Origin of the sequence: Kitasatospora sp. NPDC089797 (genome assembly GCF_040684795.1) — a bacterium.
GTDB lineage: Bacteria > Actinomycetota > Actinomycetes > Streptomycetales > Streptomycetaceae > Kitasatospora.
The window spans coordinates 54,586-110,352 of the sequence record NZ_JBFBGS010000031.1; the positions used below are offsets into that span (position 1 = coordinate 54,586).

Here is a 55,767-nt window from a genome sequence, read left to right on the forward strand (position 1 = left end):
GTCCTCGGCGGTGACTCCGCTGAGCCGCACCTTGGTCTCGGGACGGGCCGCCGCGGCCGCGACGGACGCGGGGACGACGGCGGTGGTCGGTGCGGGCGCGGCGACCGCCGGGCGGTCGAGCGTGGTCATCGGGTCGTCCCTTCCACGGAATGGGTCATGTCGGTGCGCCGCCTCAGTCCGCGGTGGAGGCCCCGGAGCGGGACCGGTTGATCACGAAGCCCGCCGCCACGTTGACCAGCAGGGTCAGCGCGAACAGCACCAGGCCGGCCGCCATCAGGGCGGAGAGCGAGAGCGCGTCCGACTCGCCGAAGCGCAACGCGATGAGCGCCGAGATCGAGTTGGCGCCGTTCTCCAGGATGTGGGTGATCGTCTTGAAGCTCGGCGAGATGATCAGCGCGACCGCGATGGTCTCGCCCATCGCCCGGCCGAAGCCCAGCATCACCGCACCGATCACGCCGCCCTTGCCGAACGGCAGCACCACCGTGCGGACCATCCCCCAGCGGGTCGAACCCAGCGCGTACGCGCCCTCCCGCTCGCCCTGCGGGGCCTGGGAGAAGACCTCCCGGCTGAGCGAGGTGACGATCGGGATGATCATCAGTGACACCACCACGCCCGCGATGAAGGTGGAGGAGGTGTACGAGGTGCCGATGTCGCCGGTGCGCACCTTCAGGAAGGGGACCGCGTCGCCGAGGTGGTTGGTCAGCCAGCGGACGAACCCGATGATGCGCGGCTGGAGGAAGAACAGGCCCCACAGGCCGTAGACGATGCTGGGGATCGCCGCCATCAGGTCGACCAGGGAGATCAGCGCCGAGCGCAGCCGGACCGGCGCGAACTCGGAGATGAAGATCGCGGTGAACAGCGCCACCGGAACGGCGATCACCAGCGCGATCACGGCGATCAGCAGGCCGTCCGGCAGGACCGCGCCGATGCCGAACCTGTGCGCGGCGGTCTGCCACTTCTGCTCGGTCAGGAACGACCAGCCGACCTCGCGGAGCGCGTCGGTGCCCCGCAGGACCAGGAAGAAGGCGATCAGCCCCATGATCGCGAAGACCGAGAGCCCCGCGACCCGCAGCACCCCTCGGAACACCCGGTCGCCGGGGGTCGCGGGGGCGGTGATGGTGCGCGGGACGTCCCGGTCGGGCCCGTGGTCGGGTCGGCCTGGCGCCCCGGCGTACGGTGCCGCGGGCTCGGCGGCGGATGTCATGGGTCTGCTCTCCGTACTCGACGGCGGGGGACGGATCCGGTACGTATCCATTCGGCCAGTCGGAGGTGGCCGGATCAGGTCGTCCGTGTGTACGAGGGCCCAACGCGACAACTCCGTAGCGGAGTTGGGAACTCCGGAAGGCGCACCCGGCCGGGCGAATGACATGTTCGCGCGCCTTCTGTGGCCAACTCGCCCTGAAACAAAGGACTTTGGTGGCCATCAGGCGCGTCCGGAACACTGGCCGATTTCGATCCGGAGATCAACGCGCGTCAACTCCCGGCCAGTCGGCGGGAACGCAAAAGGACTCGGCGGGGCCGGAACGGCGGCCCCGCCGAGTCGTCATGCGGTGGATCGGTCGGTGGATCGGTGTCCTGTCAGTCCGTCACGGACGGCGGCGGATCCGCGACCAGCCCCGCTTCGCCTCCGCCATCATCCGCGCCCCCGCCGGCGTACCGCCGAGGACCAGCGCCGCCGGGCCGCCGACCAGCAGCACCAGCCCGCCGATCAACGCGATGGGCAGCAGCAGCCGGGCCGCACCGGAGCGGTCGGCCGACGGAGTCCCGGCGGCGACCGGCGCGGCGGCCAACGACTTGCCGGGCGCGCTCGGCGAGGCACCGGGCTTGGCACCCCCGGCCGCCGCACCACCCGCCGCGGCGGCGGCGCCACCCGCGGTGGCCTCGGCGCCACCGGCACCGGAGCCGCCGGTCGAGGAGCCGCCGGTACCGCCGGCCGCCCCGCCCTCACCGACCTGGGTCACCGAGGCGGGCGCCTGGCCGCCGCCCTCCGTACCGGAGGTCGGGGTCGAGCCGTCGCCACCGGACGCGGGCGGGTTCGGCGGCGCGGCCTGGTTGCCGGGCAGCTTGGCGTCCTGCGCCTCCAGGTGGCCGATGGCGTCGGCCGCCTGGGTCCGCTGGGCGGCGGTCAGCGCGAGGAAGCCCGGCGCGAGGTGACCGGGCTCGTGGCCGTACACCTGGCCGGTGGTGGTCACCGCGCGCATGAACTTGCTCATCGCCGCCACCTTGTCGGACGCGACGTCCTTGGTCGGGAGCATCGCGTAGTCGACGGTGGTCAGCGGATAGGCCTTCTTGTCGTGCGAGAAGGCCGAGTCGGACACCCCGTAGGGCAGCGACTGGATCCCGGTGGACGCGTCCACGGTCATGTCGGCGACGGCCGCCTGGAGGCCCGGACCGTCCGGCCCGACGGCTCCGCCCGCCGGGTTCACCAGCTGGGCCTCGGGCAGCGAATAGGCCTTCGCCTGGCCGGAGTCCATGACGGCGAACAGCGTCCGCTGACCCATGGTCATGGAAGAACAGAGGTCATGGCTGCCGTCCGTGTGCTTGTCCGTGTTGACGCAGTTCGGCTTGTTCCAGAGGACCTTGCGGACCACGTCGCCCAGCCCGGTCGCGACGGGGTTCCACTCGTAGGACTTCCACCGGTCCCGCGGGTCGTCCTTCCCGTCGGCGAATCCGGTGGCGTCCTGCCGGACGAAGGAGTCGACCGGGTAGCCGGAGTACGTCGGGCGCAGGTAGAAGCTGTCCACGTGCATGCCCCACGGATCGGGCTCACCGTCGAGGAAGCGCACCGCGTCCGGGTCGGAGGCTATCCACGAGGTCAGCTGGTAGGTCATGTCCGCCGCACCGCCGAACACCGTCGGGCTGAAGTTGCTGTAGGCGCACCCCGTCGGCCAGGACATCCCGCTTCCGGCCGGCACCGGGTTGAGCGCCGTGAACTCCGGGTCGTCGAAGATGCAGTACGGATTGCCCTTCACCGACGGGATGTCACCCGGCGAGTTGTACGACTGGGTGAGCAGCTTGGCCATCAGCCGCGCGTTGAGCTTCATGCTCTTGATCTGCAGGTGGGTGGTGGGATCGTCCACGACGAAGACCACGGAGATCCCGGTGGTCGCCACCGGCGCGTACACGTAGGGGCGCGGTGGCGGCGACTGGGTGTCCGGCCGGGCCGCCAGCGCCATGTCCTTGCCGCCGGCCAGGAAGTCGGTGCGCGACGGGCCGTCACCGTTGGCGAAGCCGTACGACAACGACATCGGGCTGTCGCCCTGGCAGAGGCCGGTCTGCCACTGGTCCATCGCCCGCTTCAGCGGTTCGAGACCGGCCACCGCGAAGGAGGCGCGCTGCACCGGGCAGGCCCCCGCCGTCGGTGCGAACGACAGGGGGATGACGGCGCGACGGTCCCAGGAGCACTGCTCACCGGTCTTGAACTTCGACCACTTGTTGAGGTTGCCCTCGAGGATCTGGTTGGACGCCAGATTCAACGCCTGGTCGAGGGAGTGGTCAGCGCAGTTGGTCAGGCCCTTCCTCGTGGTGTCCGTGAACCCGAGGGAGTCACCACCGTAGTTGGGCTCGACCACCAGCGAACACGGGTGCTTGTCGTCGCACCCCAGCGTGGGGCTCTGGTCCGCCGTGAAGAGCTCGATGTCCGCGAAGCCGGAGCCGTCCGCCCCGGTGACGGCCATGACCATGTTGGAGGGGAAGTCAGGGGCCGTCGAGTACCCGACCGGCAGCTTCTGCTGGAAGCCCGCGGTCGCGTCCGCGTTGTACAGGGTGCTGTCGTAGCAGTCCGTGACCTTCGGGTCCGTACCCCGGCACTCGTACACCCGGACCTGGTAGTACGGCTGGGTGCCCTTCCGGACCGGGCCGTTCGTCCACGGGTTGCCGATGCCGTCGGTCGTCGGGGTGAACCCCTTCCAACTGACGTGCACCACCTGGTTGCCCAGGTTCTTGGTCTGCGCGACGGTGACGCTGCCGTTGGGACCGGACGTCTGGTTCGTCGGGTCCCAGACCGGCGGCCCCTGCTTGGTGACGGAGGAGTCCTCGGCGACGGCCTCCGGCACGGCGCCCAGGCCGATCGGTACCACGCCGACGGCCACCACCACCCCCCACACCAACGCGATCGCCGGCATCCGGCGACGCCACCACCCCGGATCCCTCCGGTCGGGCAGGCGGACTCTCATGGCGGGCACCTCCGTGCGATTGCGCGCCGCCGAGAAGCGCGGCGCAGGGGATCAGACTGCGAGCGGCCGGCGATTCCGGTACACGTCCATTCGGCCAGCCGCAGGTGGCCGGATCCGGTCGACCGTGTGTACGGGACCACAACGCGGCACCTCCGTAGCGGAGTTGGCGCTTCCACGTGCGCAGGCCCGCGCCTCCCGGCACGGGCCTGCGGTTCAACCGGCTTGGAAGGATCAGCCGTTGAAGGTGAGAGCGAAGGAGCCGACCGCCTGGCCGGCGGTGAAGAAGGTGGTGTTCAGCTGGGTGTCCAGGAACTTCGCCCCGGCGGCGTCCAGCGCGAGGCCGGTGGAGGTGAGGGTCTGGGTGGTGCCCGTCCGCGAGTTCCGCACGGTGCCGGCCGGCTTCAGCAGCGAGACCGGCGTGGTGCTGCCGTTCGGCACACCGGTGAAGCGCCAGCTGTCGGCACTGAAGGCGAGTTGCTTGAACAGCACGCTCTTGCCGGTCTGGACGTCGACGAAGAGCAGGCTGCCGTCGAGCGCCGCGTTGCCGTAGAAGCTGCTCAGGTTGATGCTGCCGCCGGTCACCGGGAGGGTCGTCGAGAGACCGACCGAGCTGTCGTAGGCCACGCTGGCGTTCGGCAGCGGCACGATGAACACACCGCTGTTGGCCGCACTGGCCAGGAAGGCGTTGTTCTCGGTCACCACGGCGCTGCCGGTCGGAGCGGCGGGAGCGGTGTCGGCCGCGGCCACACCGCTGAAGCCGGTCACGGCGAGAACGACCGCGGCGCCGCCGGCGAGGAACCGGGCGGTGGTACGGGACATGCGAGTCTCCTTGGGAGAGGAAGGTTCCGCTTCGAAGGTGGAACACCGGTCCGGTGGACCGGTCGACGGGTGCGGCCGGGGCCGCGCCCGCGGCTCGGGGAGGGCGTGGGACGCCTCAGCTGAGGGTGGCGCTGCCGCACGCCACGGCCGGGGCGGCCAGGAAGCCGTAGCTCGCCAGGTCGGCGGCGGCGGTCGGGTCGTTGCAGATCCAGCCGGACGGGCCGAAGACGTTCTGGATCGCGGTGCCGTGGGCGTCCGTCGCGGTCCACTCGGCGTCCCGGAAGACGTTGTAGAGCATGCGGCCGAACAGCGTGTTGGCGAAGTTCGGGTCAATCTGGTTGTTGGTCACCGGGGTCAGCGTGCTGCTGCCGATCACCACGTTGCGCAGGGTCAGGTTTCCGGGCGCGTCGGTGGCCGTGCCGTGGTTGCCCACGGTCTGGCCCAGGTAGTGCCCGACCGAGTAGGGGAAGACCACGTTCGGGTCGCCGAGGCTCGGGTCGGTGCCCTCGTTCTCCTCCGGACCGGTGGTGACGCAGCCGCCCAGGGTCGGGTTGCCGATCGCGGACAGGAAGAAGGAGCGCGTGCCGGAGTCGGCCTGCGGCAGGACCGGCTTGATGGCGGTGGCAGGCAGGCTCGAGCTGATCTGGTTCCAGGTGACGGTGGTGCAGCTGTAGATCGCGTTCAGCTGCGCCGGGGTGAGCTGCGCCGGGGCGTTCCCGGTCCGCGTGGCCGACCAGGTCACCGCGTCCTTCGCGAACACCACGAAGTCCAGGCCGTATGGATCCTTGGCCTTCGGCCCACGATCGGACCGCGCGAAGTCCACGGTCTCACCAGTGGTGGCGGCGAGCGCCTTGATGCCCGCAACGGCGCCGTCCGGCCGGACGATGGGCGTCGCACCGCCCTTGGTGATGATCGGGGACGTTCCGGTCGCGTCCCAGCTGTACAGGCGCGGCGACGTGGTGTCCGAACCCAGCGAGGCGTTGTAGTCGGCGGCGAACCGGTTCAGCAGCGCCTGCGTCGTCTGCGCCCCCACTCCTACCAGGTCCCTCGCCTGCGGAACCGCCGGGTCGGCCGAGGCGCGCCCCACCGACAGCGGAACCATGAGCGCGGCCATTGCGGCGACCACCGCCACCCGCGTGCCGTACCCGTGCATGATCTGATCCCCTCGACTTCGGACGGCGCGGGACGCTTCAGGTGAGGATGGCGACGCCACAGGTCGCCAGGGCCCGGAAGCCGTAACTCACCAACTCAGCGGCTGCGCCCGGGTCGTTGCAGATCCAGCCACCGGTGCCGAACACGTTCTGGATCGCGGTACCGTGGGCGTCCGTCGCGGTCCAGTCGGCGTCCCGGACGACGTTGTAGACCAAGCGGGCGAACTGCGAGTTGGCGAACCTGGCATCGATCTGGTTCCCGGTCACCGGGACCAGGGTGGTGCCGCCGACCCGAAGGTTGCGCAGAGTCAGGTTGCCGGGCGCGTCGGTGGCGGTGCCGTGGTTGCCCACGGTCTGGCCCAGGTAGTGGGCCACGGAGTACGGGAAGACCACGTTCGGGTCGTTCAGCCTCGGGTCGGTGCCCTCGTTCTCCTCCGGGCCGGTGGTGACGCAGCTGCCCGCGGCCGGAGCACCAATCGCGGACAGGAAGAAGAGGCGCGAGCCGGAGCCGGCCTCCGGCAGGACCGGCCTGATGGTGGCGGCCGGCAGGCTCGGGTCGATCTCGTTCCAGCTGGTGATGGCACAGCGGTAGATCGCGTTCAGCTGGTCCGGGCTGAGCTGCGCCGGGGCGTTCCCGTTCCGCGCGCCCGACCAGGTCACCGCGTCCTCTCCGAGCACGACGAAGTCCAGGCCATGCGGGTCGGTTACCCTCGGCCCGCGGTCGGACCGGGCGAAGTCCACGGTCGCATTGGTGTTGGCGATGAGCGCCGTTATCCCGGCGTCGGCTCCGTGCGGCCGGACGATGGGCGTCGCGCCGCTCTTGGTGAGGATCGGGGATGTTCCGGTCGCGTCCCAGCTGTACAGGCGGGGCGACGTGGTGTCCGAACCCAGCGAGGCGTTGTAGTCGGCCGAGAACTGGTTCAGCAGCGCCTGCGTCGTCTGCGTCCCCACCCCCACCAGATCCCTCGCCTGCGGACCCGCCGGGTCAGCCGTGGCACTTCCCGACGACGGTGACGCCACCAGCACGGCCGTCGCGCACACCGCGAGCAACCTGGATGCGATCCGCATGCCCGATCCCTTCGACGTACCCGATTGGTGGGCCGGCGGCCACGGGCAGGACGCCCGCGGCCGCCGGATGGTGCGGGGTGGATCAGGTGAGGGTCGCGGTGCCACAGGCCGGGGAGGCCAGGAAGCCGTAGCTCGCCAGGTCGGCGGCGGCGGTCGGGTCGGTGCAGATCCAGCCACCGGTGCCGAAGACGTTCTGGATCGCGGTGCCGTGGGCGTCGGTCGCGGTCCACTCGGCGTCCCGGAAGACGTTGTAGACCACGCGGCCGAACTGCGAGTTGGCGAAGGTGCCGTCGATCTGGTTGTTGGTGATCGGGCTCAGGGTCTTGGTGCCGATCACCACGTTGCGCAGGGTCAGGTTGCCCGGCGCGTCGGTGGCGGTGCCGTGGTTGCCCACGGTCTGGCCCAGGTAGTGGGCCACGGAGTACGGGAAGACCACGTTCGGGTCGTTGAGGCTCGGGTCGGTGCCCTCGTTCTCCTCGGGACCGGTGGTGACGCAGCCGCCCAGGGTCGGGTTGCCGATCGCGGACAGGAAGAAGGAGCGCGTGCCGGAGTCGGCCTGCGGCAGGACCGGCTTGATGGTGGTGGCAGGCAGGCTCGAGCTGATCTGGTTCCAGGTGACGGTGGTGCAGCTGTAGATCGCGTTCAGCTGCGCCGGGGTGAGCTGCGCCGGGGCGTTGCCGCCGGACAGGGCGGACCAGGTCACCGCGTCCTTGGCGAGCGCGACGAAGTCCAGGCCGTGGGCGTCGGTCGCCGCCGGGCCGCGGGAGGAACGGGCGAAGTCCACGGTCGCGCTGGTGTTGGCGACCAGGGCCTTGATGCCGGCGCCGGAGCCGTTCGGGCGCGGGATCGAGGTGGCGCCGGTCTTGGTGGTGATCGGCGAGGTGCCGGTCGCGTCCCAGCTGTACAGGCGCGGCGAGGTGGTGTCGCCCTTCGCGGCCAGCGAGGCGTTGTAGTCGGTCGAGAACTGGTTCAGCACCGACTGGATGGTGTCGGAGCCGACACCCACCAGGTCCTGGGCGGCCGGGGTGACGCCGGCGGCCGGGTCGGCAACGGCGGTGCCGGAGGCGACGGTGGCGAGGGAGGTCGCCAGCGCGGCGGCGACGAGCAGCTTGGCAGCGGTCTTACGCATGTTCCTCTTCCTCCGAAGGAGAGACGTACATCGCGTGAACCCGTGCTCCGGGGGGAGCTCGGGGCCGGTGGGCCGCGTCCGCTGCGGCCGCTCCGGCAGTGCTGATCCTGTCCGGCCGGGAGGTTCCGCCGGAAGGGTGGTCGGGTCCGGCTGGAGAATGTCGACTCGTCGGTTCGACGAGGTTTAGGCACTGGTCAACGCGGACGGGAGCGGGGCGGAGCGGGCGGTCCGAACCCGGTCGACGTTCTTCTCCAGGAGGCTGCTCGGGGTGTTGCCGGAAACCTGCGCTTCACCGGGACAGCACGAACGGGGGCGGCTACAGCGGCCAGCGGTTGTCCCGGCCGCTCCTGCGCAACTCCTGCCCCACCCATTGCAGTCCGGACAGGAATCCCTCGACGCCCGACTGGCACTGGTCGCGGCGCAGGTATCCGCGCGCGCTGCGCGCGACGGGGACGGTGGAGGCCGCCCCCGGGCGGGTGCTGCGCACCGGGAGGTAGGCGGACCAGACCCACTGGCGCCCCTCGGCCTGCACCGTGGAGCACCGCAGGGCGGCCCGTTCGATGATCAGTTCGCGGACGGCGTCGGCGAGTTCCTCCTCGCTCCGGTACGTCCGTACGCCGACGCCCAGCGGCCGGCCGTTGGCGGCGCGCAGCGTCCAGCCGACGCAGCGGTCGGCCGCGGGCACGATCAGCAGTCGCGGCCCGCGCCGCTCAGCGGCCATTGCGGCGTCTCAAGGAGACGGCTCTCCCCGGGAGTTCACGCGGTGACGGGTCGCGTGGCGGCACGTCCCGCCCGGCCGGCTCCCGCCCCGGCGGAGTGTCCCGCCCCGGCGACGCATCCCGCCCCGGGGGCACGTCGCGCGGCGCCTGCTTGGCTAGCAGCACGACGAAGCGCCGGAACGCGTTCTGGCACGTCGCGTACCGCTCGTACGCGCGGCTGGACCGCACTTCGGGCAGGTTGCGCGACCCGGGGATGACCCAGATCCATCCGATCCCGTCGCGGACATGGGTGATCCGCGCGGTCAGGTCGGCCGCACCGACGCGCAGACCGTCGAAGCCCCGCTCGGCCTCGCCGGGCGTCTCGAACAGCGCGGGGGTGATCGCCACCACCCGGCCGTTGGGAGCCTTCAGCTGCCAGCGGTAGCGCCCGTCCGGTGCGCGCTCGGTCCGGAACCCCCCTCGACTTGCCCCTGCTGCGGTGTTACCGCGGCCGGCAGCGTCCACTGCCCCCTCCGTCCAGTGCTGCAGAACAGCGCCGTCCCCTCCCAGACGGGAGCCAAGCTATGTGTGCACACGGAACCGACGAAAGCCCAGAACGTTCACAACTTTCGCCGTTGGTCGGGAAGTTCTCCCTCGTTCAGCTTTCACCTATCGGTGTCAGGACTCTGATACCCCGGCTCCGCCCGCCCGGGAGCCACCGCCGGGGCCTACAGCCGCGACCTTCAGCCGGGCGCTACGGCCGGGTGCTACAGCCGGGCCGTCCAGCGGACCATGGTGCCCTTCCGGTACGGCCCCCGCTCGTGCCAGGCGGCGCCGCCGAGCGCCTCTGCCCGCCGGGTGAGGTTGAGCAGTCCGCTGCGTCGGCCGCCCTGCGGGATGCCGACGCCGTCGTCGGTGACGGTGAGCAGGACGCCGGGCCGGCCACCGCGGTCCAGGGACTCCGGGTCCCCTCCGACCGGCCGGCCGTCGTCGCCGAGGTGGACGGTGGCGTCGATCTCCACGCCGACCCGGGAGGCCCGGGCGTGCCGGGCCGTGTTGGAGAGCATCTCCCGTAGCGCTGCCAGGAGTTGACGTCCGGTGTTCTCGCCGACCAGGCTCTCCACCGGACCGACGAAGCTGACCGAGGGCTTGAAGCCGAGCGCGGCGGCGGCCTGGCTGGCCTCGCGCAGGACGCGGGTGCGCAGGGTGTCCGGGGCGTCGCCGTGGTTGTCGTGCTGGAGGGCGTAGATGGTGGTGCGGACCTCCTGGATGGTGGCGTCCAGTTCGTCCACCGCGTTGCCGATGCCGACCTTCACCTCGGGGACGACGGCGCGGCGGGCCGCGCTCTCCAGCATCATCCCGGTGGCGAACAGCCGTTGGATCACCAGGTCATGGAGGTCGCGGGCGATCCGGTCGCGGTCCTGGAAGACCGCCAGCCGCTGCTGGTCGCGCTGGCCCTCGGCGAGCCGCAGGGCCAGCGCGGCCTGGGAGGCGAAGGTCTCGGCGAGTTGCTTCTCGGAGTCGGTGAACGGCAGCGCACCGCGCGAGCGCCAGACGCAGAGCCCGCCGAGCACCCGGCCGGCGGCGACCATCGGCACGGCCATGGACGGGCCGAAACTGCGGGCGAGCCGCATCACCACGGTGGGGTCGCCGGACATGTCGTCCAGGTACACGCTGTCCCCCTCCAGCAGTTGGGCGGCGAAGCTCTCCTTGGGCAGCAGTTCGCCGCGGACGAACTCGGCGGCCTCGCCGGAGGCGTGGGCGACCCGCATCTGGCAGTCCCCCTCCCCCACCGTGCCGGTGGGCAGCAGGATCATCCCGAGCGCCGCGCCCGCCAGCTCCCGGACCTGCTCGGCGGCGACGGTCAGCGCCCCCTCGGCCTGCTCGGTGGAGAGCAGGGCGGTGGTGACGGCGGCGGCGCCGGCGATCCAGCGCTCCCGGCGGCGGCCCTCCTCGTACAGCCTGGAGTTCTCGATGGCGACCCCGGCCGCCGCGGCGAGCGCGTGCACCACCTGTTCGTCCTCGGGGGTGAAGGCGCCGCCGCCCTTCTTCTCGGTGAGGTAGAGGTTGCCGAAGACCTCCTCCCGGACCCGGATCGGCACGCCGAGGAAGGTCTTCATGCACGGGTGGTGCGGCGGGAAGCCGGTGGAGCGCGGGTCGGCCCGGAGGTCGGCCAGCCGCAGCGGTTCGGGGCGGTCGATGAGCGCGCCGAGGATGCCGCGGCCGGCCGGGAGTTCGCCGATCTCGGCGGCGTTGGCGTCGTCGATGCCGACGTGGATGAAGTCGGCCAGGCCCTGCCCACCGGGGGCGATCACGCCGAGGGCCGCGTACCGGGCGTCGACGAGTTCGGCGGCGCCGGTGGCGATCCGGTGCAGGGTGGCGTGCAGGTCGAGCCCGGCCCCGATGGAGACCACCGCCTCCAGCAGGCGCTGCATCCGGTCGGTGACCGCGGCGGCGGACTGCAGGCGTTCCGCGACCTCGGTCACCAGGGTGTCCAGCCCGAGCGAGGCGATCTCGGGCACCCGATGGGGTGTCGGCTCGGGGACGGCCTCGGGGAGGTCTGGCGTGGGGTCCATGGAGAAAGCCTACGTTTGTACGGTTTTCAGCCGCCGGAACGGCGCCGCCGCACGGGCGTCGCGGTTCCGCGAGCCGTCCTCGACCACCACCGTCGCGGCACCACCACCATCGCGGCACCACCACCGGCGCGGCACGACCGTCGCGGCACCACCACCGGCGCGCCGCCACCGCCGTCACCGCACCGCCGGCTCCAGCAGCCCGTCCGTCTCCCGCTCCCGCCGCCACATCGCGTGCAGCCGCCCGTCCGGGTCGGCGAGCAGCTCGGACCAGCGGCCGCGCTCGGCGACCCGGCCGGCCTCCAGCACCAGCACCTCGTCCACCGTGTCGTCGTCCAGCCCGGCCAGCCGGTGGGTGATCAGCACGGTGCTGCGGCCCGCGGTGGCGGCCAGCAGGTCGGCGGTGAGCGCGTCGGCGGTGGGCAGGTCGAGGTGTTCGGCGGGCTCGTCCAGGACCAGCACCGGGAAGTCGGCGAGCAGCGCGCGGGCCAGCGCGAGGCGCTGGCGCTGGCCGCCGGAGAGCCGGGCGCCGTGCTCGCCGACCATGGTGTCCAGGCCCTCGGGCAGGGTGTCCGTCCAGTCCAGCAGCCGGGCGGCGGCCAGCGCGGCACGCAGTTCGGCCTCGTCGGCGCCGGGCCGGGCGAGCCGCAGGTTCTCCCGCAGCGAGCTGTCGAAGACGTGGGCGTCCTGGGCGCAGAGGCCGATCACCCGGCGGACGGACTCGCCGGTGAGCGCCCGGCTGTCCACAGCCTGTGGACGACCGGCGGCGAGGGTGACGGACCCGGCGCCCGGCTCCAGGAAGCGCAGCAGCGCCTGGGCGAGGGTGCTCTTGCCGGAGCCGGAGGGGCCGACCACGGCGATCCGGCGGCCCGGGGCGAGGTCGAGGTCGACCCCGGTGAGCGCGTCCACGGCCTGCCCCGGGTGCCGTACGGTCAGCCCGCGCACCGCGACCGGCAGCGGCTGCTCGGGCAGCCCGACCGGCGCGGCGGGCTCCTCCACGGGCGCGGGGGCGGTCAGCACCTCGTCCAGCCGGGCCCGGGCGGCGCGGCTGCGCTGGCGGGCCTGGACGGCGAGCGGTAGGCCGGTGACGGCCTCGAAGGCGGCCAGCGGGGTGAGCACGACGACGGCCAGGCAGACCGGCGCGAGCGCGCCGCCGTGCACCCCCTGGACGCCGACGGCGGCCGCGCCGACCACGGTCAGCCCGGTGAGCAGCGCGACAAGCCCGGTGCCGAGCGCGGTGGTGGCGGCGGAGCGGGCGGCGAGCCCGGTCAGCGCGGCGTCGGCGCGCCGGACGGCGGCCAGCCGGCCGGGCAGCGCACCGGCCACGGTGAGCTCGGCGGTGCCGGTGAAGGCGTCCACCACGGTGGTGGCCAGCCGCCCGCGCGCGGGGGCCTGGCGCCGTTCCGCGCCGGCCGACCAGCGGGCGGCGAGGGCGGGCACCAGCACTCCGGCGAGCAGCAGTCCGAGGCCGAGCACCAACCCGGCCGCGGGCAGGAAGGCGGCCATGGCGACGGTCGAGGCGAGCGCGACCACCGCCGCGACGGCGGCGGGCAGCCGCCAGCGCAGGTAGTGGTCCTGGACCGCGTCCACGTCGGCGACCAGCCGGGAGAGCAGGTCGCCGCGCCGGAAGGCGGGCAGTCCGGCCGGGGCGAGCGCGGTCAGCCGCCGGTACACGGCGGCCCGCAGGGTGCCGAGGGTGCGCAGCACCGCGTCGTGGGAGACCAGCCGTTCGGCGTAGCGGAACACGCTGCGGCCGATGCCGAAGGCCCGGACGGCGGTGACGGCCATCATCAGGTAGAGCACCGGGGGCATCTGGGAGGCCCGGGAGATGAGGTAGCCGGAGGTGGCCATCAGGGCGACGGCGCTGCCGAGGGCGAGCGCGCCGAGCAGGACGGACAGCGCCAGCCGGGGGGCGGCCGGCTCGGCCCCGGGCTCCTCGGGCTCCCCGGCCTCGGGGGTCGGCCGCCCGCTGTGGACGAGCGGGCCGGCCGCCCCCGGTCCACCGGCGGCGGCAGCAGCCGCGCCGGACTCGTCGGCCGTGTCGGCCCCGGTCCCGGCCCCGGCCAGCCGCACCCGCTGCTCCGCGACCGCGAGCAGCGCCGGCCGGTGGGCGACCACCAGTACGGTGCGCGCCGGGTCCTCGGCGAGGGTCCGGACGGCGGCCACCACGGCCGCCTCGGAGGCGCCGTCCAGGTGGGCGGTGGGCTCGTCCAGCAGCACCAGCGGCCGGTCGTCGGCGAGCAGCACCCGGGCGAGCGCGAGCCGCTGGCGCTGGCCGGCGGAGAGCCCGGCGCCGTCCTCGCCGAGCGGGGCGTCCAGGTCGGTGACGAAGTCGAGCGCGTGGGCGGAGCGCAGGGCCGCCCACAGCTGTTCCGTCGAGGCCTCCGGGCGGTAGAGCCGCAGGTTGTCGGCGACCGTCCCGGCGAACAGGTGCGGGTGCTGGGGCACCCAGGCGATCTGCCGGCGCCAGCTCGCGGGCTCCAGGTCGGCGAGGTCGTGGTCGCGTCCGTCGGCGGCGGTGATCCGGACGCTGCCGGCCTCGGGGGTGGTGAGGCCGAGCAGGACGGCGAGCAGGGTGGACTTGCCGGCCCCGCTCGGGCCGGTGAGGGCGGTGCTGGAGCCGGGGCGCAGGGTCAGCGCGGCGCCGTCCAGGGCGGGCCGGGCGCGCCCGGGGTGCCGGACGGTCAGCGCCTCGGCGGTGATCACGGCCCCGGCGAGCGCGGGCGCCGGCACGGTGCCGGTGGCGGGCAGCGGGGTCTCCAGCACCTGGAAGATCTCGTCGGCGGCGGTGAGGCCCTCGACGCTGGAGTGGTAGAGCGCGCCGACCTGGCGGATCGGGAAGTACACCTCGGGGGCGAGGACCAGGATCAGCAGCCCGGTCTCCAGGTCGAGGCTGCCGTCCACCAGCCGGAAGCCGACGGTGACCGCGACCAGCGCGACGGAGAGGGTGGAGAGCAGTTCCAGCGCGAAGGAGGAGATGAAGGCGATCCGCAGGGTGCGCAGGGTGGCCCGGCGGTAGTCGGCGGTGATCCGGGCGATGGTGGCGGCCTGGGTGCGGGCCCGGTTGAACACCTTGAGGGTGGGCAGGCCGGCGACCACGTCGAGGAAGTGGTGGGAGAGCCGGGCCAGGGTGTTCCACTGCCGGTCCATCCGGGACTGGGTGGCCATCCCGATCAGCACCATGAACAGCGGGATCAGCGGCAGCGTCCCGGCGATGATCGCGGCCGAGGTGAAGTCGGCGCCGACGATCCGCAGCAGCACGATCACCGGGACGACGACGGCGAGCGCGAGCTGCGGCAGGTAGCGGGCGAAGTAGTCGTCGAGGGCGTCGATGCCGCGGGTGGCGAGGGTGGTGAGTTCGCCGGTGCGCCGGCCCGCCAGGTAGGACGGGCCGAGCGCGGTGGCGTGGTCGAGCAGCCGGCCCCGCAGGGTGGACTTCACCCGGGCGACGGACCGGTGCGCGGTGAGTTCGGTGAGCCAGCCGACCAGCCCGCGGCCGACCGCGGTCAGGGCGAGCAGCACCAGCGGGGTGGTCAGTTCGCCGAGGCCGGCCCCGCGTTGGAAGGCGCGGACCACGATCTCGGCGATCAGGCTCGCCTGGGCGACCACCAGGGCCGCGCCCGCCCCGCCGAGGAGCACGGATCCGGCGAGGAAGGCACGGGTGGTGCGGGCGTACCCGAGGAGTCGGGGGTCGACCGGCTTCACGGCGTCAGGCCCGGTCGGACGGGTCGGAAGGAGCGGCCGGATCGGACGGAGCAACCGGGGCGACCGGCCCGTGGGCGGGGCCGGGGATGTGCTGCACCCCGATCCGCTTGCGGAACACCCAGTACGTCCAGCCCTGGTAGAGCAGCACCAGCGGGGTGAACACGGCGGCCACGATGGTCATCAGCTTGAGCGTGTACGGCGAGGAGGCCGCGTTGGTGACGGTCAGGCTCCAGTCCGGGTTGAGCGTGGACGGCATCACGTTCGGGAAGAGCGCCAGGAAGAGCATCGCGACCGCGGCCACGATGGTCGCCCCGGAGAGCACGAACGCCCATCCCTCGCGGCCGGCCCGGTTGGCCGCCAGGGCCCCGAGCAGGGCCAGCACGGCGATCACCGCGGCGACCAGGCTGCGGCCGTTGCCGCTGTCGACCTGGGTCCAGGTCAGGAAGGCCAGGGCGAGCGCGGCGGTGGCCAGGCCGGCTAGCAGGGCGGCCCGGCGGGCCCGTTCGCGGATCTCGCCGACGGTCTTGAGCGCCGCGAACACCGCGCCGTGGAAGGTGAACAGGGCGAGCGTCACCAGTCCGCCGAGCAGCGCGTACGGGTTGAGCAGGTCGGCGAGGCCGCCGACGTAGTTCTTCTGCGCGTCGATGTCCACGCCGCGGACGATGTTGGCGAACGCCACGCCCCACAGGAAGGCCGGGAGGAGGGAGGTCCAGAAGATGGCCTCCTCCCAGTTGCGCTGCCAGCGGGCGCCGTCGCGCTTGGCCCGGTACTCGAAGGCCACGCCGCGGACGATCAGGCAGACCAGGATGACCAGCAGCGGGACGTAGAAGCCGCTGAACAGGGTGGCGTACCAGTCCGGGAAGGCGGCGAAGGTGGCGCCGCCGGCGGTGAGCAGCCAGACCTCGTTGCCGTCCCAGACCGGGCCGATGGTGTTGATCAGCACCCGGCGTTCGGCGGTGTTCCGGGCGAGCGGCTTGGTGAGGATGCCGATCCCGAAGTCGAAGCCCTCCAGGAAGAAGTAGCCGATCCACAGGACCGCGATCAGCACGAACCAGACGTCGTGGAGTTGCATGTCAGATCCCCAGTTCCACTGTGGTGCGCGTCAGTACGCGAAGGCGAGCGGCTTGTCGGCGTCCTCGTCCGCGGACGGGCCGCGCAGCGACGGGTCCTTGGCCGGGGGCTGCTCGGTCACCACCGGGCCCGCCTTGGCGTACTTGACCAGCAGCCGGACCTCGACCACGGCGAGGATCGCGTACAGCGTGGTGAAGGTGGCCAGGGCGCCGATCTGGGTGCCGATGCCGACGTTCGGGGAGACGGCGCTGGCGGTGGTCATCAGGCCGAAGACGGCCCAGGGTTGACGGCCCATCTCGGTGAAGATCCAGCCGAAGCTGTTGGCGATCAGCGGGAAGCCCATGGTGAGGATGCCGATCCGCCAGCTCCACTTGGTGAGCAGCGGCCCCATCTCCCGCTTCGGGGTGAGCATCAGCCGGGGCACCTCGGTCTCGCCGGTGCGGAAGTCCGGGTGCAGCAGGAACTTCCGGCGGGTGGTCCAGAGGCCGATCAGGGCGGCGACGAAGGAGGTCATCCCGAAGCCGATCATGAAACGGAAGCCCCAGTAGGTCACGAAGACGCTCGGGATGTAGTCCTTGGGGTCGCCGCCGTGGGCGGCGGCCTCGGCGGCCGCGGTGTCGTTGATGCCGGGGACCGAGGAGCTGAAGTCGCTGTGGGCGAGGAAGGAGAGTATCCCGGGGATCTCCAGCTCGACCGAGTTGTGGCCCTTGCTGACGTCGCCGACCGCGAAGATCGAGAACGGCGCGGGTGACTGGGTGTCCCAGAGCGCCTCGGCGGCGGCCATCTTCATCGGCTGCTGCTCGAACATCACCTTGCCGAGGGTGTCGCCGCTGAGCGCGGTGCCGGCGCCGAAGACCACGGCGAGCACCAGGCCGAGCCGCAGCGAGGTGCGCATCACGGCGGTCTTCTTGGGGTCGGCGGCCTCGGGCTTGCGCTTGGCCTTCCAGAGGTGGAAGGAGGCGATGCCGACCATGAAGGCGGCGCCGGTGAGGAAGGCGGCGGTCAGGGTGTGGAAGACGACGGTGAGGGTGGTGTTCTGGAACAGCACCTTGGTGATGTCGGTGAGCTGCGCCTTGCCGGTGGCCGGGTCGATCGCGTAGCCGACCGGGTGCTGCATCCAGGAGTTGGCGGCCAGGATGAAGTAGGCGGAGAGCACGGTGCCCAGCGAGACCATCCACATGCAGGCGCAGTGGATCTTCTTCGGCAGCTTGTCCCAGCCGAAGATCCACAGGCCGATGAAGGTGGACTCGAAGAAGAAGGCGATCAGCGCCTCCATCGCGAGCGGGGCGCCGAAGACGTCACCGACGAACCTGGAGTAGTCGGACCAGTTCATGCCGAACTGGAACTCCTGCACGATCCCGGTGACGACACCCATCGCGATGTTGATGAGGAAGAGCTTTCCCCAGAACTTGGTCGCGTGGAAGTACTTCTCCTTGTTCGTACGCACCCAGGCGGTCTCCAGCCCGGCCACGATCGCGGCCAGGCTGATGGTGAGCGGTACGAAGAGGAAGTGGTAGACGGTGGTGACTCCGAATTGCCATCGCGCGATGGTCTCGTGAGCGATTGCCAGTTCCACGTCGCCCTCTCTCCAACCGGCCCTTCCTCAGGGCGTTTCCGGACAAACTTCATCTATAGCCGTAGACCGCTGCACACCCGTGCAAGCTTGTCCGCTTGTGAACGTGAACACGTTCACAAGCACAGTATCCACCATCCTTACGGGGGAACCGCAGGTGGGGTGGGGTTGACGCGGCGTGGCGGGGCGTGACGGTGCGCACAGTCTGCGGGCCCGGGGGCGCACGACAAAGATCCCGGCCGGGTGGGAGTGGCCGGGATCTTGGCCGAAGCGGCGCTTGACAGCCGCCGCGGCCGGTTGACGACCGGCCGCGGGGCCGGGTGCCACGGGCCTGCTACGGGCGGGTCCTACGGGCGGGTGCTGCGGGCCTGCGCTACGGGCGGGTGCTACGGCCCGGCGCTACGGCCTGCCGAGCAGCTGGGCGCCCGAGGTGGAGTCGGTCCGGGCGGTGAAGAAGCCGGTGAACCCGCCGACGAACTCCGCCAGCGTAATCCGGCCGTCCCCGTCCACGTCCAACTGGCGGAACCCGTGCGACAGTTCGGCCGGGTGAACCCGCGGGCCGCCGAACACCGCGCGGTACTCGTCGAACTCCAGGAAGCCGCTGCCGTCGGTGTCCGCCGCGGTGAACACCGCTCGCAGCGCGGGCAGCAGGCCCTGCTCCAGGTACGCCTCGTCCCGGTCGCAGCCCGCCAGGGTCGCCACCGTGAACTCCTCCCGGCTGACCCGGCCGTCCCCATCGGCGTCCATCGCCGTGCGCAGCTGCTCCCACCAGCCGTCGAAGGCCGCGTACACCCGGGCCTCGGCGGCCTCGTCCAGCTCCAGCTGCCAGCAGACGTTGTGCGCCATCGCCCGCAGGTCGTGCACGGTGATGACGCCGTCCCCGGTCTGGTCGAGCACCTCGCGGAAGAACCGGTCCACCCGGCTGCCCCGCGCGTCCCGGCGCTGCGGCCGCGGCCGCGAGGGCCGGCTCCGCCCCCGGTCCGGACCCTGGTCCGGGTCCCGCGGGGAGCGGTAGCGCATCCGCTCCGGCAGCAGGCCGATGACGGCCCCGGCACCGCGGTGCAGCACCACGGACAGCAGCGCGCCCCGCGCCGTCCCGGCCAGTCCCAGCCGCTCCCGCACCGCCGGCGGCAGGTCCGCCACCGTCAGCTCCCGGATCATCCGGGCGACCAGCACCCGGACCACCCGCCAGCCGGCGTCCCCGAGGAACCACAGCCGGCGCGGGCGCGGCGCCTCGCGCAGGATGTCGTCCAGCAGGTAGCGCGCCGCGTCGTTGAACTCCAGCTTCTCCCGGGTGTAGCGGGCGAAGTACCCGGGCAGGTCCGCCGCGGTCCCCGGCAGCTCCTCCTCCGGCAGCCCGAAGGGCGCGATCGCCTCGCGGAACTCCCGGTAGGCCGCCTCCAGTTGACCCCGGTCGTACGGATCGCCGGACAGCCGCCGCATCGCGACCACGCACTCGAACAGGGTCAGCAGCACCCACACCCTGGTCGCCGCGTCCCGCGCGTCGTACGGCTTCCCGTCCGGCATCGTGCCGTGGATCCGCTTGTGGGCGCGCTCCAGCCGCGCCACCTCCCGGCGCAGCGCCTCCGCGTCCTGGTAGAACAGCCGGCGCCCGCTCTCCAGGGTGTGCTCGATCCGCCGCCACGGATGGGCCCGGTAGGTCGAGTGCTCCTGCATCCCGGCCCCGACCACGGGATCGGCCGCCTGGAGAATCAGCAACCGCCAGGCGACCAGGGCGATCCGCCAGTCCGAGAGGTCCCGCTGGAACGAGACGGTGCGGTCAGTCACGCGGCTCTCCGGTGATGTCGGGGCCGATCACGAAGCCCTTGGCCGGGCCCTCGGGGATCACGGCCTCCTTGCCGTACGGGATCCGGGTCGACGAGGCGTAGGCACGGCGCTCCCGGTCCGGGCCGGTGAGGACGGTGACGGCGCCGCCGTCGTCGAAGTCGTCGATGATCACATGGACCGGGATGCCGGCGGCGGCATAGGCACGGAGCTTGACGACATGGTCCCGCTTGCGGGCCTCGGAGCCGGCCGAGACGGTCTCGACGACCATCGGGACCCCCGAGGCCAGCACCCCCATGCCTTCGGGGTGCTCGATCTCCTCGACGTCGTCCGGCGCGACGAAGACGTCCGGGATGAACACCTTGAGACCGGCGATCACGTTGCCGTCCTGGGCCGGGCCGTAGCCGGTACCGCTCAGATGGGCGCCGAGCGCCCGGCCCAGCCGCCGATCGACACTGAAGTGGCGTACCCCGCCGGTGGGTGACAACGTGATCGTCCCTTCGATGATCTCCGCACGGAAGCCCTCGGGCACATCCATGGACTTCCAAGCCCGCCACAGTTGCTGGTCCAGGTTCACGACGGTCTCCTCGACGACAAGCACGCTCACGGGACACCCCTTTCCCGTCCAGTGTGGTCAGCCCGTGCGAGCGCGCACAAGCAACGGCTGCACGGTCGCACACGACCGGGGGGCCGACCGGGTGAACGGGGGCGGGTTCACCCGATCGGGGCGTTTGGGCTGCCCGGTCCGCCCTCTCCGCCCTCCCTGCCCGGTCGCCGGGCGGATCGACGGGTCGCCCACGGCTCAGGAGAGCCGGTCGCCGCCGGTGGGCAGTTCGATCCGGAAGGTGGCACCGGCGCCCGGTGCGGTGTTCAGGCTGAGGGTGCCGCCGTGGGCGCGGGTGAGGGCGGTCGCGATGGCGAGGCCGAGGCCGCCGCCACCGCCGTTGTCGCGGCTGCGGGAGGCGTCGACCCGGTAGAAGCGGTCGAAGACCCGCTGGGCCTGCTCCTCGGTGAGGCCCGGCCCGGTGTCGGAGACCTCCAGCAGGCAGACCCCGGCGGCCCCGGCGCCGACCCCGATCCGCACCGGGGTGCCGGGCGGGGTGTGCTTGACGGCGTTGCCGACCAGGTTGGTGACCACCTGCCGCAGCCGGGCCTCGTCGCCGAGGACGGGCGCCGCGCCGGGCGCGCCGATGCCGGCCGGGCCGGTGAGGGCGACCGGGCGGCTCGGATCGAGCGCGGTGAGGTCGTGCAGGGCGTCGGCGGCGAGGGTGCGCAGGTCCATCGGTCCGAGGTCGAGCGGGCGTTCCTCGTCGAGCCGGGCGAGCACCAGCAGGTCCTCGACCAGGGCGCCCATCCGGACCGCCTCGCTCTCGATCCGGGCCATGGTCCGGGTGACGTCCGACTCGGTGGGCAGCGCGCCCATCCGGTACAGCTCGGCGAAGCCGCGGATGCCGGCCAGCGGGGTGCGCAGTTCGTGCGAGGCGTCGGCGACGAAGCTCCGCATCCGGGCCTCGGACTCGGCACGGGCGGCGAAGGCCGCCTCGATCTGGGTGAGCATCCCGTTGAGCGCGATGGACAGCCGGCCGACCTCGGTGCCCGGGGAGAGTTCCGGCATCCGGTGCGACAGCTCGCCGGCGGCGATCCGGGCGGCCCCGGCCTCGATCCGCCGCAGCGGCCGCAGCCCGGCCCGGACGGCGAAGAAGCCGAGCGCCGCGATCAGCACCAGCACGCCCCCGCCGATCGCCAGGAAGGAGTTGCTCAGCCGGCGCGTGGTGGCATCGATGTCCTCGCGGGAGACGGCGACCATGACGTAGGTCGAGGTGGTGGCGGGCGCGGAGTACGCGTTGACCCCGGGGGTGGGCGTGCGGGGGGCCTGGAGCGGCAGCACCAGCACCCGCCAGCTGTGGTGGCCGCGCTGGTCGGGCAGGTCGAACGGGGTGTCGGGGGCGGTCTGGGTCGGGTCCAGCCCGGCGAGTTGGGGCGCCGGGTCGCTGTCCGAGACGGGCTGGCGCAGGGACCCCTGGACCTTGCCGTCCGAGGAGAGCCACTGCACCAGGTACTGGCTGGGCAGGCTGATCCGGCGCCCGGCGAGGACCGGCTTGCCGCCGCCCGGCCCGCTCAGCTGGGTCGGCGCCTTGCGCGACAACGGCTGCCCGTAGCGCTGGAGTTGCTCGTCCAGCTGGTCCACCAGCTGGGTCCGGACGGCGCCCAGCACGAAGGTGTCGCTGACCACGAGACCGGTGGTCACCAGCGCGAGCGCGAGGACCAACAGCCGCGCGCGCAGCGACAGTCGGGCGGTGAAGCGGGTGAACACGAGCGGGACCGGTCAGCCCTGCGGGGGGCGGCGCAGCGCGTAGCCGATGCCGCGCACGGTGTGGATCAGCTTGGGGCCGTGCGCCGGGCCGGAGTCGAGCTTGCGGCGCAGGTAGGAGATGTAGGACTCGACGATGGAGAGGTCGCCGCCGAAGTCGTAGGCCCAGACGTGGTCGAGTATCTGAGCCTTGGACACCACCCGGCCGACGTTCGCCAGCAGGTAGTGCAGCAGCTTGAACTCGGTCGGGGAGAGCGCGACCGGGATGCCGGCCCTCGTCACCTCGTGGGCGACCGGGTCGAGGGTGAGGTCGGCCACCACCAGGCGGCCGTCCTCGGCGGGGCCGCCGGCCCGGCGCAGGATCGCCCGGATCCGGGCGATCAGCTCCTCCAGGCTGAACGGCTTGGTGACGTAGTCGTCCGCGCCCGCGGCGAGCCCCTGCACCTTGTCGCCGACGCCGTCCTTCGCGGTGAGGAAGAGCACCGGCAGGTGGTCGCCCGGGTGCCCGTGCGCGGGACCGGCGATCTGGCCCCGGCTGGTGCGCTCGCGCAGCTTCTCGACGACGGTGAAGCCGTCGAGGTCGGGCAGCATCACGTCGAGGACGACCAGGTCCGGCCGCTCGACGGCGATCAGCTCCAGCGCCTCCGTGCCGCTCGCGGCGGAGGCCACCCGGAAGCCGGAGAACCGCAGCGAGGCCGCGAGCAGTTCGCGGATGTTCGGCTCGTCGTCCACGACGAGGAGGAACGCCTCGCCCTGGCCCCCGGCAACGGTGGGGCCGCCCGGTGTGGTGACAGTGCCTTGCACGGGGGTTTCGCCTCCCGGTCGGACGATGACGTTCAGCATGAGGCTAGCCCCCGGAGGCTACGCGGCATGGATGAATGTTGGATTAACACCTTAACGGGCGGTTTTACGGCGGCAAACCCCGAGTGGCGCGGCTCGATTGTGTGCGCACGGTTCCCCCGCGCACACCGTGCGTCACCTCCGGCGGGCGCCCGAACGGTGCCACTCCCCCAGGCGGTCCGCCTCCACTACCGGCCCGTCCGTCAGGAGCAGTCCGAGCGGTGGGCGACGGGCCGGTCAGGGCAGCGGACAAAGGCCGGCGCAGGAAGTCGGCGGGGCCGACTTCCTACGCGCCGAGGGACCGGGCGTCACGGCTTGGGGAAGGCGGCGGTCACGGCCTTGGTGCGGGTGAGGACGGCGATGGGGAGGAGGGCGAGGGCGGAGAGGCCCTGGAGGACGGCGTACCAGGCCGGGCAGATGCCGGGGATCAGGTCGACGGCGAGGACGGCGATCGGCATCACGGTCGAGACGGTCCGGATCCGGTCGAAGGCCTTGTGGTCGCCCTCGGCGGCGCGGGCGGTGACCCGGAGCAGGACGGGGGCGAGGGCGGGGAAGATCACGCCGCGGATCCACATGAACGGGGTGGTCGGGTGACCGGCGGCGGCCATCACGGCGACGGTCGCCAGGGTGATCAGGCCGATCGCACCGAACAGGGCGATGTACTTCCTGGCCGTGGAAAAGGCCTTGTCGGTGCGGGAGTTGCCGGTGTTCGCCGTCGCCGTGATCGCCATTGCTCTGTCCTCCGTGTCGTGGTGAGGACGAATCTACGGAGACGGCGACCGGGCGGACACCGGTCTGGCCCCACACCTGGGGTGGGGCCAGACCCACCCCGGGTCAGCCGCCGGACGGGGTCCGGGGCGCGCCGCCGCCACCGCCCCCACCACCGCCGAAGCCTCCCCCGCCGAAGCCGCCCGTCGCGGCGCCCTCGACCAGCTGGCTGGCCTGGTAGCCGCCGTTCGCGTCCGGGGTGCCGACGACGGTCACGCTCTGGCCGGGCTGGAGGTCGGCGACCTTGCCCTCCTTGTTGAGCTGGACCTTGGTCGAGTCCGCCGTGGTGACCTTCACGGTGTTGCCGTTGGCGTCGGTCAGGTAGACGGTGCTCCCGTCGACGGCCTTCACGGTGCCGCGGGTGAACCCGGCCTGGCCACCGCCCTGGCCGCCGCCCTGCCCCTGGCCACCGCCCTGGCCCTGCCCGCCGCGGCGCCCGCCGGCGCTCTGCCCGTACCCCCCGGCGGAAGCCGCCGCCCGCGGCGCGGACTTGGCCGTGGTGGAGGACCCGTCGTTCTGCTGGTACCAGACCCCGCCCGCGAACGCCCCGGTGGCGATCACCCCGCCGGCGAGGACCAGCGACAGCCAGGGCAGTTTCCGCCGCGGCGGTGCGGCCAGTTCCGCGCTCACGTCGCGCGCGTCCGGCGGGGTGGCCAGCAGGGCGACCTGTTCGTCGTGCTCCATCGGAGAACTGCTCCTACTCATGTCGGAGGGCGTCGATCGGCCGCAGCGCGGCGGCGCGGTTGGCGGGGTAGCTGCCGAAGAACAGGCCGATGGCGACGGCGATGCCGAACGCGCCGAGCACCGATTCCGGGATCACCACCGGTCTGATGCCGACGATGCTGAAGTGCGAGCCGATGATCCCGGCCGCCACGCCCAGGCCGGCGCCGATCACCGACAGCAGCGTGGACTCGGCGAGGAACTGCCCGAGGATCACCGCCCGGGGCGCGCCGAGCGCCTTGCGGATGCCGATCTCGCGGGTCCGCTCGGTGACCGTCACCAGCATGATGTTGGTGATCCCGATCCCGCCGACCAGCAGCGAGATCGCCGCCACCGCGCCGAGCAGCACGGTGAAGGTCTTGGTGGTGCTCTCCCGGGCCGTCAGCAGCGAGGCCTGGTCGGTGATCCGGAAGTCGGCCTTGGTCGGGTCCGCGATGGCGTGCGTCCCGAGCAGCACCCGGGTGATCTCCGCCTGCGCGGCCGTCGTGCTGTCGGCGGACGAGGCCTGGACGAGGATCTGGTTGACCGGCCCGAAGCCGGTGAACGCGTTCTGCACGGTCGGCAGCGGGGCGATCACCACGTCGTCGGGGTCGGTGAACCCGCTGCCGCCCTTGGCCGCGAGCACGCCCACCACCGTGAACGGCGTGCCGCCGAGCACGATCCGCTTCCCGACCGGGTCCTCGGTGTCGAACAGCTGCTTGGCGGTCGTGGCGCCGAGCACCGCGACCTTGCGCGAGCCGAGGACGTCGTCGTCGGTGAAGTAGTCGCCGTGCGCCACCTTCTGGTTGGCGGTCTCGAAGTACGCGGGGTAGGTGCCGACGACGGAGCCGGGGCTGTACGAGACGTTCCCGTACAGCGCGGTCGCGCTGGTCGTCACCACGGGCGCCACCGAGCGGATCGCCGAGCCGTCGCCGTCGCTCGCCAGCGCCTTCGCGTCGGCGACCGTCAGCTTCTTCACCGAGGAGGCTGACCGCGCCCCACCGGACGCCGAACCGGCGCTGACCGTCAGCGAGTTGGTGCCCAGCGAGGTGATCGAGTCCTTCACCGCCACCGAGGAGCCGTTGCCCACCGCGAGCAGCAGGATCACCGAGGCCACCCCGATCAGCACCCCGAGCATGGTGAGCGCCGAGCGCACCTTGTTGGCGGCCAGGCCGCCGACCGCGAAGCGGAGCATCTGCCAGAGGATCACGCCGCCACCCCCGCCATCGCCGGCGGCAGCCCGTCCGCCGGCGCCTGCCGGACGTCGCTGACGATCTGTCCGTCGACCAGTCGCAGCACCCGCTTGGCGTGCCGGGCAACCTCGTCCTCGTGGGTGATCAGCACGACCGTGCGGCCGGTCGCGTTCAGCCCGTCGATCAGGCCGAGCACCTCCTCCGTCGAGCGGCTGTCCAGGTTCCCGGTCGGCTCGTCGGCGAGCAGCATGGCCGGCGCCGTGACCAGCGCCCGTGCCACCGCGACGCGCTGCTGCTGGCCGCCGGACAGCTGGTTGGGCTTGTGTCCGGCCCGCTCGCCCAGCCCCACCAGCGACAGCGCGGCCATCGCCCGCCGTCGGCGCTCCGCCGCCCGGACGCCCGCGTAGGCGAGCGGCAGCTCGACCTGGGCGAGCGCGGTGGTGCGGGGGACCAGGTTGAAGGACTGGAAGACGAAGCCGATCTTGCGGTTGCGGACCAGGGCGAGCTGCTGCTCGTCCAGGTGGCCGACGTCGGTGCCGTCCAGCAGGTAGCGGCCGGCGGTGGGGACGTCCAGGCAGCCGAGGATGTTCATCAGGGTGGACTTGCCGGAGCCCGAACTGCCCATCACGGCCACGTAGTCGCCCTGCTCGATGTCCAGGTCGACGCCGGCCGGCTCCTCCGTCCCGGGCCGGTACGGGCCGCGCAGGGCGTGCACGGTGGCGTCGCCGTGCCCGTACGACTTGGTGAGCCGGCGGATCCGGATCACCGGTACGGGGTGCGCGGGGACGCGGTTGTCGATGACGTGCTGCATGCTCAGCCCTTACCGCCCCGGCCGCCGCCGGCTCCGGCACCGCCCGCTCCGCCGGGGATCCCGACCGAGCCGCCGTTGCCGCCCCGGCCGCCACCGCCGCCGAGGCCCGGGAAGGAGGCGTTCGGGAAGCCGTTGTTGCCGCTGGTGGTGGGGAGTTCGACCTTGTCGCCCTCCTTCAGGCCGGAGACCACCTGCACCGTGCTGTCGCCCTCGACGCCGACCCCGACGTCGACCCGCTCGGTGCTGCCGTCCGCGTGCACCACGGTCGCGGTCCGCGAGGCGCCGGTGCCGGACAGCGCCGAGGTCGGCAGCGAGAGCGCGCTGTCCGCCTCGCCGGTGATCACCTGGACGGTGGCGCTGAGCCCGGTGCGCAGGGTGCTGGTGTCGCCGTTGAGCTGGAGGGTGGCCGCGTACTGGACGGCGGAGGAGCCGGCCGTGCCGCCGCCGGAACCGCTCGACGGCAGCGAACTGACCGACAGGACGGTGGCGTTGAGCTTGGTGTCGGACTGGGCGTTCAGGGTGACGGTGGCCGCCTCGCCCTTCTTCAGCTTGAGCGAGTCCAGCTCGGAGAAGTTGGCGGTGACCTGCATCCCGGTCGGGTTGGTGAGCACGATGAAGCCGCTCGGCGTTCCCGAACCGCCGCTCGTGCCGGTGGACTTGGTCGAGGAGGAGGCCGAGGAGCCGGACGCCGGGGAGCCCACCGTGTCACCGACCTTCGCCGCGACCGAGGCGACCGTGCCGTCCACCGAGGCGGTGAGCGTCGTACCGGCCAGCGCCGCCTGGGCGTTGGTGAGGTTGGTCTGCGCGGTGGCGACCTGCTGCTGGGCCTGGGCCACCGCCGCGTCGTCGACCTTGGTGGTGGTGATGGTGGTGGTCTGCGGGGCGGGCGTACTGCTCCCGCCCGCCCCGCGACCTCCTCCGCCTCCGCTGTTCGGCGAAGGAGCCTGCGGGGCCGTGGTCGCCCCGGGCAGCTGTTCGGTGGTCGTGGTGGTGACGCCCGCCTGCGCCTTCGTGAGGTTGGCGTCCGCCGTGCCGAGCGCCGACTGGGCGGCGTCCACCTGCTGTTGGGCCGCCGTGGTGTCGACCGTCGCCAGCACCTGGCCCTTCTTGACGGTGTCCCCGACCGCGACCTTGACGGCGGTGAGCCGCCCGCCGGTGGTGAAGTCCTGACCGGCGTCGGTGGGGGAGGCCAGCGTGCCGGTACCGGAGACGGTGGCCAGCACCGTCCCCTTGGTGACGGTCGCGGTACGGGCGACCGGCTTGGCGGCGGCCGTGCCGCCGCTGCCGTCGACCGTGGCGTACACCAGGGCGGCCCCGCCCAGCAGGGCCACGCCGAGCGCGGAGTTGACGAGGACGGCGCCTCGCCGCCGTGGGAGCACCTTCATGGCGGACAGCTTCGCCGGACGCTCTTGCGCTGCCCTGGGCGTCGGCTGGGAGAAGACTGACCGGCCGGATCCGGGCATTCCGCCCGTACCGCCCGCCCCGGACGGCCGGCTTGGCCGGGCCGTGGGCCGCCGTTGGCGGAACTCCCAGCGCCCTCCCAGCGATCCCCAGCCATCCGGGAGCGAACCACTCCGCCGGCGGCCGCCCCGCTCGCCGTCCACACCGCGTGAACGCCGTAGGGGCGCACCCCCAGCAGCGGGGTGCGCCCCTACGGACCGGCCGACGGACCGGCCGGCCGGAGGCTCAGCCGACGGTCCGAACGTCGGACCGGCCGGAGGTTCAGCCCTCGATCTCCTTGCGGAAGCCCTCCGCCACCGCCAGGAAGATCGAGTTGCCCTCGGCCTCGCCGATCGAGATCCGCACGCCCTCCGGGAACGGCCGGACGATCACCCCGGCCGCGGCGCAGGCCGCGGCGAAGTCCGCCGACCGCTCGCCGAGCCCGAGCCAGACGAAGTTGGCCTGCGAGTCCGGGATCTCCCAGCCCTGGGCGCGCAGCCCGGCGACGACCCGGTCGCGCTCGCCGACCAGCCCCTCCACCCGCTCCAGCAGCGCCTCCTCGGCGCGCAGCGAGGCGACGGCGGCGTCCTGGGCGAGCTGGCTGACGCCGAACGGGACGGCGGTCTTGCGCAGCGCGTTCGCGACCGGCTCGTGGGCGATCGCGAAGCCGACCCGCAGCCCGGCCAGCCCGTAGGCCTTGGAGAAGGTGCGCAGCACGCAGACGTTGGGGCGGTCGCGGTAGAGGTCGATGCCGTTGGGCACCTCGGGGTCGCGGATGAACTCGATGTAGGCCTCGTCGACGACCACCAGGACGTCGCCGGGGACGGCGTCCAGGAAGCGCTCCAGCTCGGCGCGGTGGATCACGTTGCCGGTGGGGTTGTTGGGGTTGCAGACGAAGATCAGCCGGGTGTCCGGGGTGACCGCGGCGAGCATCGCGTCCAGGTCGTGGTCGCCGTTGGCCCGGAGCGGGACCGGGACGGGCGTGGCCCCGGCGATCTGGGTGATGATCGGGTAGGCCTCGAAGGAGCGCCAGGCGAAGACCACTTCCTCGCCCGGGCCGGCCGTGGCGAGCACCAGCGACTGGGCGACGCCGACCGATCCGGTGCCGAGGGCGATGTGCTCGGCGGGCACGCCGAAGCGCTCGGCCAGGACGGCGGTCAGCTCGCTGACGCCCATGTCCGGGTAGCGGTTGAACGAACCGGCCGCCGCGACCGCCGCCTCCAGGACGCCGGGCAGCGGGTTGTTCGGGTTCTCGTTCGAGGACAGCTTGTAGGCGTCGGCGCCGGCCGGCTTGCCGGGCTTGTAGGTGGGGATGCCGTCCAGGCTCGGGCGCAGGCGCGGGCCCTGTGCTGAGGTACCACTGCTCACGGTCGTACTCCTTCGTGTTCTCTGCCGGTCCGCCCGCCCTCGCACGGTCGGGATCGCCGCCGTGCCCCGGGACCTGGCTCCGCCCCCGGATTCCGCGGGGCTCGCCCGGACCACCCCGGTCGGGTGCCTTGCACGATACCGACCGCCCTCACCCGTAGGAGTGAGATGCCCGGACGGGTTACAGGCGCAGATCAGCCATTCTGCCCGGTTCCTTTGGCACATGTCAGAGGTAAGAGGCCTGGTTTCGGAGGGGGATCGAAGGGGCGCACCCCGGCTCACTCTTGGAGAAACGTATCTCCGAAGGCTCCCGATGCGCCGGTCACAGACCCTTGTCAGGAGCCATACGATCGGTCCGCCATGACAGCAGCAGCCAACCAGAGCGGTCGGCGTCCCACCACCTCAAGGCGTCTGGAGCGGGCCGGCATCCGGGATGTGGCAGCAGCCGCCGGAGTGTCGATCACCACCGTCTCCGACGCGCTGAACGGCAAGGGCCGCCTGCCCGACGAGACCCGCAGCCGGGTGCGCGAGGTCGCCGAGCGCCTCGGCTACCGCCCCTCGGCGGCGGCCCGCACCCTGCGCACCGGACGGTCCGGCCTGATCGGGCTGACCGTCACGACCTACGGCGAAGAGCCCTTCACCTTCACCGAGTTCGCGTACTTCGCCGAGATGGCCCGGGCCGCCACGAGCGCCGCCCTGGGCCGCGGCTACGCGCTGGTGGTGCTGCCCGCCTCCTCCCGCCACGACGTCTGGGGCAACATCGCCCTGGACGGCACCGTGGTGATCGACCCGCCCGACCAGGACCCCCTGGTCAGCGAGCTGTACCGGTCCGGCGTGCCGGTGGTCAGCGACGGCAAGCCCGGCAACTGCCCGGTCACCGCCTGGGTCGACAACGACCACGAGGCCGCCGTGCTCGGCATCCTCGACCACCTCTCGGAGGCCGGCGCCCGCCGGATCGGCCTGCTCACCGGCACCAGCACGGACACCTACACCCGGCTCTCCACCGAGGCCTACCTCGCCTGGTGCGTCAAGGTCGGCCAGGAGCCGGTCTACGAGACCTACCCGGCGCACGACCCGGCCGCCGGCGCGGTCGCCGCCGACCGGCTGCTCGCCCGCCCGGACCGCCCGGACGCCGTGTACGGCCTGTTCGACCCCAACGGCACCGACCTGCTGGCCGCCGCCCGCCGGTACGGCCTGCGGGTCCCGGACGACCTGCTGCTGGTCTGCTGCAGCGAGAGCGACGTCTACGCGACCACCGAACCGCCGATCACCACGCTCTCGCTCAAACCGCGCAAGATCGGCACCACCGTGGTCAACCTGCTGATCGACGCCATCGAGGGCGTCGACTCCGGCACCGGCGTGGACATCGCCCGGCTCTTCCCGCCGCGCTACCGCACCGCCGGCAACGGCCCGCCGCCGGGCACCCTGATGCCGACCGAGCTGATCGTCCGCGCCTCCTCGCAGCGCCGGAGCCCGCGCACCACCGTCAGCCCGCCCCGGCCCCCGGGCGAGGTGTAGCCCGCGGTGGATGAGGTCTGGACCTCGTCCACCGGGCCGACGCCCCGTCGGAACGCCGCCGGGGCGCCGAGCGGAGCCCCACCGGCCCCCACGAGACCCCACGGGAGCGCTGGAGACCCTACCGAGCCGGGACAAAACGGACCTTGCGCAACCGCCCGGCTGACGCTCCGGAGGATTGGATACCCACCAGGTGACGACGGCGGGAGAGTGGTCTTCCTATGATGGGCGAATGACACCCGAGGACCGCTTCCCCGGGCCCGAGCACCCCCAGTCGGGCCCCCGCCACCAGCCGGACCTCGACGTGCTGCCGTACGGCACCTACTACGAACCCGAGCCCGCACCGGGCCACCAGGGCACGCCGTACGAAGCGGAGACCTACAGCGGTTACGGCGGCGCCCGCTACCTCGAACAGCACTGGCCCGCCGACAGCCGGGGCCACACCGTGCACGCCCAGGGACCGGGCGCCGACCAGGGGCACGGCGCGCCGGGGCAGTCCCCGGCGTTCTCGCATCAGGACCAGGGCGGTTACGAAACGGGTTACGAGGCGGGTTACGAGGGCGGCGGTTACGAGGGCCACGGCTACCAGGGGGGCGGCTACGAGGGGGGCGGCTACGGCGGCGGCTACGACCCCCGCGCCCAGGAGCACTCCGGCTACGAGCCGACCCTGCCCGACCGGCCCTCCCCGGCCCTCCAGCTCGACGACCGGCTCGACGACCGGCTCGACGACCGGCTCGACGACCGGCCCGGCGAGCGCCCCGGTGACCAGCACCCGGACCCCCGGTCCGACCGCGACGACCCGCCGACCATCGAACTCGGCCCGCCGCTGCCCGACCCCTCCGCCCCCAGCTACCCGTACCCGGCCCCCGGCCCCGGCGAGCCCCCCGGCCCGGTCTACGTGGTCGGCGACGTGCACGGCTACCTGGAGGAGCTGCGGGCCGAACTCCACCACCAGGGCCTGATCGACGACGGCGGCCACTGGTCGGCCGGCCGGGCCCGGATCTGGTTCCTCGGCGACTTCACCGACCGCGGCCCGGACGGCATCGGCGTCATCGACCTGGTCATGCAGCTCGCCGCCGAGGCGGCCGCGGCCGGCGGCTACTGCCGCGCCCTGATGGGCAATCACGAACTGCTCTTCCTCGGAGCCGCCAAGTACGGCGACGAGCCCGTCCAGTCCACCGCCGGCACCGCCTCCTTCCTCGCCGCCTGGCGGCTCAACGGCGGCCAGCAGAACGACCTGGACCGGCTGGAGGCCCACCACATCAGCTGGCTCTCCCGGCTGCCCGCCATCGGGCTGGAGGACGGGCACCTGCTGCTGCACTCCGACACCACCGCGTACCTGGAGTACGGCGAGTCCATCCCGGACGTCAACGACGCCGTGCACAGCCTGCTCGCGGACGGCAGCGTGGACGAGTGGTGGGACTGCTTCCGCCGCTTCACCAAGCGCTTCGCCTTCCGCGGCGACGCCGGCCCGACGGCCGTCCACGAGCTGCTCGACACCTTCGGCGGCACCCGGATCGTGCACGGGCACAGCCCGATCCCGTACCTCACCGGCGCGGTGCACGCGGACGACGGACAGCCGCCGCACATCCCGGGGCCGTACGTGTACGCGGACGACCTGGCGGTGGCGATGGACGGCGGGGTCACCATGGAAGGCCGGCTGCTGGTCGCCCGGCTGCCGATCTGACCCCGACCGGTCTCCCCCTCGGCCGCCCCCCGGCCGGTCACTCCCGCAGCACGCCGTCGTTCCCGCCGCGCGAACACCTGTTCCCGGCGCCCGCACCTCCGCGCGCACGCGGCCCGGGGCGCGAAGTTCCGGAAACCGACTGTCAGCACGGCCGCACCCGCCCCTACCATGAGGCACACCACACCCGGCCGTCCGTCCGGCGGCCCGCCTCCGTGCCCGTCCCGGCGTCCCGAGGGTGTCCCGCGTTCCGATGCGGCCCCGCGTCCTCGATACCGGGCGGGGTCCGCATGAACGGGGTCCCCATGTCCAACCCCCCGCCGCTGCTCGCCGAGGACCGCCCGGAGTACGAGCGCCTCCTCGGCGAAGTCCTGCGCGACCGCACCGTCCTCGCCGCCCTGCGCGCCCCCGGCGCGCTCACCGCCGACCAGCTCCGCGTCCTCGCCCTGCGCGACGCCGACGGCATCAACACCGCGGCCGCCACCGAGTACGCCCACTACACCGCGCTGCGCGAGAGTCTGCGCGCCACGCCCCCGCCGGCGGCCGACGCCGAGCCGTACACCCCCGGCCTGCTCGGCCAGTTGCGCTCGGCCAACGGCGGTGCCGGGCTGTTCCCCGTCCTCACCGTGCTCACCCCGATCCTGGCCTGGGCCGCCGCACTCGTCCTGCTGCTGGTCGGCTACCTGCTGCGGGCCGCCGACCCGGGCCGGCTGCTGGCCCGCTCGCTGGTCACGGCCGGCTGGGTGGCACTCGCCGCCGGGGTCGCCGCGATGGCCGTCGGCGTCATCGGGCTGCTGCTCACCGCCTTACGCGACGGCGCCAGTGCCCCGGCCGGCACCGACCCGGAGCTCGCCGCCGAACTCGCCACCGCCCGGGCCGAATGGCGCACCGCCCTGCGCACCCACGGCCTGCTCCCCTACCTCCACACCCAGTTGCCCGCCGTCCCCGGCCGCCCCGCCCCCGGCTACTCCAGCCCCGGCTTCACCCCACCGGCCTTCACCAGCCCCGGCCCCGACGGCCTCACCGACCCCGACGGCCGCACCCCTCGCCCCGCCGCCTTCACCCCGCCCGACTTCACCGGCCCCGGCTACACCCCGCCCGACTTCACCGGCCCGGACGACGTCGGCTGATCCGTCGATCCGCTGATCCGTCGCCCCTCCGTCAACTGACCGCAGCAGCAGGCCTGTTGGCCACCTCGGCCGCAGCCCGGACGAACGCGCGGACCCGCTCCGTGCTGTTCCCCGGGAGCCAGACCGGACCGCGCTCGATCGGCGGGGCATCGTGGATCGGGACGTAGGCGAGGTCGGGGCGCGGGTAGTACAGGCGGCAGTGCTCGCCCACCGGGAGCACGCCCCGGCCCATCGCGACCAGGCTGAGCATCTCCGAGAACGTCCCGCCGGACGGCCCCTTGGGGACGGGACGGCCCGACGGCGTGCGGTCGGGGGTGCGGTCCCGCTTGAAGCCGACCGAGGTCACCGCCGGGTACTGCACCACCGGGTGGTCCGCCAGCACCTCGAGCGACACCGCGGCCTCGGCCGCCAACGGGTGCCCGGCCGGCACCGCCAGCACGCGCCGCTCGATGAGCAGCGCCGGGCCGACCGCCATGCCGTCGAAGGGGTAGGAGGCGACCAGCACGTCGACCGAGCCGTCCTCCAGACCGGCCCGGGAGTCGGACAGTTGCACCTCCCGGACGTCCACCCGGCACTCCGGGTGCCGCTCGCCGAACAGCGCCACCGCCCGGAGCAGCACCGGTGCCGTCGACTCCCCGAGGAACGCCACCCGCAGCTCGCCGGTCACCCCCCGCCCGGCGTCCACCGCCCGCCGCAGCGCCTCCTCCATCGCGGCCGCCGCCGGCCCCAGGTCGGCCGCCAACTGCCGCCCCACCGGGGTCAGCCGCACCGACCGGCTGGTCCGCTCGAACAGCGGTGCACCGACGCGGCGTTCCAGCTTCCGCACCACCTGGCTGACCCGGCCGGTGGTCAGGCCCAGGCGCTCGGCCGTCCGACCGAAGTGCAGTTCCCCGGCGAGCCCGAGGAAGACCTCGACCTCCACCCGCTCCAGCATGCCGCCGCCCCCGCTCCGTTTAACCCGGCTCAACGATCGTACGGCGATCCGCCATTGATGATCATCCCGGACCGGAGGATCGTTGCCCCCGTCACCGCCCCCACCGCCCCTCACCGCCGGAGCCGATCACCATGCGCGTCGTCGCCCTCGACCACCTCGTCCTCAACGTCGCCGACATCGAGCGGTCCCTCGCCTTCTACACCGGCCTCCTCGGCCTGGCACCGGTCCGGGTCGAGGAGTGGCGGGCCGGCCGGGTCTCCTTCCCCTCCGTCCGGGTCAGCGCCGACACGATCATCGACCTGCTCCACCGCCCCCGCCACGAGTCCAACGTCGACCACATCTGCCTCACCGTCGAACCCCTCGACTGGCAGGAGGTCGTCGACTCCGGCGTCTTCACCGTCCTCGACGGCCCCGGCCCCCGCTACGGCGCCCGCGGCACCGCCACCTCCCTCTACGTCCAGGACCCGGACGGCAACACCGTCGAACTCCGCTGGTACCCCCAGGACGTCACCGCCACCACCGCCTGAGCACCCGGACCGCCGCCGGAGCGAGGCAGGTCGGAACCGCCGTGACCAGCGCCTCGACGGACGGCCGCACCATCGCACCGGCTAACGGCGTCCCGCGGCGAAGACCTCGATCTCGCACTTCGCCGCACCGCTGCGCCGGATCCTCGCGTCACTGGTGATCAGTGGTGCGCCCAGGGCTTCCGCCAGAGCGACGTACTGGGAGTCGTAGGCGCTGAGGTTGGCGTTCAGTGTCCTCACGCGGTCCCAGAAGGGAAAGGTCTCGCGCTTGGCGATGGGAAGCAGCCGGTACGCGGCGATCGCCTTCTCCATCTCCTTCTCGGTCAGCTTGCCGCCACGCCGCATGCCGAGGAGGGCCGACTGGATCTCGTAGTCCAGGAGGGTGGGCGCGTACACGTCCCCCGCCCCGGAAACCCGGCTGCGGACGAGCTTTCCGTCGGAACCCTGCGCCGTGAGGGCCAGGACGAGCGCGGAGCAGTCGATGACGATCAACGTCCGGCTCGCCCCTCGTCGATGGCAGCGAGGACATCGGCCGCACTGACGTCGGCGGTGGTCTCCCGGTCGAGCCGCGCCATCATCTCCGCCATCGTGGGCTTGGACGCCTCCCTGGCGATCAGGTCCTGCATGAACGCCTGGAGCGACTTGCCCGCCTGGGCTGCGCGGACCTTCAGGGTCTGGATCTGGTCGTCCGGGACGTCCCGGATCGTGAGGACAGTCATGTCTGCATTCTAGCTCCGTCATCTGCAAAATGCAGATGACGGAGCTCGTGCGGAGCAGCCACGACGGAGCGCCGCCCCGCGTCGACCGGGACGGCGCTCGGTGGTCCGATGTCAGTCGGCCAGCGGGAGGTAGACCCGGTTGCCCTGGGCGGCGAACTCCTCGGACTTGGCCTGCATGCCCGCCAGGGCCTCGGCGTCGAAGTCGGTCCGGACCGCGCTGGAGCCGTCGCCGTGCTCGTCGCGGATCTTCTGGGAGATCTTCATCGAGCAGAACTTCGGGCCGCACATCGAGCAGAAGTGGGCCGTCTTGGCGGGTTCGGCGGGCAGGGTCTCGTCGTGGAAGTCGCGGGCGGTCTCCGGGTCGAGGGCCAGGTTGAACTGGTCCTCCCAGCGGAACTCGAAGCGGGCGTCGGAGAGGGCGTCGTCCCAGGCCTGGGCGCCGGGGTGGCCCTTGGCGAGGTCGGCGGCGTGGGCGGCGATCTTGTAGGTGATCACGCCGGTCTTGACGTCGTCCCGGTTGGGCAGGCCCAGGTGCTCCTTGGGCGTGACGTAGCAGAGCATCGCGGTGCCCCACCAGGCGATCATCGCGGCGCCGATGCCCGAGGTGATGTGGTCGTAGCCGGGGGCGACGTCGGTGGTGAGGGGGCCGAGGGTGTAGAACGGCGCCTCGTCGCAGATCTCCTTCTGGAGATCCATGTTCTCCTTGATCTTGTTCATCGGGACGTGGCCCGGGCCCTCGATCATCACCTGGACGTCCCGCTCGCGGGCGATCCGGCCGAGCTCGCCGAGGGTCTGGAGCTCGGCGAACTGGGCCTCGTCGTTGGCGTCGGCGATGGAGCCGGGACGCAGGCCGTCACCGAGCGAGAAGGTGACGTCGTAGGTGGCGAGGATGTCGCAGAGTTCCTCGAAGTTGGTGTAGAGGAAGTTCTCCTGGTGGTGCGCCAGGCACCAGGCGGCCATGATCGAGCCGCCGCGCGAGACGATGCCGGTCTTGCGGCGCGCGGTGAGCGGGACGTACCGCAGCAGCACGCCGGCGTGGACGGTCATGTAGTCGACGCCCTGCTCGCACTGCTCGATGATGGTGTCCCGGTAGACCTCCCAGCTCAGCTCCTCGGCCCGGCCGTCGACCTTCTCCAGGGCCTGGTAGAGCGGCACGGTGCCGATCGGCACCGGGGAGTTGCGCAGGATCCACTCGCGGGTGGTGTGGATGTTGCGCCCGGTGGAGAGGTCCATGACGGTGTCGGCGCCCCAGCGGGTCGCCCAGGTCATCTTCTCCACCTCCTCCTCGATCGAGGAGGTGACGGCGGAGTTGCCGATGTTGGCGTTGATCTTCACCAGGAAGTTGGTGCCGATGACGGCCGGCTCCACCTCGGGGTGGTTCACGTTCACCGGGATGACGGCCCGGCCGCGGGCCACCTCGTCCCGCACGAACTCCGGCTCCAGGCCCTCCCGGAGGGCCACGAACTCCATCTCCGGCGTCACCACGCCCCGCTTGGCGTAAGCGAGTTGGGTGACCGCGACACCGCCGCGGCCGCGCAGCGGGCGGCGCGGACGGCCGGGGAAGACGGCGTCCAGGTTGCGCAGGTTGCCGCCGCGCGGGGAGGTGTGCTTGATCCCGTCGTCCTCGGGGCGCGCCTCGCGGCCGTCGTACTCCTCGACGTCGCCGCGCTGGCGGATCCAGGCGTCCCGCAGGGCGGGCAGGCCGCGCCGCACGTCGGGCTCGTACGCCGGGTCGGTGTACGGGCCGGAGGTGTCGTACAGCGGGACGGTCCGGCCGTTGGTGAGCTGCACCTCGCGGTACGGGACCCGCAGGTCGGGGCGGGATCCGTCGCGGTGGGCCTTGCGCCAGGCCGGGGTGGGGTAGCCGGTGCGCTCGCTGCTGGGGGCGCCCTGGGCAGACTGCGGCTGTGCGTCGAACGTGGTCATCTGACCTCTACTCCCTACGCCGGCATTACCCGGTCAGGTTCCTGCGGTCGACGCAGCCGTCGGTCCGTCCGTCGACGGTCCGGTCAGCGTCCTCTCAGCCCGGTGCTCCGAGCTCCCGCGTCCACAGGCGGTGTTGCCTGCACATGACGCCCAACACCGTAGCGAGCCGATCGCCGCAGGTCCAGACGGTGTCCGAAACGGACCCGCCGGAGGAGGGGCGGGGGAGAGGCCGGCGAAACGCCGAGGCCCGGCCCCCGCGGACGGGGTACCGGGCCTCCGGAGGTGCTCCGCGCGGCGCGCGGAGCGGGGTCAGCTCTTGGCGGCCTTCTTCACCAGGATCACCACGGCGGCGGCGATGCCGACGACCACCAGCGCCTTGATCACGATGCTCAGCAGGGCGCCGACGACGCCGAAGACGAAGGCGATGATGTTCCAGGCCAGCACCAGGACCAGCACCGGGATGACGATGTTGCGCACCCAGGAGGGCAGCGACTTCCAGAGCTCAGCCATGTCGGTTCTCCTTCTCCCCTCGGGTCGGCTGCCGTCCGGTGGCCGCATCCCGCTTTCTTCCGATGCTTCGATCGTACGGGGGCGGGGACGCCGGAACGAGGGTCCGCAGCCCGGAGAGAACCCCTAGATCACCCCGACCCCCGACCCCGGGGAGTCCCCTGAGGACGGCCCCGGACGGGGGTCGGGAAGCAGGTTCCGTACGGCGCCCGGCGAGCCCCCGGGGGAGCAGCTGGGCAGCGCCGAAGCAGCGCCTGAGCAGGGCCAGAGCGGGGTCAGACCGGCCAGCGCTCGCCGCGCCAGGCGGCGTCCCAGAACATCCACTCGTAGCGCGAGGTGGTCCCGAAGTGCTCGACCACCCTTCGCCGTTCGGCCGCCGACAGCTCCTCGCCGATCCGGTCGGTGAGCTCCAGCACCCGGCGCACCACCGACTGGAAGGCCTCGTCGCCGTAGGTCGAGATCCAGCGGGCGTACAGCGGTTCGGGAGAGCCCTGCGCGAGCAGCGCCTCCCCGACCCGGGCGTAGATCCAGTAGCAGGGCAGCACCGCGCCGAGCGCCTCGGCGAAGGACCCGCCGTAGACGGTGGCCAGCAGGTAGCTGGTGTAGGCCCGGGTGGTCGGCAGCACCGGCTCGGCCGCGGCCGCCTCGGCGGTGCCGCCGAAGGCGGTCAGGAAATCGGCGTGCATGCCCTGCTCGGCGGCGATCGCGCCGACCGCGTCGTCGGCGAAGGCCCGGACGTCCGCCTCGCCGGGCGCCTTGGCGGCGCAGACGGCGAGCGCGCGGGCGTAGTCGCGCAGGTAGTGCGAGTCCTGGACGACGAAGTGGCGGAAGGCCTCGCGCGGCAGGGTGCCGTCGGTGAGGCCACCGAGGAAGGGGTGCGCGAGGATCTCGGCGTAGATCGGCTCGATCGACGCCCAGAGCTCGTCGGTGAGGCTGGGGCTACGGGTCATGCGGACGACCCTACGACCCGGCCCGGCTCCGGCCTCCGGCGCCGGTCCCGTCCCCGGCCGCCGGCCGCTGGCCGCCGGCCCGGGCGCCCGTCCCGCGCCCGCCCCGCTCCGTCCCCGCGGCCGGTGCTCAGTCCTCCGGCGGGGAGAACACCACCAGCACCCGCAGCTCCTCGGTGATGTGGTGGAACCGGTGCGGGGTGCCGGCCGGGACGTACACCACGCTGCCGCGCCCGACGGTCGCGGTCTCGGCGCCGACGGTCAGCTCGGCGCGGCCGCTGATCACCTGGTAGATCTCGTCCTGGTCGTGCGCGGTCTGGGTGTCGGTGGCGCCGGGGGAGAGCGCGTACAGCCCGGCGGACATCCGCGGTTCGCGCAGGAACCGCAGGTAGGCGCCGTCGTTGGCCGCCCGCTCGGCGTCCAGTTCGTCCAGCCGGAACATCTTCACCGCTGCCGTCCTCCTCCTCGCGCCCCGCCCATCGGGGTGTGTCCCGTCCACCTCCGGGACCAGGGGCATTCAACACCAACTCCTCCGGTGGGAGCTTCCCCCCGGGCGGGGCGCCTGTCAGGCTTGGGCGGCATGAAGGGTTTCGTCATCAAAACACTGATCAACGCGGCGGCCATCTGGGTCGCCGCCTGGATCGTCAGCGGCATCCAACTCGCCGAGGGCAAGGCCGACTGGCAGCACAAGGCCCTGACGGTGCTCGGCGTCGCCGTCGTCTTCGGCCTGATCAACTGGCTGATCAAGCCGGTCGTGAAGCTGTTCTCGTTCCCGCTGTTCATCCTCACCCTGGGGCTGATCACCTTCGTGATCAACGCCCTGATGCTGTTGCTCACCTCCTGGGCGTCCACCAAGCTGTCGTTGGACTTCCACGTGGTCAACTTCGGTTCCGCACTGGTGGGTTCACTGATCATCAGCCTGGTTGCCTGGGGCCTGCACCTGGCCCTGGACGACGACTGACCGGCGCCGTGGCCGGCCTCAGGACCGGACGCGCATGGGGCCCGCACCCGGGTGGTCCACCGGGTGCGGGCCCCGTTCGCGTCCCGCACCGGCCCCGGCCCCGTGGGCGCTCACCCCGCGTCGCAGCTCCGCAGGATGTCCGCGAGCTGGGCGTCGAGCTCCCGCCCGGTGAGCTCCTGCCCCATCGGAACCAGCCGGTCGGTACGCACCAGGAAGGCGACCAGCGGCGCCGCCGAGCAGCGCAGCTGCGCGTCCCCGTTGGGGGAGTGGAGCGCGATGCGGACCTCCGAGAGCTCCCCGCCCTCCGGGTGGATGTGCACGTCGCCCTCGCCGGACGGGCCGCTGAGGCCGTCCAGCAGCAACTCCCGCGCGAAGACCCAGGTGACCGGGGCGTCGCCGGGCAGGTGGAAGGTGAACCGGACCGCGTACGGATCGCTGGGCTCGTACGCCAGGTCCGCCACGATGCTGAAGGACAGCTCGGGCGAGACCACGAGGTTCATCACCAGGTGACCCTGGACTGTGCTGTGCTGCATGGCGCCAGTACCTCTCTTCTGCCCGGCCCCGGTGTCGAGATTGAGGGTTCCGCCGCGGCCGGACATGCTTTCGACGGTTATATGCAAGCAATCCACGTTCGATCCTCATCGTCCATGTTTGGGGAGGTAGTGGACAAGGTGTGCTTTTTCAAATGGTGAACGAGAGGGAAACCCCGCTCCCGGCAAGGAGCGTGCGGGGACGAACAGGAGGGTTCAGAAGCCGAACGGTGCGCCTCGGGGCGTCGACGACGGACCCAGCGGCCCCGCGTCGTACCGGAGTTGCCGACGCCCGACAGGTGGGGGAAATGCTCCGATCTGCCCGATGGTCGACCATTGGAGCACAGCGGGCCCCCGAACGGATGCACCCGACCGGGTCGGCGTTTCGGCCCGCGCCCGACGCGGGAGACTCCCGCACAACGCTCCAGCCCCGGAGGTCGCCATGGGCCCCGACAACCGAACCCCGCCGCTGCGCCCGGTGGTCAAGCGGACCGCGCGGGCGATCCTGCTGGAGCTGGACCCGGACGACCCGTACGGCCCGGCCTCGATCGTGCTGATCCGGCGGGTCCGGCCCGGCGCGCCGCATCCGTACTGGATCACCCCGGGCGGCGGGGTCGAGCGGGGCGACCGCACGGTCGTCGAGGCGCTGCACCGCGAGGTGGACGAGGAGTTGGGCGGCAAGGTGGTGGACGTGGTGCCCGCCTTCGTCGACACCATCAGCCACACGCTCCACGACGACGGCACCCTGCTGCACCCGCACGGGGTCAAGGTGCAGCACTTCTTCGTCTGCCGGCTGGCCTCGATGGACCTCAGCCGGCGGCACGGGCCCGAGGTGACGGACCCGAACGGCGAGTACCAGGTGGTCCGGCTGCCGTTCACCCGCGAGGGCGTGACCTCGGTGAACGTCGTACCGCCCCGGCTGCGGGCGTATCTGGCGGCCAACATCGAGGGCATCCGCGCACTCCTCGCTCCCGATCTGGGCTGATCCCCGCTCCGATCCCGGCACGACCCGGTCGACGTCCGCACCGGTGAGCGGCCGTGCCGGTCGACGTCCGCACCGGTCAGCGTCCGTGCCGGTCGACCGGCGCTAGCCCGCCGCCAGCTCGCCGACCAGGTCGTGCCGGATCCGCTCGGCCGGCAGACCCGCCGCGAGCAGCACCCCGACACCCCGCCGGACCATCGCGGGCGGGCCGCTGAGCACCGCTTCCCGGTCGGGCCACGGGCCGAACCGGCCCACCACCTCGGGGAGTTCGCCGGTCAGCAGGCCCCCGGCCGGACCGGTGCCGGACAGCACCGGCCGCACCGTCAGCCCGGGCACCCGGCCGGCCAGCTCGCGCAGCGCGTCCCACTCGTACAACTCGACGGTGCTGCGGGCCCCGTAGAACACCTCAACGCTGCGGCCGGCGGTGCCGTACTCGGCCGCCTCCTCCACCAGGGCGCGGATCGGCGCGATGCCGGTGCCGCCGCCGAGGCAGAGCAGGTCGGCACCGGCGGTGTGGTCGACGGTCATCGTCCCCGTCGCCGCGCCCAGCCGCACCACGTCCCCGGGAGCGGCCCGGTGCACCAGCGCGTTGCTGACCCAGCCCGCCTGGACGGCCTTGACGTGGAAGGTCAGCAACCCGTCCGGACGGGGCGCGGAGGCGAAGGAGTAGTGCCGCCAGACCCGCGGCCACCAGGGGGTCTCCAGGCTGCAGTACTGGCCGGCCCGGAACGGGTAGGCCTGGTCCGGGCGGACGGTGAGCACCGCGACGTCCCGGGTGCGGCGCTCGTGCCGCACCACTTCGCCCTGCCACCAGGGCGGGGAGGTGCGGGCGGCCTCCTCGGCGGCCTCGATCATGATCGTGGAGATCAGCCGGTAGGCGCGGCGCCAGGCCAGTTCGGTGTCGGCGTCCCACCGGCCGCCCGCGTACCGCGCCAGCGCCTGCACCAGGCACTCCCCCACCGGGGCGTAGTGGCCGGTCAGTGTGCCGTAGCGGCGGTGGCCGCGGCCGAGCGCGGCCAGCCGGGTGCGCAGGGCGCCCGGGTCCTCGGCGCCGCGGGCGGCGGCCAGCAGGGCGCGGAACAGCCGGTCCCGCTGGACGTCCATGGCGGCGGGGAAGAGCGAACGCACCTCGGGGTGCTGCAGGAAGAGCAGGGCGTAGAAGTGCGCGGTCGCCCGGTCGGCGACCGGCTCGACGATCGCCAGGCTGGCCCGGATCAGCTCGATGTCCCGCGCGGTGAGCGGCAGTTCGGACCCATCGGCGGCACGCGGCCCGGCACCGGGGTCGACGACGGCGGGCGGCGCGGCCGGGGGCGCCGCCGGCACGGCACGCTGCGCGGCCCAGGCATCGGTCCAACTGTCGCCAGGCCCGGACCAGTTGAGACTGGGAGCATCGGCGAACAGGGGCTGGAAGGCGGGGGCGGCGCCGATGGTCGAGGACGTCTCCGGACTGCTGGGCGCGGGAACCGCCGGCGGATGGACGGGCGGGGGCGGGATCACCGGCCGTACGGGCTCCAGCACGGGAACGGCCGCCGCCGCGACCTGTGCCGCCTGCACGGCCACGGCCACCGACGACGCCGACTCCGCCGACGCCGACGATTCCGGCAGACCGGGAACGGCGGCCGCCCCCGCCGAGCCGTGCCCGGTGCGGATCAGGAGTGTTCTGCGGGACTTCACCGCTACGTTTCGAGTACCCAAGAGAATCGTTTCGCCTCCGGCCGACCTGCGCCACCACCTGGCTGGTCTCTGCTGATGCCTAGGCAGCGTGGCACGCCCGAAGTGCTCATCCGACAAATCACGCGAAGCCCGGACGGCCGCCCCGGGAACGCGCTACTCTCACTCGACCGGTGGTCGCCCTGAGTGCCGAGCAGCACACCCAGGGCGACCCCGCCCTGCTCACCGCAGCCCCGCCCCGGCCTGCCCCGGCGGCGTTGGAGCCGCCCCGGGCCGCCCAGAGCCACCCGGGCCCGCCCAGAGCCACCCGGCCCGCTCAGAGCTGCCGCAACAGCATCCCCGGCCGCTCGACACAGTCCGCCACGAACCGCAGGAAGCCGCCCGCCGTCCCGCCGTCGCAGACCCGGTGGTCGAAGGTGAACGACAGCTGGGTCACCTCGCGCACCGCCAACTCCCCTTCGCGCACCCAGGGCTTGGCCACGATCCGGCCGACCCCGAGCATCGCCGCCTCCGGGTGGTTGAGGATCGGGGTGGAACCGTCCACACCGAACACCCCGTAGTTGTTCAAGGTGAAGGTGCCGCCGGTGAGTTCGGCCGGCGTGAGGGTTCCGCTGCGCACCGCCTCGGTCAACCTCCCCAGCTCCTCGCCGAGTTGTTCGGTGCTCCGGGCCTGCGCGTCCCGGACCACCGGGACGACCAGTCCCCGCTCGCCCTGCGCGGCGAAGCCCAGGTGCACCGCCGAGTGCCGGACGATGCCCGAACCATCGGCGGTGACGCTGGAGTTGAGATCGGGGAAGCGCGCCAGGGCGACCGTGCAGATCCGGGCCAGCAGCGCCAGCACGCTCACCTTCGGTCCCGGCGTCGCGTTCAACTGCCGTCGCAGTGCCATCAGTTCGGTGGCATCCACGTCCACCCAGCAGGTCGCGGCGGGGATCTCCCGGTGGCTGCGGCCGAGCTTCTCGGCCACCGCCTTGCGCAGCCCCCGCAGCGGGACGACCTGCTCCGCGGCGGGGGCACCCGAGGCGACGGTGGCACCCGAGCCGGCGGCGGCACCCACCGTGACGGCGGCCGGAGCGGCCACCCCGGCCGCGACCGCCCGTTCGACGTCCGCCCGCATGATCAGCCCGTCCGGCCCGCTGCCGATGAGCCCGGCCAGGTCGACGCCCTGTTCCCGGGCCAGCCGCCGCACCAACGGCGAGATCACCGGCACCACGACCGGAGCAGCAACCGCCCGAGCGGCAACCGGAGCAGCGACAGCAGCAGGAGCAACCACGGCAGCGGCCCCCACCCGACGCCGCCGGACCCCCCGGCTCTCGGCGACCCCGTACCCGACCAACGGCCGTTCGACCGCGGCACCAGGAGCATCAGGACCACCAGGAGCGCCAGAACCACCAGAACCGCCGGAACCACCAGGCCCGGCGACGGCGACCTCGAAACCGACCCCCGACGCCACCGCGACCGTCACCAACGGCGCGCCGACGGCGATCTCCTCCCCCTCCGCCCCGTACCGCGCGGTGACCACCCCGCCGTACGGGCAGGGCACCTCCACCACGGCCTTGGCCGTCTCCACCTCCACCACCGCCTGATCGACCGCGATCACCTCGCCGACCTCGACCATCCAGCGCACCACCTCCGCCCCGGTGAGCCCCTCACCGAGGTCGGGCAGCCGGAACTCCCGTACGACGGGCATCATCCTCGGTCCTCCCACTGCAGCCGGGCGACCGCGTCCAGGATCCGGTCCACCCCGGGCAGGTGGTGGTGCTCCAGCATCGGCGGCGGGTACGGGATGTCGAACCCGGTGACCCGCAGCACGGGCGCCGCCAGGTGGTGGAAACAGCGCTCGGTGACCCGGGCCGCGATCTCCGCCCCGGTGCCGCCGAAGCCGCTCGCCTCGTGCACCACCACGGCCCGCCCGATCGAGCGCACCACCCGGGTGACGGTCTCGTCGTCGAAGGGCACCAGGGTGCGCAGGTCCAGCACCGCGAGGTCCCACCCCTCGGCCTGCGCCGCCTCGGCCGCCTCCAGGCAGACCGGCAGCGAGGGGCCGTAGGTGATCAGCACGGCGGAGGTGCCGGTGCGCCGCAGGACGGCGCGACCGATCGGCTCGACCGGTGCGGCCGGATCGAACCCGGCCTTGCCCCAGTAGAGCCGCTTGGGTTCGAGGAAGACCACCGGGTCGTCGGAGGCGATCGAGGCGCGCAGCAGCCCGTACGCGTCGGCGACCGTCCCGGGGGTGACCACGTGCAGGCCGGGGGTGGCGGCGTAGTACGCCTCGGAGGCGTCGCTGTGGTGCTCGACGCCGCCGATGCCGCCGCCGTACGGGATGCGCACGGTGATCGGCAGCGGGAGCCGGCCCGCCGTGCGGTTGCGCATCTTGGCGACGTGCGAGAACAGCTGCTCCAGCGCCGGGTAGGCGAAGGCGTCGAACTGCATCTCGACCACCGGGCGCAGCCCGTACATCGCCATGCCGATCGCGGTGCCGAGGATGCCGGCCTCGGCCAGCGGGGTGTCCAGGCAGCGGTCGGGGCCGAACTCGGCGGTGAGCCCGTCGGTGATCCGGAAGACGCCGCCGAGCGCGCCGACGTCCTCGCCGAGCACGTGCACCGTCGGGTCCTCGCGCAGGGCGTCCCGCAGCGCGGCGTTGAGCGCCTGGGCCATCGAGGCGGTCCGGGACGAAACAGCAGTGCTCATCAGGGCTGCACCTCGGCCTCGGCGGCCAGCTCGGCGGACAACTGGGCGGCCTGCTCTAGCAGTTGCGGGGTCGGCTCGGCGTAGACGTGGGCGAACAGCGCCATCGGGTCGAGCTCCGGGTCGGCGTGGAACTCGGCCCGCATCCGGGCCGCCAGCGCCTCCGCCTCGTCCGCCGCGTCCTGGACCGTCCCGTCGTCGAGGAGGCCGAGTCCGCGCAGTGCGCGGTCCATCAGCAGGATCGGGTCGTGCTCCCGCCAGGCCTCCACCTCGGGCTCGGTGCGGTAGCGGGTGGCGTCGTCGGCGTTGGTGTGGGCCTCGATCCGGTAGGTCAGCGCCTCGACCAGGGTCGGGCCCTGGCCGGCCCGGGCCCGCTCGACCGCCTCGGTGAGCACCGAGTGCAGGGCGGGGGCGTCGTTGCCGTCCACCAGCCGGCCCGGCATGCCGTAGCCGACGGCCTTGTGGGCGAGGCTGGGCGCGGCGGACTGCGCGCTGAGCGGGACGGAGATCGCGTAGCCGTTGTTCTGCACCAGGAAGACGACGGGCGCCCGCAGCACGGCGGCGAAGTTCAGCGCCTCGTGGAAGTCGCCCTCGCTGGTGCCGCCGTCGCCGAGCAGGGCCAGCGCGACCACCGGTTCGCCGCGCAACCGGGCGGCGTGCGCCAGTCCGACCGCGTGCGGGGCCTGGGTGCCGAGCGGGGTGCAGAGCGGGGCGGTCCGGCTGGCGCGGGGGTCGTAGCCGGTGTGGGCGTTGCCGCGCAGCAGGGTGAGCGCCTCCAGCGGGTCGATGCCGCGGGAGACCACCGCGAGGGTGTCGCGGTAGCTGGGGAACAGCCAGTCGCGCTCGCCGAGCGCCAGGGCGGCGGCGACCTGGCAGGCCTCCTGCCCGGTGGAGGCCGGGTAGACGGCGAGCCGGCCCTGTTTGGTCAGGGTGGTGGCCTGCTGGTTGAAGCGGCGGCCGACGACGAGTCGCCGGTAGAGCTCGTGCAGCAGCGCCGGCTCGTACTTCTCCAGCGCGGGGGTGCCGAGCACCCGGACGGGGGAGACGTCCGGGAGGAGCGGGGCCGGATCGGTGCGCGGAGCGGTGGCCCCGGGCATCCAGCCGGGCACTCCGGTGTGGTGTCTGTGGTCGAGAACGGTCATCTCGGGGCACCTCCATGGGTGGCGGGGGCTCCCTACCGATTGTTCGGTCGTCTGTTCATCTTGACCAGAAGCGTGACAAGGTGGTGGACATTCGGCCCGAGCGGCGGTCGACTGGTGGCAGTGTGTCCAATCGGCGAGGGTGGGGGGTCATGTCGGCTGAACAGATGTCCAGACTCGACCGGGTCGACCGGTCGATCCTGCGGCTGCTGCAGCAGGACGGTCGCGCCTCGATCCGCTCGGTGGCCGAGCGGGTGCACGTGTCCCGGGCCAATGCGTACGCCCGGATCTCCAGGATGGTCGAGGACGGCATCATCCGCGGCTTCACCGCCCGGGTGGACCACGAACGGGCAGGTCAGGGCGCGTCCGCGTACATCACCCTGAAGATCGTGCAGAACTCCTGGCGCACCGTGCGCGAGCAGCTGCTGGAGCTGCCCGGGGTCGCCCACATCGCCCTGGTCGGCGGTGACTTCGACGTCCTGCTGCTGGTGCACACCGCCGACAACCACGCCCTGCGGGAGCTGGTGCTCAACCGCATCCAGTCCATCCCGCAGGTGCTCGGCACCCGCACCATGCTGGTGTTCGAGGAGACCGACCAGGTCCCCCCGGACTGAGACCGACCAGGCCCCCGGACCGGAACCGGCCCGGTCCCCCGGCCCGATCCCTCGGCCCGGACCCGCCGGACCCGCCGGACCGGCCGCTCAGCGCGCCCGCAGCCCGTCGAAGGCCAGGTGCACCACCGCGTCCGCGACCCCGTCCGCCCCCTTCAGCCCGGGCCGGTACCACTCCACGATCGAGTTGATCATCCCGAACAGCAGCCGGGTCGCCAGCCGGGGCTCCACGTCCCCGCGCAGCGCGCCGTCCGCGACGGCCGCCCGCACCAGGTCCGCCACCTGGTGGTCGAAGTCCCGCCGCCGCTCCAGCGCCCACAGCTCGGTGGCCGTGTTGCCGCGCACCCGCAACAGCAGCGTCACGTACGGCAGCTCCGCCAGCAGCACCTCCGCGGTGCGCCGCACCACGTGCTCCAGCCGCTGCACCGCCGGGCCCGTCACCGCCGCCGGCTCGGCCAGGATCGCGAACAGCCCGTCCAGCGCCCGCCCGACGGCGAGCCGGAGCAGCTCCTCCTTGCCGCGGACGTGGTGGTAGATCGAGGACTTGGAGATCCCGGCCGCCCGGGACAGGTCCTCCATCGAGGTGCCGTCGTATCCGCGCTCGTTGAACACGTCGACGGTCACCGCGAGCAGTGACTCGACGGTGTAGGCGGTGCGCGTGGTGTGATCGGCCATCCTCCGAGTATCCCCGGCCGCCCCGGAGGTCACGCGATCGGGGCGCTCGGTCCATCCCCGCCGCAGAGGCCAGGCCCTAGACTCGGCGGACGATCGTCCACGTCCAGCAGGCTGGGGTCCACAGCTGATGAACGCAATACCGGCAGTCTCCTCCGACGTGCCCGAACAGCACAGCGAGGAGCCGGCGGACGTCCCGGACGGCTGGCAGGAGCGCGCCCGGGCCCTGGTGCTGCGCTACGGACCGGCCGTGTGGTGCTACGCGGTGCTCAAGCTGATCGGCTTCACCGTCTTCATGAAGCTGCTGTCCTTCGGCGGCGACTACGCGAAGAAGCCGGCCCGGTTCGGCGGCGGCGCCAACCCCTGGGACGTGCTGGCCAGCTGGGACGGCTGGTGGTACCAGCAGGTCGCCCGGTTCGGCTACCACCCGGCGCTGGTGCCGATCCCGGGCGGCCAGCCCGGCTTCACCATCGAGCAGAACTCGGCCGCCTTCTTCCCGCTCTACCCCGGCCTGATCCGGCTGACCTCGGACGTCACCGGCCTCGGCACGTACGGCGCCGGGATGCTGGTCTCGGTGGTGGCCTCGCTGTTCGCCGCGGCCGGGATCTTCGCGGTGGTGGAGAAGCTGTCCGGCAGCGCGAAGGCCGGCGTGATCGCGGCCGGGATCTGGGCGATCGCCCCGGGTTCGGGCGCCGAGTGGGCGGTCTACTCGGACTCGCTGTTCGTCGCGCTGGCGGCCTGGGCCTGCTACTTCACGATGACCCGGCAGTGGGTCACGGCGGGGGCGGTCACCCTGGTCGCCGGGCTCAACCGGCCGACCGCCGCGGCACTGATCGGCGCCGTCGGCCTGGCCGCGCTGGTCGAGCTGTTCCGGCGGGAGAGCGGGGTGCTGCGCCCGCTGGCCGCGATGGTGCTGGCCCCGCTGGGCCTGCTCGGCTACGTGGCCTGGGTGGGCTGGCGGACCGGCGAGTGGGGCGGCTACTTCCGGATCCAGCACGACGCCTGGCTGCACTACTTCGACTGGGGCCAGGGCACCTGGCAGGCGATCCGCGGCGTGCTGCTGGGCCGCAACGACTACCCCTTCGCCTTCCCGGTGCCGGACCTGCTGGCCACCCTGATCGTGTTCAGCCTGCCGGTGCTGATCGTGCTGCTGGTCCGGCTGCGCCCGCCGCTGGTGCTGACCGCCTACACCCTGGCCACCATCGTCTCGGTGCTCGGCAGCCTGGGCATCTTCGGCAACGTCTCGCGCTACCTGCTGCCCGCCTTCCCGCTGTTCATCGCGCTCGCGGTGGGGATGCGCAAGCTCAGCTGGCCGGTGCTGGCGGCGGTGCTGGGCACCGGCGCGATCGCCTCGGGCTGGTACGCCGGGTACGTGATCTTCGAGCTCGGCGTTCCGTAGACCGCAGCGGTACGAAGCATCCGCCGAGCCCCGGGGGCGCGTCCTACCAGGACGCGCCCCCGGCGCGTTCCGGCCGGAAATCCGTTCCCTGCACCCTCTTGAGCCGACCGATCGTTCGGTTACCCTGTGACGTGTCCCGTCCTCCCTCCTGAGGAGCGCACAGATGTCCGCAGCGGTCACCCACCCCCTCGTCGGCGAGCTGGTCGAGCGCCACCAGGCCACCCTGGACGCCGCGCTCGCCGCCGCCGCGAAGCGCGACTACTGGTCCCCGTACCCCGAGTTCCCGAAGGCCTACGGCGAGAGCGGCCCGGCGGACGGCAAGGCCGCCTTCGACGCCCTGCTCGGCCGGCCCTTCGTCCTCGACGGCCACCCCACCGACGGCGACCAGGTCGGCGGCGAGGCCTCCCCGTACGGCATCGAGCTGGGCATCGGCTACCCGCACGCCGGTCCGGACGCGCTGATCGCCGCGCTGGAGGCCGCCCGGCCCGGGTGGGCCGCCGCCACCCCGCTGCAGCGCGCCGCGGTCTGCCTGGAGATCCTGCAGCGGATCAACGCCCGCTCGCACGAGTTCGCCCAGGCCGTCATGCACACCACCGGCCAGGCCTACGGCATGGCCTTCCAGGCCGGCGGCCCGCACGCCCAGGACCGCGGCCTGGAGGCGGTCGCCTACGCCTACGCCGAGCAGACCCGGCTACCCGAGCAGGCCGGCTGGACCAAGCCGCAGGGCAAGCGCGAGCCGCTGGTCATGACCAAGCAGTTCACCGTCGTCCCGCGCGGCCTCGCGCTGCTGATCGGCTGCAACACCTTCCCCACCTGGAACGGCTACCCGGGCCTGTTCGCCTCGCTGGCCACCGGCAACCCGGTGCTGGTCAAGCCGCACCCGCGGGCCGTGCTGCCGCTCGCGCTGACCGTCGCCATCGCCCGCGAGGTGCTCGCCGAGGCCGGCTTCGACGCCAACCTGGTCTGCCTGGCCGCCGAGCACGAGGGCGGCACCGTCGCCGCGACCCTCGCGGTCCGCCCCGAGATCAGGATGATCGACTACACCGGCTCGACCGCCTTCGGCGACTGGCTGGAGGAGCACGCCAAGCAGGCCCAGGTGTACACCGAGAAGGCCGGCGTGAACGCGGTCGTGATCGACTCCACCGACGACTACAAGGGCATGCTCGGCAACCTGGCCTTCGCGCTCTCGCTCTACAGCGGCCAGATGTGCACCACCCCGCAGAACGTCCTGATCCCGCGCGGCGGCATCGGCACCGACCAGGGCGACAAGTCCTACGACGAGGTGGTCACCGACCTCGCCGCCGCCATCGAGGGCCTGCTCTCCGACGACGCCCGCGCCGCCGCCGTCCTCGGCGCCGTGGTCAACCCGGGCGTGCTGCAGCGCTCGGCCGCCGCAGCCGGCGGCGAGTACGGCGAACTCGCCCTCGCCCCGCGCGCGGTGGTCTCGCCCGACTTCCCCGGCGCGACCGTCCGCACCCCGGCGCTGGTCAAGCTCGACGCCGACAAGCCGGACGACCGCGCGGTCTTCCGCACCGAGTGCTTCGGCCCGGTCGCCTTCGCCGTCGCCGTCGAATCGACCCCCGCCGCCGTGGAGTTGCTGCGCACCACGGTCCGCGAGAAGGGCGCCATGACGGCCTCCGGCTACACCACCTCGCCCGAGGTGGAGGCCCTGCTGGTGGCGGCCGCACTGGACTCCGGCGTCTCGCTCTCGCTCAACCTCACCGGCGGTGTCTACCCGAACCAGACCGCCGCCTTCTCCGACCTGCACGGCACCGGCGCCAACCCGGCCGCCAACGCCGCCTACTGCGACGGCGCCTTCGTCGCCAACCGGTTCCGCACGGTGGAGATCCGCCGCCACAGCTGAGCCGTCCTGCCCCCGCGTCCCCCGGCCGGCCACCGCCACCGGGGGACCGGCGGTTCACAGCTCCGACCGCGCCCGCGATGATGGAGGCTGGGAGAACGCCGGGAACGGCGTCCAACCGCCCTCCGAACAGTGGGAGCTGATACATGACCGTGAAGCCGACGACCGAAGCCGACGTCATCATCGTCGGGGCCGGACCGACCGGACTGCTGCTGGCAGGCGACCTCGCCGCCGCCGGAGTCGGCGTCACCGTCCTGGAGAAGCGCACCGTCGAGTCCAACCTCACCCGGGCCTTCGCCGTGCACGCCCGCACCCTGGAACTCCTGGACGCCCGCGGCCTCGCCGACGAACTGATCGCCACCGGCCGCCCGCTCGGCGGGCTGCGGATGATGAACCGGGTGGGCATCGACCTCAGCTCGCTGCCCAGCCGCTTCCCGTTCGTGCTGATCACCCCGCAGTACCACGTCGAGCGGGTGCTCCGGGAACGCGCCGAGCGGGCCGGCGCCGCCATCGTGCGCGGCGCCGAGGTGACCGCACTGCGCCAGGACGCCGAGGGTGTCACCCTGGAGAGCGCCGACGGCCGGAGCCACCGCGCCCGCTACGCGGTCGGCACCGACGGTGTCCGCTCCGCCGTCCGCGAGCTGCTCGGCGTCCCCTTCCCCGGCGAGTCCGTGGTCGACTCCGTGGTCCTGGCCGACGTCCGGCTGGAGCGGGAGCCCGCCGACGCCATCGCGGTGGGCGCCAACAAGTCCGGCTTCTCCTTCATCGCCCCGTTCGGCGACGGCTGGTACCGGGTCATCGCCTGGGACCGCAACGAGCACCACGAGGACGGCACCACCCCCACCCCCGAGCAGCTCGCCGCCATCGTCCAGGCCACCCAGGGCGAGGACTACGGCCTGCACGACGTGCGCTGGAGCTCCACCTTCCACAGCGACGAGCGCCAGGCCCCCAACTACCGCTCCGGCCGGGTCTTCCTGGCCGGGGACGCGGCCCACTGCCACTCCCCGGCCGGCGGCCAGGGCATGAACACCGGCCTCCAGGACGCCGCCAACCTCTCCTGGAAGCTCGCCGCCGCCCTGCGCGGCCGGGCCACCGACGCGCTGCTCGACACCTACCAGACCGAACGGCACCCGGTCGGCAAGGCGGTGCTGCGCACCTCCGGCGCGCTGATCCGGATCGCCCTCGCCGAGTCCGCCCCCACCCGCGCCCTGCGCGGCGCCCTCACCGCGCTCGGCGGCCACCTCGACCTGCTCACCGAGCGCGGCGCCCGCACCATCTCCGGCATCGAGATCGCCTACCCCGCCCCCAAGGGCGCCCACCCGCAGGTCGGCAAGCGGGTCCCGGACCTGCGGCTGACCGCGCTCAGCAAGCCCTCCGAGGGCGAACCGGCCGGCCCCGAGCGGCTCTACGAGGCGCTGCGCGCCGGGAAGTTCGTGCTGGTCAGCAATGACGAGCTGGCCGCCGTCGCCCCCTGGTCGGACCGTCTCGTCCCGGCCGCCCCGGCCGACCCGCACGGCAAGCTGGCCGACACCGTCCTGCTGATCCGCCCCGACGGCTACGTCGCCTGGGCCGCCGTCGACCCCGGCCAGGGCGAACTCCGCGAAGCCCTCACCAGCTGGCTCGGCGCCCCCGCCGAGGCCTGACCGTCGCACCCCAGGGCGCGCGGGCCCCGGCCCGCGCGCCCTGTTCGGCGTGCTCGCACACCGTTCGGCGGGCTCGCGCACCGGTCTGGACCACTGCCGCAAAGGCACCCATTCACTGAATGCAACCCCGGATTCCCCGGCCCTCCACAGTTGACTGTTTTTTAGCAACCGATTGCCCGACCATGATCCACAGCCCGGATCGGCTCTGACATGTTCTAGCCAGCGTTCCCGAACCCCTCGGAGCGCCTTGCCCCTTGCCGGCTCCCCACAGCCGGCCGGAGGAGGATCCGTTGCGCCCCCGTTCCCTCGCCGTCGCCGCCGCGATAGCCGTCCTGCCGCTGACCGCCGTCTCGCTCGGCGTCTCCACCGCGCAGGCCGCCCCCGTCCCCCACGCCACCCCGCGGGTCGCCCTGCCCGACACCGTGAACCCCGCGGTCGCCCACTCCGAGAAGCAGGGTGACGTCCCGTCCGGGCAGCAGCTGTCCGTCGCCGTCAGCCTCAAGCTGCACGACTCCGCCGGGCTGGACCGCCTCCTCGCCGCGGTCGCCACCCCCGGCGCCCCCGAGTACGGGCACTACCTGACGCCCGAGCAGTTCACCGCCCGCTTCGGCCCGACCGAGCAGGACGTCCAGCAGGTCAAGGCCTACCTCACCGCCCAGGGTCTGACGGTCAGCGGCGTCAGCGCCAACCGCCAGGTGGTCAACGCCCACGGCAGCACCGCGCAGGTCTCCCGGGCGTTCGGCACCCACGAGAGCGCCTACGTCGACCCGCAGCAGCAGCGCACCTACTTCGCCAACGACGACGCCGCCTCGGTCCCCGCCGACCTGGCCTCCGTGGTCCAGGGCGTCAGCGGCCTGGACAACCACGCGGTGCGCAAGAACCACCTGGTCCAGCCGAAGACCGCCGCCCCGAACGCGGCCACCGCCACCCCCGACGGCATGAGCCCGGCCCAGTACCAGGGTGCCTACAACCTGGACAAGACCGGCGCGGACGGCACCGGCACGACCGTCGCCCTCTGGGAGTTCGACGGCTACAAGTCCTCCGACCTGACCAGCTACGACGCCCAGTACGGCCTGACCGGCCCGGCCGTCTCCACCGTGTCGGTCGACGGCGCGAACTACGACTCCGCGCCCGGCCGGGGCATCGGCGAGGTCGAGCTGGACAGCGAGATCGTCCGCGGCGCGGCGCCCAAGGCCACCCAGCTGGTCTACGAGGCCCCGAACAACGACCAGGGCGAGATCGACATGGCCAACAAGATCGTGACCGACAACAAGGCCACGGTCATCTCGATCTCCTGGGGCTCCTGCGAGCCGGACACCACCGCCTCCTCGATGACGGCCGTCGACAACGCCTTCAAGCAGGCCGCCGCCCAGGGCATCTCGATCTTCTCCGCCTCCGGCGACGACGGCTCCCGCGACTGCACCCGCTCCTCCAGCGGCTCGAGCGTCACCTCGGTCGACTTCCCGGCCTCCAGCCCGCACCAGACCGGTGTCGGCGGCACCAACCTCCAGGTCACCGCCGACAACGGCTACTCCTCGGAGAGCGCCTGGAGCACCGCCGGCGGCGGCGTCTCCACCGTGTTCGCCAAGCCCGCCTGGCAGACCGGCACCGGCGTGGACGGCACCATGCGCACCGTCCCGGACGTCGCCTCCAACGCCGACCCGCAGAGCGGCTTCGCGGTGTACACCAGCGGCGCCTGGCAGGTCATCGGCGGCACCAGCGCGGCCGCCCCGCTGTGGTCCGGCTACGCGGCGCAGTTCGACCAGAAGGCCAAGGCCGCCGGGCAGCCCGCACTCGGCGAGGCCGCTCCCAAGCTGTACGCGGTCGCCAACAGCAGCAGCTACGGCAGCGCCTTCCACGACGTGACCACCGGCGCCAACCAGGACTTCTCGGCCGGCCAGGGCTACGACCAGGTCACCGGCTGGGGCAGCCCGGTCGCCGACGCCCTGACCACCGCCCTGCTCGGCGGCTCCACCGGCAGCACCACCCCGCCGCCCGCCGGCGGCTGCACCGCCGCCCAGCTGATCGGCAACGGCGGCTTCGAGACCGGCACCGCCGCCCCCTGGACGAGCTCCGGCAGCGTGCTCGACAACGGCTCCTCCGAGCCCGCCCACTCGGGCAGCTGGAAGGCCTGGCTGGACGGCTACGGCTCCGCCCACACCGACACCCTGGCCCAGACCGTCACCGTCCCGGCCGGCTGCAAGTCCGCCGTGCTGACCTTCTGGCTGCACGTCGACACCGCCAAGACCGACCCCACCCCGACCGACACGCTGACCCTCCAGGCCGGCTCGACCACCGTGGGCACCTGGTCCAACGCGGACGCCGCCGCCGGCTACGTCCGGCGCACCGTGGACCTGACCGCCTACGCCGGCCGGACCGTGAACCTCGCCTTCACCGGCACCGAGGACGGCAACGGCCAGACCAGCTTCGTGATCGACGACGTCGCCCTGAACGTCGGCTGACAGTGATGATGTTCGTGGTGACGTCGCTGGTGGGTCTGACTCCTCGGCTGACTGACGTCTCGACTGTCCTGTTTGGGATCTGTCGGCT

46 protein-coding genes, 1 pseudogene and 1 riboswitch (1 of these 48 only partly in view) are annotated in these 55,767 nt (G+C 72.8%); of the genes and pseudogenes, 11 read left to right on the forward strand and 36 right to left on the reverse strand.

Translation table 11 applies throughout. The features are described from left to right. The 23 genes and pseudogenes from pstA to hisC form a co-directional block, all read right to left on the reverse strand. Positions 1 to 129 carry the start of a phosphate ABC transporter permease PstA gene (gene pstA / locus AB0O91_RS24965; RefSeq protein WP_363436930.1) on the reverse strand. 1,152 nt of this gene lie to the left of the window's left edge, so the window shows 129 of its 1,281 coding nt (coding positions 1–129); its start codon is at positions 127 to 129; the stop codon falls past the left edge of the window. A 43-nt stretch (positions 130 to 172) separates the two neighbouring features. Next, the gene (pstC, locus tag AB0O91_RS24970) at positions 173 to 1,204 is read right to left on the reverse strand and encodes a phosphate ABC transporter permease subunit PstC (RefSeq protein WP_363436932.1); all 1,032 of its coding nucleotides are present in this window, start codon (positions 1,202 to 1,204) and stop codon (positions 173 to 175) included. A 382-nt stretch (positions 1,205 to 1,586) separates the two neighbouring features. Beyond that, the gene (locus tag AB0O91_RS24975; protein WP_363436934.1) at positions 1,587 to 4,175 is read right to left on the reverse strand and encodes a hypothetical protein; all 2,589 of its coding nucleotides are present in this window, start codon (positions 4,173 to 4,175) and stop codon (positions 1,587 to 1,589) included. Positions 4,176 to 4,406: 231 nt separating this feature from the next. Next, positions 4,407 to 4,994, reverse strand: coding sequence for a hypothetical protein (locus tag AB0O91_RS24980; protein ID WP_363436937.1), 588 nt, complete (start codon positions 4,992 to 4,994; stop codon positions 4,407 to 4,409). 115 nt (positions 4,995 to 5,109) lie between these two features. Then, the gene (locus tag AB0O91_RS24985) at positions 5,110 to 6,147 is read right to left on the reverse strand and encodes a substrate-binding domain-containing protein (RefSeq protein WP_363436940.1); all 1,038 of its coding nucleotides are present in this window, start codon (positions 6,145 to 6,147) and stop codon (positions 5,110 to 5,112) included. A gap of 37 nt (positions 6,148 to 6,184) precedes the next feature. After that, positions 6,185 to 7,096 carry a substrate-binding domain-containing protein gene (locus AB0O91_RS24990; RefSeq protein ID WP_363436942.1) on the reverse strand — a complete coding sequence of 304 codons (912 nt, stop codon included), beginning with the start codon at positions 7,094 to 7,096 and terminating at the stop codon, positions 6,185 to 6,187. 199 nt (positions 7,097 to 7,295) lie between these two features. Further along, positions 7,296 to 8,342, reverse strand: a complete 1,047-nt coding sequence (locus AB0O91_RS24995) for a substrate-binding domain-containing protein (RefSeq protein ID WP_363436945.1) — start codon at positions 8,340 to 8,342, stop codon at positions 7,296 to 7,298. A gap of 316 nt (positions 8,343 to 8,658) precedes the next feature. Continuing rightward, positions 8,659 to 9,063, reverse strand: a complete 405-nt coding sequence (locus AB0O91_RS25000; protein WP_363436948.1) for a hypothetical protein — start codon at positions 9,061 to 9,063, stop codon at positions 8,659 to 8,661. Next, a complete protein-coding gene (locus tag AB0O91_RS25005) occupies positions 9,053 to 9,448 on the reverse strand; it encodes a hypothetical protein (protein WP_363436951.1) in 396 nt (131 codons plus the stop codon). Before AB0O91_RS25005 ends, AB0O91_RS25000 begins: the two co-directional genes overlap by 11 nt. A gap of 359 nt (positions 9,449 to 9,807) precedes the next feature. After that, positions 9,808 to 11,475, reverse strand: a complete 1,668-nt coding sequence (locus tag AB0O91_RS25010) for a GAF domain-containing protein (protein WP_363437047.1) — start codon at positions 11,473 to 11,475, stop codon at positions 9,808 to 9,810. 315 nt (positions 11,476 to 11,790) lie between these two features. Further along, positions 11,791 to 15,318 carry a thiol reductant ABC exporter subunit CydD gene (gene cydD / locus AB0O91_RS25015; protein ID WP_363436954.1) on the reverse strand — a complete coding sequence of 1,176 codons (3,528 nt, stop codon included), beginning with the start codon at positions 15,316 to 15,318 and terminating at the stop codon, positions 11,791 to 11,793. 70 nt (positions 15,319 to 15,388) lie between these two features. Next, positions 15,389 to 16,390, reverse strand: a pseudogene (gene cydB, locus AB0O91_RS25020) (cytochrome d ubiquinol oxidase subunit II); the annotation flags it as partial. A gap of 30 nt (positions 16,391 to 16,420) precedes the next feature. Further along, positions 16,421 to 17,965, reverse strand: a complete 1,545-nt coding sequence (locus AB0O91_RS25025) for a cytochrome ubiquinol oxidase subunit I (protein ID WP_363436957.1) — start codon at positions 17,963 to 17,965, stop codon at positions 16,421 to 16,423. A gap of 396 nt (positions 17,966 to 18,361) precedes the next feature. Continuing rightward, positions 18,362 to 19,750: an EF-hand domain-containing protein gene (locus AB0O91_RS25030; protein ID WP_363436959.1), complete on the reverse strand. Its 1,389-nt coding sequence runs from the start codon at positions 19,748 to 19,750 to the stop codon at positions 18,362 to 18,364. Next, positions 19,743 to 20,354 (reverse strand): Uma2 family endonuclease, encoded by a 612-nt coding sequence (locus AB0O91_RS25035; RefSeq protein WP_363436962.1) that lies wholly within the window; start codon positions 20,352 to 20,354, stop codon positions 19,743 to 19,745. Before AB0O91_RS25035 ends, AB0O91_RS25030 begins: the two co-directional genes overlap by 8 nt. 195 nt (positions 20,355 to 20,549) lie before the next feature. Continuing rightward, on the reverse strand, positions 20,550 to 22,061 hold the full coding sequence (locus AB0O91_RS25040) for a HAMP domain-containing sensor histidine kinase (protein ID WP_363436965.1): 1,512 nt from the start codon (positions 22,059 to 22,061) through the stop codon (positions 20,550 to 20,552). 12 nt (positions 22,062 to 22,073) lie between these two features. Then, positions 22,074 to 22,862 carry a response regulator transcription factor gene (locus AB0O91_RS25045; RefSeq protein WP_363436968.1) on the reverse strand — a complete coding sequence of 263 codons (789 nt, stop codon included), beginning with the start codon at positions 22,860 to 22,862 and terminating at the stop codon, positions 22,074 to 22,076. Between the two features lie 344 nt (positions 22,863 to 23,206). Next, positions 23,207 to 23,629 carry a hypothetical protein gene (locus tag AB0O91_RS25050; protein WP_363436971.1) on the reverse strand — a complete coding sequence of 141 codons (423 nt, stop codon included), beginning with the start codon at positions 23,627 to 23,629 and terminating at the stop codon, positions 23,207 to 23,209. Positions 23,630 to 23,732: 103 nt separating this feature from the next. Next, positions 23,733 to 24,350 carry a DUF5666 domain-containing protein gene (locus AB0O91_RS25055; protein WP_363436974.1) on the reverse strand — a complete coding sequence of 206 codons (618 nt, stop codon included), beginning with the start codon at positions 24,348 to 24,350 and terminating at the stop codon, positions 23,733 to 23,735. 13 nt (positions 24,351 to 24,363) lie between these two features. After that, entirely contained in the window at positions 24,364 to 25,575 is a 1,212-nt protein-coding gene (locus tag AB0O91_RS25060; RefSeq protein ID WP_363436977.1) for an ABC transporter permease, read from the reverse strand. Further along, positions 25,572 to 26,369, reverse strand: coding sequence for an ABC transporter ATP-binding protein (locus tag AB0O91_RS25065; RefSeq protein WP_363436980.1), 798 nt, complete (start codon positions 26,367 to 26,369; stop codon positions 25,572 to 25,574). Before AB0O91_RS25065 ends, AB0O91_RS25060 begins: the two co-directional genes overlap by 4 nt. Before the next feature lie 2 nt (positions 26,370 to 26,371). Further along, positions 26,372 to 27,754, reverse strand: coding sequence for a biotin/lipoyl-binding protein (locus tag AB0O91_RS25070; RefSeq protein WP_363436983.1), 1,383 nt, complete (start codon positions 27,752 to 27,754; stop codon positions 26,372 to 26,374). 337 nt (positions 27,755 to 28,091) lie between these two features. After that, on the reverse strand, positions 28,092 to 29,177 hold the full coding sequence (gene hisC, locus AB0O91_RS25075; protein WP_363436986.1) for a histidinol-phosphate transaminase: 1,086 nt from the start codon (positions 29,175 to 29,177) through the stop codon (positions 28,092 to 28,094). A gap of 357 nt (positions 29,178 to 29,534) precedes the next feature. On the opposite strand from hisC, the gene AB0O91_RS25080 reads away from it, so the two are divergent. From AB0O91_RS25080 to AB0O91_RS25090, 3 genes are all read left to right on the forward strand, one after another. After that, positions 29,535 to 30,692: a LacI family DNA-binding transcriptional regulator gene (locus AB0O91_RS25080; protein WP_363436989.1), complete on the forward strand. Its 1,158-nt coding sequence runs from the start codon at positions 29,535 to 29,537 to the stop codon at positions 30,690 to 30,692. A gap of 229 nt (positions 30,693 to 30,921) precedes the next feature. Next, entirely contained in the window at positions 30,922 to 32,376 is a 1,455-nt protein-coding gene (locus AB0O91_RS25085; RefSeq protein WP_363436992.1) for a metallophosphoesterase, read from the forward strand. A 302-nt stretch (positions 32,377 to 32,678) separates the two neighbouring features. Next, a complete protein-coding gene (locus AB0O91_RS25090) occupies positions 32,679 to 33,503 on the forward strand; it encodes a hypothetical protein (RefSeq protein ID WP_363436995.1) in 825 nt (274 codons plus the stop codon). 31 nt (positions 33,504 to 33,534) lie between these two features. Here AB0O91_RS25090 and AB0O91_RS25095 read toward each other — a convergent pair whose 3' ends face one another. Next, entirely contained in the window at positions 33,535 to 34,437 is a 903-nt protein-coding gene (locus AB0O91_RS25095) for a LysR family transcriptional regulator (RefSeq protein ID WP_363436998.1), read from the reverse strand. A gap of 131 nt (positions 34,438 to 34,568) precedes the next feature. Here AB0O91_RS25095 and AB0O91_RS25100 point away from each other — a divergent pair, with 131 nt between their 5' ends. After that, a complete protein-coding gene (locus tag AB0O91_RS25100) occupies positions 34,569 to 34,964 on the forward strand; it encodes a VOC family protein (RefSeq protein WP_363437001.1) in 396 nt (131 codons plus the stop codon). An 81-nt stretch (positions 34,965 to 35,045) separates the two neighbouring features. On the opposite strand, the gene AB0O91_RS25105 is transcribed toward AB0O91_RS25100, so the two are convergent. The 6 genes from AB0O91_RS25105 to AB0O91_RS25130 form a co-directional block, all read right to left on the reverse strand. Continuing rightward, the gene (locus AB0O91_RS25105; RefSeq protein WP_363437003.1) at positions 35,046 to 35,453 is read right to left on the reverse strand and encodes a type II toxin-antitoxin system VapC family toxin; all 408 of its coding nucleotides are present in this window, start codon (positions 35,451 to 35,453) and stop codon (positions 35,046 to 35,048) included. Continuing rightward, positions 35,450 to 35,680: an antitoxin gene (locus tag AB0O91_RS25110; RefSeq protein ID WP_363437006.1), complete on the reverse strand. Its 231-nt coding sequence runs from the start codon at positions 35,678 to 35,680 to the stop codon at positions 35,450 to 35,452. The genes AB0O91_RS25105 and AB0O91_RS25110 overlap by 4 nt, the downstream gene beginning before the upstream one ends. A 111-nt stretch (positions 35,681 to 35,791) precedes the next feature. Next, positions 35,792 to 37,606, reverse strand: coding sequence for a phosphomethylpyrimidine synthase ThiC (thiC, locus tag AB0O91_RS25115; RefSeq protein WP_363437008.1), 1,815 nt, complete (start codon positions 37,604 to 37,606; stop codon positions 35,792 to 35,794). Then, a riboswitch (TPP riboswitch) is annotated at positions 37,601 to 37,735 on the reverse strand. (Overlaps the previous gene by 6 nt.) A gap of 180 nt (positions 37,736 to 37,915) precedes the next feature. After that, positions 37,916 to 38,116 (reverse strand): DUF5326 family protein, encoded by a 201-nt coding sequence (locus AB0O91_RS25120; RefSeq protein ID WP_363437010.1) that lies wholly within the window; start codon positions 38,114 to 38,116, stop codon positions 37,916 to 37,918. Positions 38,117 to 38,388: 272 nt separating this feature from the next. Beyond that, complete coding sequence (gene tenA, locus AB0O91_RS25125; protein WP_363437013.1) at positions 38,389 to 39,063, reverse strand: thiaminase II; 675 nt, start codon at positions 39,061 to 39,063, stop codon at positions 38,389 to 38,391. Between the two features lie 127 nt (positions 39,064 to 39,190). Continuing rightward, positions 39,191 to 39,508 carry a cupin domain-containing protein gene (locus tag AB0O91_RS25130; RefSeq protein ID WP_363437015.1) on the reverse strand — a complete coding sequence of 106 codons (318 nt, stop codon included), beginning with the start codon at positions 39,506 to 39,508 and terminating at the stop codon, positions 39,191 to 39,193. A gap of 132 nt (positions 39,509 to 39,640) precedes the next feature. On the opposite strand from AB0O91_RS25130, the gene AB0O91_RS25135 reads away from it, so the two are divergent. Continuing rightward, positions 39,641 to 40,021 carry a phage holin family protein gene (locus AB0O91_RS25135; RefSeq protein ID WP_363437018.1) on the forward strand — a complete coding sequence of 127 codons (381 nt, stop codon included), beginning with the start codon at positions 39,641 to 39,643 and terminating at the stop codon, positions 40,019 to 40,021. Between the two features lie 110 nt (positions 40,022 to 40,131). On the opposite strand, the gene AB0O91_RS25140 is transcribed toward AB0O91_RS25135, so the two are convergent. Then, positions 40,132 to 40,521, reverse strand: a complete 390-nt coding sequence (locus AB0O91_RS25140) for an SsgA family sporulation/cell division regulator (RefSeq protein ID WP_363437049.1) — start codon at positions 40,519 to 40,521, stop codon at positions 40,132 to 40,134. A gap of 472 nt (positions 40,522 to 40,993) precedes the next feature. Here AB0O91_RS25140 and AB0O91_RS25145 point away from each other — a divergent pair, with 472 nt between their 5' ends. Next, positions 40,994 to 41,536 carry an NUDIX domain-containing protein gene (locus AB0O91_RS25145; protein WP_363437021.1) on the forward strand — a complete coding sequence of 181 codons (543 nt, stop codon included), beginning with the start codon at positions 40,994 to 40,996 and terminating at the stop codon, positions 41,534 to 41,536. A 102-nt stretch (positions 41,537 to 41,638) separates the two neighbouring features. On the opposite strand, the gene AB0O91_RS25150 is transcribed toward AB0O91_RS25145, so the two are convergent. From AB0O91_RS25150 to pdhA, 4 genes are all read right to left on the reverse strand, one after another. Next, positions 41,639 to 43,207: a globin domain-containing protein gene (locus tag AB0O91_RS25150; RefSeq protein ID WP_363437024.1), complete on the reverse strand. Its 1,569-nt coding sequence runs from the start codon at positions 43,205 to 43,207 to the stop codon at positions 41,639 to 41,641. A 313-nt stretch (positions 43,208 to 43,520) separates the two neighbouring features. After that, entirely contained in the window at positions 43,521 to 44,894 is a 1,374-nt protein-coding gene (locus tag AB0O91_RS25155; RefSeq protein WP_363437052.1) for a dihydrolipoamide acetyltransferase family protein, read from the reverse strand. Further along, positions 44,894 to 45,895: an alpha-ketoacid dehydrogenase subunit beta gene (locus tag AB0O91_RS25160; RefSeq protein WP_363437027.1), complete on the reverse strand. Its 1,002-nt coding sequence runs from the start codon at positions 45,893 to 45,895 to the stop codon at positions 44,894 to 44,896. The genes AB0O91_RS25155 and AB0O91_RS25160 overlap by 1 nt, the downstream gene beginning before the upstream one ends. After that, positions 45,895 to 46,989: a pyruvate dehydrogenase (acetyl-transferring) E1 component subunit alpha gene (gene pdhA, locus AB0O91_RS25165; protein ID WP_363437054.1), complete on the reverse strand. Its 1,095-nt coding sequence runs from the start codon at positions 46,987 to 46,989 to the stop codon at positions 45,895 to 45,897. Before pdhA ends, AB0O91_RS25160 begins: the two co-directional genes overlap by 1 nt. A 194-nt stretch (positions 46,990 to 47,183) precedes the next feature. Between pdhA and AB0O91_RS25170 the strand changes: the two genes are divergently transcribed. Beyond that, positions 47,184 to 47,645, forward strand: coding sequence for an Lrp/AsnC family transcriptional regulator (locus tag AB0O91_RS25170; RefSeq protein WP_030278207.1), 462 nt, complete (start codon positions 47,184 to 47,186; stop codon positions 47,643 to 47,645). Positions 47,646 to 47,732: 87 nt separating this feature from the next. Here AB0O91_RS25170 and AB0O91_RS25175 read toward each other — a convergent pair whose 3' ends face one another. Next, positions 47,733 to 48,317 (reverse strand): TetR/AcrR family transcriptional regulator, encoded by a 585-nt coding sequence (locus AB0O91_RS25175; protein ID WP_363437030.1) that lies wholly within the window; start codon positions 48,315 to 48,317, stop codon positions 47,733 to 47,735. A 127-nt stretch (positions 48,318 to 48,444) separates the two neighbouring features. Here AB0O91_RS25175 and AB0O91_RS25180 point away from each other — a divergent pair, with 127 nt between their 5' ends. The 4 genes from AB0O91_RS25180 to AB0O91_RS25195 all read left to right on the forward strand — a co-directional run bounded on the left by AB0O91_RS25180 (position 48,445) and on the right by AB0O91_RS25195 (position 55,679). Next, positions 48,445 to 49,713, forward strand: a complete 1,269-nt coding sequence (locus AB0O91_RS25180) for a hypothetical protein (protein ID WP_363437032.1) — start codon at positions 48,445 to 48,447, stop codon at positions 49,711 to 49,713. Between the two features lie 163 nt (positions 49,714 to 49,876). Beyond that, the gene (paaN, locus tag AB0O91_RS25185) at positions 49,877 to 51,577 is read left to right on the forward strand and encodes a phenylacetic acid degradation protein PaaN (RefSeq protein WP_363437035.1); all 1,701 of its coding nucleotides are present in this window, start codon (positions 49,877 to 49,879) and stop codon (positions 51,575 to 51,577) included. Positions 51,578 to 51,720: 143 nt separating this feature from the next. Beyond that, on the forward strand, positions 51,721 to 53,217 hold the full coding sequence (locus AB0O91_RS25190) for an FAD-dependent monooxygenase (RefSeq protein WP_363437038.1): 1,497 nt from the start codon (positions 51,721 to 51,723) through the stop codon (positions 53,215 to 53,217). A 290-nt stretch (positions 53,218 to 53,507) separates the two neighbouring features. Further along, entirely contained in the window at positions 53,508 to 55,679 is a 2,172-nt protein-coding gene (locus AB0O91_RS25195; protein WP_363437041.1) for a protease pro-enzyme activation domain-containing protein, read from the forward strand. The last annotated feature ends 88 nt before the right edge of the window (positions 55,680 to 55,767 follow it).

Excerpts from the sequence above, each read along its gene's own strand:
- paaN (WP_363437035.1), top strand. The coding sequence starts at position 49,877 with ATGTCCGCAGCGGTCACCCACCCCCTCGTCGGCGAGCTGGTCGAGCGC.
- AB0O91_RS24985 (WP_363436940.1), bottom strand. The coding sequence starts at position 6,147 with ATGCACGGGTACGGCACGCGGGTGGCGGTGGTCGCCGCAATGGCCGCG.
- AB0O91_RS25085 (WP_363436992.1), top strand. The coding sequence starts at position 30,922 with ATGACACCCGAGGACCGCTTCCCCGGGCCCGAGCACCCCCAGTCGGGC.
- thiC (WP_363437008.1), bottom strand. The coding sequence starts at position 37,606 with ATGACCACGTTCGACGCACAGCCGCAGTCTGCCCAGGGCGCCCCCAGC.
- AB0O91_RS25180 (WP_363437032.1), top strand. The coding sequence starts at position 48,445 with ATGAACGCAATACCGGCAGTCTCCTCCGACGTGCCCGAACAGCACAGC.
- AB0O91_RS24980 (WP_363436937.1), bottom strand. The coding sequence starts at position 4,994 with ATGTCCCGTACCACCGCCCGGTTCCTCGCCGGCGGCGCCGCGGTCGTT.
- AB0O91_RS25050 (WP_363436971.1), bottom strand. The coding sequence starts at position 23,629 with ATGGCGATCACGGCGACGGCGAACACCGGCAACTCCCGCACCGACAAG.
- AB0O91_RS25175 (WP_363437030.1), bottom strand. The coding sequence starts at position 48,317 with ATGGCCGATCACACCACGCGCACCGCCTACACCGTCGAGTCACTGCTC.
- AB0O91_RS25160 (WP_363437027.1), bottom strand. The coding sequence starts at position 45,895 with ATGAGCACTGCTGTTTCGTCCCGGACCGCCTCGATGGCCCAGGCGCTC.
- AB0O91_RS25070 (WP_363436983.1), bottom strand. The coding sequence starts at position 27,754 with ATGAAGGTGCTCCCACGGCGGCGAGGCGCCGTCCTCGTCAACTCCGCG.
- AB0O91_RS25010 (WP_363437047.1), bottom strand. The coding sequence starts at position 11,475 with ATGCAGCGCCTGCTGGAGGCGGTGGTCTCCATCGGGGCCGGGCTCGAC.
- AB0O91_RS25000 (WP_363436948.1), bottom strand. The coding sequence starts at position 9,063 with ATGGCCGCTGAGCGGCGCGGGCCGCGACTGCTGATCGTGCCCGCGGCC.
- AB0O91_RS25100 (WP_363437001.1), top strand. The coding sequence starts at position 34,569 with ATGCGCGTCGTCGCCCTCGACCACCTCGTCCTCAACGTCGCCGACATC.
- tenA (WP_363437013.1), bottom strand. The coding sequence starts at position 39,063 with ATGACCCGTAGCCCCAGCCTCACCGACGAGCTCTGGGCGTCGATCGAG.
- pstC (WP_363436932.1), bottom strand. The coding sequence starts at position 1,204 with ATGACATCCGCCGCCGAGCCCGCGGCACCGTACGCCGGGGCGCCAGGC.
- AB0O91_RS25120 (WP_363437010.1), bottom strand. The coding sequence starts at position 38,116 with ATGGCTGAGCTCTGGAAGTCGCTGCCCTCCTGGGTGCGCAACATCGTC.
- AB0O91_RS24995 (WP_363436945.1), bottom strand. The coding sequence starts at position 8,342 with ATGCGTAAGACCGCTGCCAAGCTGCTCGTCGCCGCCGCGCTGGCGACC.
- AB0O91_RS24975 (WP_363436934.1), bottom strand. The coding sequence starts at position 4,175 with ATGAGAGTCCGCCTGCCCGACCGGAGGGATCCGGGGTGGTGGCGTCGC.
- pdhA (WP_363437054.1), bottom strand. The coding sequence starts at position 46,989 with ATGCCCGGGGCCACCGCTCCGCGCACCGATCCGGCCCCGCTCCTCCCG.
- AB0O91_RS25055 (WP_363436974.1), bottom strand. The coding sequence starts at position 24,350 with ATGGAGCACGACGAACAGGTCGCCCTGCTGGCCACCCCGCCGGACGCG.
- AB0O91_RS25190 (WP_363437038.1), top strand. The coding sequence starts at position 51,721 with ATGACCGTGAAGCCGACGACCGAAGCCGACGTCATCATCGTCGGGGCC.
- AB0O91_RS25080 (WP_363436989.1), top strand. The coding sequence starts at position 29,535 with ATGACAGCAGCAGCCAACCAGAGCGGTCGGCGTCCCACCACCTCAAGG.
- AB0O91_RS25090 (WP_363436995.1), top strand. The coding sequence starts at position 32,679 with ATGTCCAACCCCCCGCCGCTGCTCGCCGAGGACCGCCCGGAGTACGAG.
- AB0O91_RS25145 (WP_363437021.1), top strand. The coding sequence starts at position 40,994 with ATGGGCCCCGACAACCGAACCCCGCCGCTGCGCCCGGTGGTCAAGCGG.
- AB0O91_RS25095 (WP_363436998.1), bottom strand. The coding sequence starts at position 34,437 with ATGCTGGAGCGGGTGGAGGTCGAGGTCTTCCTCGGGCTCGCCGGGGAA.
- AB0O91_RS25065 (WP_363436980.1), bottom strand. The coding sequence starts at position 26,369 with ATGCAGCACGTCATCGACAACCGCGTCCCCGCGCACCCCGTACCGGTG.
- AB0O91_RS25170 (WP_030278207.1), top strand. The coding sequence starts at position 47,184 with ATGTCGGCTGAACAGATGTCCAGACTCGACCGGGTCGACCGGTCGATC.
- AB0O91_RS25140 (WP_363437049.1), bottom strand. The coding sequence starts at position 40,521 with ATGAACCTCGTGGTCTCGCCCGAGCTGTCCTTCAGCATCGTGGCGGAC.
- AB0O91_RS25135 (WP_363437018.1), top strand. The coding sequence starts at position 39,641 with ATGAAGGGTTTCGTCATCAAAACACTGATCAACGCGGCGGCCATCTGG.
- AB0O91_RS25155 (WP_363437052.1), bottom strand. The coding sequence starts at position 44,894 with ATGCCCGTCGTACGGGAGTTCCGGCTGCCCGACCTCGGTGAGGGGCTC.
- AB0O91_RS25110 (WP_363437006.1), bottom strand. The coding sequence starts at position 35,680 with ATGACTGTCCTCACGATCCGGGACGTCCCGGACGACCAGATCCAGACC.